The organism is Flavobacterium sp. (assembly GCF_034111225.1).
GTDB lineage: Bacteria > Bacteroidota > Bacteroidia > Flavobacteriales > Flavobacteriaceae > Flavobacterium.
The window spans coordinates 1-57,671 of sequence record NZ_JAWUXR010000002.1; the positions used below are offsets into that span (position 1 = coordinate 1).

Genomic DNA, 57,671 nt, shown 5'->3' on the forward strand with positions numbered 1-57,671 from the left:
TGAATTTGTTACAACCAGGAAAAAATCCGAAAGAAAATATACGATTCTTAACTTTTTTTGTGAATACAATCAAAGCCATTCATGATTATTCTGATATTTTGAGATCAAGTATTGCAACTGCAAGTAACGACCACAGACTGGGAGGACATGAAGCACCACCAGCAATTATTTCGGTGTTTATTGGTCAGCAATTGACAAAAATGCTAGATAATTTGGAGAAAAATGTAAAATCTGGAACTATGACTTCAGATGAAAAAACAGCTTTGAAACTTAATATTGGTAAGATTCCAGAATTAATGTTGGACAATACGGATAGAAATAGAACTTCTCCTTTTGCTTTTACAGGGAATAAGTTTGAATTTAGAGCTGTTGGTTCTACTGCAAATTGTGCTGTGTCAATGACTACTTTAAATACTATTGTAGCAAAACAATTGAAAGACTTTAAAGTTGAGGTAGATGGTTTGATTGAAAGTAAAGACATGAAAAAAGATGACGCTATCTTTAATGTTTTAAGAGAATATATTAAAGGAACAAAAGCAATTCTTTTTGAAGGTGATGGTTACAGTGAAGCTTGGGAAATAGAAGCTAAGAAAAGAGGATTAAGTAATTATAAAACTACTCCAGAAGCATTAAAAGCTAAGGTTTCTAAAAAAGCAATTGCGCTTTTTGAAGAAATGGGAGTAATGAATCATGTGGAAGTTGAATCGCGTTACGAAATTGAACTAGAAGAGTATACTAAGAAAATTCAAATTGAAGGAAGAGTTCTTGGAGATATTGCGAGTAACCATGTAATTCCTACAGCTATTAAATACCAAAATACATTAATTGATAATGTTAGAGGTTTAAAAGAAATTTTCGGAAAAGATTTTGAAGTTATTGCAAAAGAGCAAATCAAAATGATTAAAGAAATTTCAGAGCATATAGAAGGTATAATTTCAAAGGTAGAAGCTATGGTTGAAACTCGTAAGAAAGCAAACTTACTTACAGATGCTGAAAAAATGGCTTCAGTATATTGTGATGAAGTAAAGCCATTCTTTGAAGAAATTAGATATCACTCAGATAAATTAGAATTATTAGTGGACGATGAAATGTGGACATTAACTAAATACAGAGAGTTATTATTTACTAAATAATAGAATTTATTTATAAAAAATAAAAAAGCCTCAATTATTTGGGGCTTTTTCTATCAATATAATAGCATTTAATCTAATATATTGAACATCTTGCAGAAAAGGCAGTCAAACATCAGTTTGTTCTTGTCTCGATTCACTATATTTGTATCAGAAAAAACTACTAATTTTTTATCTGACAAAAGATTACCGCACCTACAGGTAACTTATATTTTTTTATACCACAATACTTTTTTTTCAATTACAAAATACGATTAATAACCAATTAATTTTCATATTATGAAAAAAGTAATTTTAAGTATTTCAATCATCTTATTTGCTACGGGAGCTTTTGCTCAATTAACTGATAAAGCTTTTGAGGCTAAGGTAGAAATTGGAAATTTTGATAAAATGACATCAATTTCAGGTACAGTTGAGAATTTAACAAATGTATATACTAATTTATCCTATAAATTGTCTGTCATAAAGAATGGTAATGCAAACAACTCTTCTGATAATTTCCAAGAAGGTAGATTTGCAATTAATCCAAACGAAAAAAAAACCTTGTCTAAGACACAAATAAATTATGAAATTGGTGATAACATTATAGTTTTATTACTAGTTTATAATGAAGACAATGCCTTAGTAAGTAAAGACTGGGTCATTATTGGAGAAAGTACTGTGGGTATAATCTCTGAAAATATAATGAAGATAAATGCTGGAATTGAAGTTGCTGGAATAATTTCAGATGAAACAAAAACAAAAACAGGAAAAGATTTTTACGAACTATATTTTAAAAAATATAATGAAAATCGTATTGTTGGAAATGAAATAGTTACCGTTGACGAAAAATTAGATTCTGATAGAGCTTCAAAAATAAAAATATACATATCAAATAATCTTATTGTTGAATTTATAACTTTTGATGATGAAGAATATTTAAATCACATGGCTGAATTAGCAGTAAGGAAAACAATTAAACATTTTAAAGGAGTTAATAATGCTAGAGGAATTCTTGTTCAACATTAAAACACCAGATTAGAGATAATTATTAATTTTATTAACCTTAAAAACGTATTTGTTTCAAGAAATGAATACGTTTTTTTTTATATTTGTTACTTTGGCACGCTTTTTTATATAATTTAAAAAGCGTTACTTCGTAAAAAATCATGAAATGAAAACTTTTTTTGTTTATTTAACTTTATTCTTTTGTTTAACCTTGTTTTCTCAAGAGCAGTTTTCTGTTTATTTTGAGACTAATAAATATGAGCTAAACAATAAAGAAAAAATAAAATTAGCGTCTTGGATAGAGCAAAACAAAACATCAAAAATTGTTGCAATCAATGGATATACTGATGAAGTTGGTTCTACAGGATATAATGATACATTGGCTTTTAAAAGAGTTCAATATATTTTCAATAATATAAAAGAGAAAGTTGCAATTAGAGAAGATTATAAATCAATAAGTGTTGGTGAAAATTTCAAACAATCTGTAATTCAATCAGAAAACCGTAGGGCTACAATATATTTTATTTTAGAAAAAGACATATCTCGTGAAAATGAAATTTTAGGAATTGTTGAAGAAGTTATAATTCCAGATGATGCTCCACTTCATGAAAAAATTAGTTTGGCTAAAGTGGGAACAAAAATCATTTTAAAAAATATCAATTTTTATCAAAATACTTTCGCAATAACTCCAGAATCAAACGGAGCTTTATATGATTTGTTATTTGTTTTACAAAATAATCCAAATTTAAAAATTCAAATTCAAGGTCATATTTGTTGTATCGATTTAGATAGAAGAAATTTGTCGTTAGACAGAGCAAAACAAGTAAGAAGATTTTTAGTTTTTAAGGGCATTCCGCAACATAGAATTACAGTAACGGGTTTTGGTACTACGAAACCTATTTATGAAATTCCTGAAGCAAATGAAGAACAAGCTGCTGCAAATAGAAGAGTAGAAATTGAGATATTAAGTAAGTAATATAAAAAAATGAAAAAAAGTTCAATAGTATTTTTGTTTGTGCTAACAATGCTAATTTTAGGTTGTACAAAAGATAATTGTTCAGAAAATGTAAGCCCTCCACAAGCTTCAATTCTTGTTGAAATTTTAGATGATGTTACAGAAGAAAATGTTTTCACTAATGAAACCTATACTATTGCTGATATTTCTGTCGTTGAGTTTGATGATACTGAAGTAGATTTTATTCTTGTTACCAGAGATAATTTAAATTTAATCCAAATTTTTCCAAAAACGAACTTGGCTTTAGATAATAAAATCTATTTGAATTTAGCAGATGATGAAACTATTGAAATTCAATATGATGTTGAAACGATAAATACTGATTGCTATACGCAAAAGAAATTTATAAACGTAAATATTCCTTTTTACACATTTGTTGAAGAAAATCAAATTTTTAGAATTAAAATATAAGCTTTTAGTAGTGCAATTTTTTCTGTTTTAGAAATATACTAACTATCTTTGCGCCACAACACAACACAAACTTAAAATGAGTTCTGAAACTAGCAAACGCTACAATTTAAGAGGAGTTTCTGCTTCCAAAGAAGACGTTCATAATGCTATTAAAAACATCGACAAAGGATTGTTTCCTAAGGCATTTTGTAAAATCATCCCCGATTATTTAACTAACGATGAAAATTATTGCATTATCATGCATGCAGATGGTGCGGGTACAAAATCATCTTTAGCCTATATGTATTGGAAAGAAACTGGTGATTTATCAGTTTGGAAAGGTATTGCTCAAGATGCGTTAATAATGAATATTGACGATTTATTATGCATTGGTGCAACCGATAATATTTTACTTTCTTCAACAATTGGTAGAAATAAAAGTGTTATTCCTGGTGAAGTGCTATCAGCAATCATAAACGGAACAGAAGAATTAATTGCCGACTTAAAAGAATTTGGTGTAACTATTCATTCAACTGGTGGAGAAACTGCTGATGTTGGTGATTTAGTACGTACAATTATTGTAGACTCAACAGTTACAGCAAGAATCAAACGTTCAAACGTTATTGACAATGCAAATATTCAACCTGGCGATGTAATTGTTGGTTTGGCTTCATTTGGCCAAGCAACATATGAAAAAGAATACAACGGAGGAATGGGAAGTAACGGATTAACTTCTGCGCGTCATGATGTTTTCGAAAAATATTTAGCAAATAAATATCCTGAAAGTTTCGATGCTTCAGTTCCAAATGAATTAGTGTATTCGGGTCAAACTAAATTGACAGATGAGGTTGAAAACAGCCCAATAGATGCTGGTAAATTAGTGTTGTCTCCTACGAGAACGTATGCGCCAGTTATCAAAAAGATTTTAGAAAAATACAATTCAAAAGATATACATGGAATGGTTCACTGTAGTGGTGGAGCACAAACAAAAATTCTTCATTTTGTAGATAATGTCCACGTTATAAAAGATAATTTATTTCCAGTTCCGCCTTTATTTAAATTGATACAAGAACAATCAAAAACCGATTGGAAAGAAATGTACCAAGTTTTCAATTGCGGACATAGAATGGAAATTTATGTACCTGCTGAAGTTGCTCAAGATATTATTGCAATTTCAAAGTCATTCAATATTGATGCTCAAATTGTAGGAAGAGTAGATGCTTCATCAACTAAGAAATTAACAATTAATAGCGAATATGGAACATTTGAATATTAATGTTTTTAGAAGTTTTTTACTTTTAATATTTTGTATTTCTTTAAGTTCATGTAATAGCGCAAAAACAAATAAGGTTGAATCTTTTTTTGATGAAATAAGTTCAAGTGAATTTAAAATTGAAGAAAGTGATTTAGATATTTATGTTCCTCATGTTCAAATTTTATTTAAAAAAAACTATGGTACAATAGATGAGAAACTCAGTGAAAGTATGAGAAGATTTTTTATGGATAGATTTGATGGTAAATTTAGAATTTATTATTCTGCAGATATATTTTATGCTTTTCCTGAATTTGTTGGTGATGTTAATATCGGAAACAAAGTAATGGATTCAATTTTAGATAAAAAAAATAAATTTTTGCCTGAGACGTTAAGAAAACATATTAGTAAGGATAAAAAATATTCATTAATTTCAAATTTTAATGGTTATCATTTAGAGAAAAGAGTAGATTATAATCTTTTCATTTTTAATAATGAAACATTTGAAAAAGTCTATTATAATTATTCTGTTTTTCCAGCAAACTTTGATCATGGTAAAGGAATGCTTGAACATGAGCAAGATGTTTATACCAGATTTTTAAAACAAACAACAACACAACAATAACTAAACAATGCAACACAACGTACTAATTTTAGATTTTGGTTCTCAATACACACAATTAATTGCTCGTAGAGTAAGAGAATTAAATATTTTTTGCGAAATTTTTCCTTTTGATAAAATCCCAGCAGATTTATCATCATACAAAGCAGTAATTTTAGGAGGAAGTCCTTTTTCAGTTCGTTCTGAAAATGCTTTACATCCCGATTTATCTCAAATTAGAGGAAAAATGCCTTTGTTAGCAGTATGTTATGGTGCGCAATATTTAGCGCATTTTTCAGGAGGATTAGTTGCAGAATCTAATACAAGAGAATACGGAAGAGCAAATCTTTCTTACATCAAAGAAAATGAAGTGTTTTTAGAAGGAGTTAGTGCAAACAGTCAAGTTTGGATGTCGCATTCTGATTCTATTAAAGAACTTCCAACAAATGCAGTGAAAATTGCAAGTACAAAAGATGTTGAAAATGCTGCATATAAAATTGAAGGCGAAACAACTTATGCTATTCAGTTTCATCCAGAAGTATATCATTCTACTGATGGAAAACAAATGTTAGAGAATTTCTTAGTTAAAATAGCTGAAGTTCCTCAAACGTTTACTCCTAATGCTGTTGTAGAAGAAATTATTACCGATATGAAAGCAAAAATTGGTAACGATAAAGTAGTTTTAGGATTGTCTGGCGGTGTAGATTCTACAGTAGCTGCCGTTTTATTGAATAAAGCAATTGGAGATAATTTATATTGTATTTTCGTAAACAACGGACTTCTTCGTAAGAATGAGTTTCAAAGTGTTTTAGATCAATACAAAGGAATGGGATTAAACGTAAAAGGTGTTGATGCTTCTAAGAAGTTTTACGATGCTCTTGCAGGTTTAGATGATCCAGAAGAAAAACGTAAAGCAATTGGTAATGCTTTTATTGAAGTTTTTGATGATGAAGCACATTTACTTACAGATGTGAAATTCTTAGCTCAAGGTACTATTTATCCAGATGTTATTGAGTCTGTGTCTGCTACTGGTGGTCCATCAGCAACAATAAAATCACATCATAATGTAGGTGGTTTGCCCGATTTTATGAAGTTGAAAGTTGTAGAGCCGTTACGTATGTTATTTAAAGATGAGGTACGTAGAGTAGGAGCTTCATTAGGTATCGACCCTGAATTATTAGGGCGTCATCCTTTTCCAGGTCCTGGTTTAGCTATTCGTATTTTAGGAGATATTACTCCAGAAAAAGTAGCGATTCTTCAAGAAGTTGATGCAATTTTCATTAACGGATTAAAAGAAGACGGTTTGTACGATTCAGTTTGGCAAGCGGGTGCAATTTTGTTGCCTGTAAATAGTGTTGGTGTAATGGGAGATGAGCGTACGTATGAAAAAGTTGTAGCGTTAAGAGCTGTTGAGTCTACCGATGGTATGACAGCTGATTGGGTACATTTACCTTATGAGTTTTTAATGAAGACTTCAAACGAAATTATTAATAAAGTAAAAGGTGTAAATAGAGTGGTTTATGACATCAGTTCAAAGCCGCCTGCAACTATTGAATGGGAATAAATTCGGATCAGTTATAAAATAAATTTCATTTATTAACTTTTTAAGCATAAATTGGTATTGATATTGCAGTGGTCTTATAGAATAAATAAATTATATATCAGAATATGAAATTATTAAAAGTTGTTTTTTTTGTGTTTCTTTTTTCGTCATGTGTGGCACAAACGAGTCAAGATGGAATACAAAAACATACTGTTGCTAAAGGCGAAACAGTTTACCAAATTGCAAAACAGTATCAAGTGACACCTTTTGATATCTATAGATTGAATCCTGATGCTAAAGAAGGAATTCAAGAAAATACTACGCTGTTAATTCCAAAAAAAGGCTTAAATACTAAACAGTTAAGCCAAAACACGGACGATGTTAAAAAGCATATAGTAGAAACAAAAGAAACGCTTTATAGTATTGCTAAAAAGTATGAAGTTTCTGTTGCTGATTTAAAAGAATGGAACGAAGCTGATTTAAAAGACGGATTAAAAATAGGCCAAGAAATTATAGTTTTTGTAAAATATGCTCCCGTTAATTCAGGATATGTTGAGGTCAAAGAAATTAAAACGACTTCAACGGTTTTTTCTCATGTAGTAAAAATGCAAGAAACGAAATTCGGAATTTCAAAAAAATACAATATTTCTATTGAAGAATTGGAACGATTTAACCCTCAAATTGTTGAAGGTTTAGAAGTTGGTCAAGTTCTGAAGATTAAAGAAAATGACGTAAAAGAAACAATAGAGGTTAAAGAAATAAAAACAACCGACTTTTATGTTGTTAAGCCAGAAGAAACTTTATATAGTCTTTCTAAAAAATTAAATGTTTCTGAAGAGCAACTTATAAAATTGAACCCTGAAATTAAAATGGGTTTTAAAGACGGTATGGTTTTAAAAATACCAGTTACAAATGTTATAAATAAGCAAAAAGTTGATTTATTTGCTACTGTAAAAAAAGACAGAAAAAGAAATTTAGTATTATTACTACCTTTCAATTTAAATAAAATTGAGTCAGATTCTATAAGAACTCAAAAAGATTATTTAAAAGACGATAAGTTTTTAAATCTAACTTTAGATTTCTATTCTGGAGCAATGATGGCAATAGATTCAGCTAAAGTTTTAGGGCTGCCTGTTCATGTTAAAATATTAGACATTGAAAGTTCAAGAAGCACTTCAAATGTAGCGCAAGTAATTTCTAAAAACGACTTTTCTAAGGTTGATGCAGTTATCGGTCCATTCATGTATTCACATGTTGAAACTACAGCTCAGCTTTTGTCAAAATTTAAAACACCAGTTATTTCTCCACTTTCAAAAGAAATAGGATTGCCTTTAGATAATTTATATTATTCAATTCCTTCTCAAGAAAGCCTAACGGATAAAATGTTTAGTTATTTTGAGAGTAAATCAGGTAATGTGGTTGCTGTAATTAGCGGTAAAAAAACATCTACAAAAGATTATTTAGAAAAAAAATATCCAAATGTAAAATATCCAAATTATGATGAAAAAGGCTCTTTAAATATTGAAAGCTTAAAGGCTTTGTTGGTTAAAGGACAAAAGAATTTTATCATTCTTGAAACAGAAAAAGCAGCTTTGATTTTACACACTACCAAGGCTTTAATGAGGTATAAAGAAGAATTTGACTTGCAGTTAGTGGTCTTAGAATTATACGACACATTAGATTTTGAAGAAATTCCAATGACAAATTTAACTCAATTAAATATGTTGTTTCCTTCTTTCAAAAAAGAAGTAGATGCTGATGCTGGTAGAATTTTCGAAAAAGAATTCAAAAAGAAAAATAATGTAAATCCAAATGCATACGCAACAAAAGGATTTGATTTAACTTTTGATACTATTTTAAGAATTTGTCAAGAAGATGGATTTGTTCCTTCTACTAAAAACAGTATTTCAGAGCAAGTTGAAAATACCTTTAATTATAATTTTAAAGAAGGTAAAAATGTAAATGAGGGAATTTATATTATGTATTATGATACTGATTATACAATAAAACAAGCAAAATAATGGCAACATCTAAAGTTACTTATTTAGGCGATTTGCGTACTTCGTCTATACATTTACAATCAGGTTCAGAAATTATTTCAGATGCTCCAATTGACAATAATGGTAAGGGAGAAGCTTTTTCTCCAACAGACACAGTTGCTAATGGTTTAGCGAGTTGTATGTTTACCATGATGGGAATCAAAGCAAAAGATATGGAAATTGATTTATCAGGTTCTACCGCTGAAGTAACAAAAATAATGGCTGTTGATCCAAGAAGAATTTCTGAAATTCATGTTACTTTTAATTTAGATGTTTCAATTGATGAAAAATCAAGAACCATTTTAGAAAGAATTGCAAATACTTGCCCTGTATTATATAGTTTACATCCAGATGTTAAAAAAGTAATTGTTTATAATTGGAAATAAATGACCAATCAAGAACAACTTATAAAATTAGCACATACAAAAATGCCCTTCGGTAAATACGAGGGGTATTTTCTTATTGACTTACCTGAGTATTATGTTGTTTGGTATGCAAATAAAGGCTTTCCAAAAGGCCAATTAGGAGAGCAATTACAATTAATTTATGAACTTAAATTAAACGGTTTAGAAGAATTAATTAGAAATATCAGAAGAAATTTTCCTAAAAAGTAATTTCTGTTTCTTAAATAATTTGTCAATTAACCATTGCTAATTACCAATTATTAATCGTATTTTTGCATCGTTTTTTAAGCAACTACAACACAACAAACAACAACACAATGAATCAAACTAAGTATATTTTTGTTACCGGTGGTGTGACCTCTTCTTTAGGAAAAGGAATTATCGCAGCTTCGTTAGCTAAATTATTACAAGCAAGAGGTTATAGGGCAACAATTCAAAAATTCGACCCTTATTTAAATGTAGATCCAGGAACATTAAACCCATATGAACATGGAGAATGTTATGTTACTGATGATGGAGCTGAAACAGATTTAGATTTAGGGCATTACGAGCGTTTTTTAAACGTTCCAACATCTCAGGCTAATAATGTAACAACAGGAAGAGTATACTTATCAGTTATTGAAAAAGAACGTAGAGGTGAGTTTTTAGGAAAAACAGTTCAGGTAGTTCCTCATATTACAAATGAGATTAAAGAACGTATGCAATTGTTAGGTCAAAGCGGTGATTATGATATTGTAATTACTGAAATTGGCGGAACAGTTGGAGATATTGAATCTTTACCTTACATAGAATCAGTTCGTCAATTGTTGTGGGAACTTGGTGAACAAAACGGAATTTGTATTCACTTAACATTAATTCCTTATTTAGCAGCTGCTGGTGAGTTAAAAACAAAACCAACACAACATTCTGTAAAAACATTAATGGAAAGCGGTATTAAAGCCGATATTTTAGTTTGTAGAACAGAGCATGAATTATCTGATGAATTACGTCAAAAATTAGCGTTATTCTGTAATGTTAAGAGAGAAGCTGTTATTCAGTCTATAGATGCATCAACAATTTATGATGTGCCTAATTTAATGTTAGAAGAAGGTTTAGATAAGGTTACTCTTAAGAAATTAGGATTACCTGAAAAGAATAGTCCAGATTTAAAAAATTGGAACGAATTTTTACAAAAACATAAAAATCCTAAGCACGAAGTTAATGTTGGTTTAGTTGGTAAATATGTAGAATTGCAAGATTCTTACAAATCTATCTTAGAGTCATTTATTCATGCGGGTGCTACAAACGAGACAAAAGTAAATGTCATTTCTATTCACTCAGAATATTTAGATGCCAAAACGGCAGAAGAACAGTTGAAAGGATTAGATGGTATACTTGTTGCTCCTGGATTTGGTAACAGAGGTATTGAAGGAAAAATTGATACTGTTCGTTATGCAAGAGAACATAATATTCCATTTTTAGGAATTTGTTTAGGAATGCAAATGGCTGTTATAGAATTTGCAAGAAATGTATTAGGTTACAAAGATGCTAATTCAACAGAAATGAATGAAAATACTACTCATCCAGTAATTAATTTAATGGAAGAGCAGAAAAATATTGTGAATAAAGGTGGGACAATGCGTTTAGGCGCTTGGAAATGTTCATTAACAGATAATACTTTAGCACGTAAAATTTACGGAAAGGCTGAAATTATGGAACGTCACCGTCATCGTTATGAATTTAACGGAAAGTATTTAAACGAAATAGAAAAAGCAGGTTTAAAAGCTTCAGGAGTAAACCCAGACACAGGTTTAGTTGAAGTGGTTGAATTACCAAGCCATCCGTTTTTTATTGGTGTTCAATACCATCCAGAATATAAAAGTACAGTAGCAAACCCACATCCTTTATTTGTGAGTTTTGTTGCAGCAATGGTTAAAAATAAAAAATAACCTTATAACTGTTTACAAATATGTAAACTGAATATTATTATTAAATGGAAGATAAAAAATTAGATTTTAAATCAATTATCGGATTTGTATTAATCTCAGTAGTTTTAATGTGGATGATGTATTCAAATACACCAACCAAAGAGGAACAAGAAGCCAAAGCAAAGCAAGAACAAGTTGAAAAAGTAAAAGAAGAAAAAATTGCTCCAGTATCAAATGTTGAGTCTACAGTTGTAGCTTCAGCAATTGTTGGAAATGATTCTGTTCAACAAGCGCAATTAAAAGGACAATTAGGTTCATTTGCTTATTCAGCAACATTACCTTCTGCAAATGGAGGAGTTACTGAACTTAAAAGTGAATTGTTAACTTTGAAAATTGCTAATAAAGGTGGTTATATTGTAAGCGCGACTGTTAATGGTTTTGACCAATTTTATAAAGGTTCTAATAAAACTATTGATTTAATTAAAGACAATAATGCTAATTTAAACCTTACTATTAACACGGCTGATAATAGAACTTTAAATACTAAAGATTTATTTTTTGAACCAACTTTAACTAAAGAACAAGATGGTAGCCAAGTTTTAACAATGCGTTTAAAAGCAGGTGAAGCTCAATATCTTGAATATCGTTATGTGTTAAAAGCTAACGATTATATGTTGGATTTTGCAATTCGTTCACAAGGTCTAAATACAGTTGTTAATACTACAAAACCAGCAGATTTAGAATGGCAATTAAAAGCCTACAGAAACGAAAAAAGTATCTCTTATGAAAATAGATATACTGAAATGGTTTTTGAATATGAAGATGGAAAAGACGATTATTTAAGTGCTGCTAAAGATGACGATGATGTTGTGAATGATGTTACTTATGTTGCTTTCAAACAACATTTGTTTACTTCTATTTTATTAACAGACACACCTTTTAAAACGGCTACATTAAAATCTGAAAATTTAATAAAAGACGAAGCAATAGATACTGTTTTTACTAAAAACTATGTTGCTATTATGCCTTTAGAGTTTAAAAATGGTGAGTTAAACTATAATATGAATATGTATTATGGTCCATCTAAATATGATATTTTAAACGGCTATAAAAAGAACTTAGACGAAATTATGCCTCTTGGTTGGGGAATTTTCGGTTGGATTAACAGATATGTATTTATTCCTGCATTTGGAATAATTAGCGGATTTTTACCTTATGGTTTGGCAATTGTTTTTTTTACTATTTTAGTTAGATTAGTAATGTCACCAGTTACATATAAATCATATGTTTCACAAGCTAAGATGAAAGTACTTCGTCCTGAAATTGCTGAGTTGAATGAGAAATTCAAAGACAATGCAATGAAAAAACAACAGGAAACAATGAAGTTGTATTCTAAAGCCGGAGTAAATCCTATGGCCGGATGTTTACCAGCTTTAATGCAAATGCCGGTTTTCTATGCTTTGTTCCAATTTTTTCCTTCTATGTTTGATTTAAGACAAGAAGGCTTCCTTTGGGCAGATGATTTATCTTCATTTGATGCTGTTTATCAATTACCATTTACAATTCCTTTTTATGGAGACCACGTAAGTTTATTCCCTATTTTAGCTTCTTTAGCTATCTTTTTCTACATGAAAATGACAACAGGTGATCAACAGATGAGTGCCCCGACACAAGAAGGTATGCCAGATATGGGAAAAATAATGAAGGTAATGCTTTATATTTCTCCGGTAATGATGCTTGTTTTCTTTAATAATTATGCTTCAGGTTTATCTTTATACTATTTTATCTCTAATTTAATTACTATCGGAATTATGTTAGTAATTAAAAATTACATCGTAAAAGAAGATAAAATTTTAGCGAAGATTAATGAGAATAAAACGAAACCGAAAAAAGAAAGTAAGTTTCAAAAGAAAATGCGTGAGATGATGGAAAATGCTGAAGCGCAAAAAGCAAAACAAAACAAGAAATAATAATTTTAAAACCCTGTCCTGTAAAGACAGGGTTTTCTTTTAATAAATGCTTATGAAAGTTTTAATTATAGGATTTGGAAACATGGGGCAAACTTACGCTAGTAGCTTTACTAGCTCTGGCTTTATTTGTTCAAAAGATGTTATTGTCCTAAATAGAAGTGAAGTTGAAAAAAAGAAACGTTTTTCAGTTGAAAAATCAAATTTCTATACAGAACCTTCAAAATCTATTTTTGATGTTGATATTATTATCTTGGCTGTAAAACCTCAAGATTTTTTAACTTTAGCTAGTTCAATTAAACCGTTTGTAACTAAAGAGCATATTATTTTATCTGTAATGGCTGGTATTTCAATGCAATCCATTCAAGATAAATTTGATGTAAATAAAGTGGTGCGTTCAATGCCAAATATTCCAACTCAAATAGGGCAAGGAATGACAGTATTTTGCGCTTCTTCAGATATAGATAGAAAGGATTTATTTATAGTTCAAAATCTTATCAATACAACTGGGAAATCTATTTACGTAGATAAGGAAGAAATGATTAATGCCGCAACTGCTATTTCAGGTAGCGGACCAGCATATGTATATTATTTTATGAATGCTATGGTAGAGTCAGCAATAGAGTTAGGTTTTTCAACTTCTGAAGCTGAATTTTTAGTAGGTCAAACTTTCACAGGAGCTGTTCAACTACAAAATAGAAGTAAAGAATCTCATCAACAATGGATTGATAAAGTATCTTCTAAAGGCGGAACTACTGAAGCCGCTTTAGCAATATTTAATAAATACAACTTAAACGACAATATTTCTGAAGCTCTTTATGCTGCTAATCAAAAAGCAATAGAATTAGGTGTATAAAAAAAACGCTCATAAAATGAGCGTTTTTTTATATAAGTTTATTTGATGGATTATAAAGTAGGTAAAAGAATGTTTTCTACTACATGAATAACTCCATTTGATGACTGTATATCAACATCTATAATATCCGTTTGTCTATCAGCTTCATCAGTAATTTGAATTCCAACTATTGTAAAAGTTCCACTTTCATAAGTAGTAATTGGTGTAGTAGGAATTCCTGTTGATAAAACATTTGCTCCAGTAACAACATGGTAGCTTAATACTGAAGTTAATTGAGCAGTTGTTAAACTTGCTAATGTTCCTGGATTTTCTGTTTCAAAAGCTGTAAAAGCTGAATTTGATGGGGCAAAAACGGTGAATGGTGAGTTTGTAGTTCCAGAAAGTATTCCAACGAAGTCAGGTTGTCCACTTCCTGTTAATGCTCCTACTAAAGAGCTAAAGTTAGGGTTTGCTGTGGCATGAGTTACAACTGTTGGTAATCCAATAACGGCATTAACTACATGTACGACTCCATTAGAAGCTTCTATATCTGCTGCAGTTACACTAGATACTCCATTTAAACGAACTGAAATACCATTAACAGTAACGCCAGAATTTAAGCTTATATACATGCTTAAAGTATTTGTAGTTGAAGCATTTCCTTTACCTAATGTTTTTACATATCCAGTCGATAAATCAGTAGAATAGTTTACACTATTTATAACATGATTAAGCAATATTTCTTTTAATGTAGCAACGGGTACATCATTTATGCTAGCAAAACCATTAGCAGTTAAAAAAGTACTAAAAGCTGCATTTGTAGGTGCAAATACAGTGTAATTTCCACTTTGGTCTAATGTTTGTACTAAATCTGCTCGATCAAGTGCTTCAACTAAAGTAGTTAAGTCTGAGTTTCTAGATGCAATTCCGGAAATTGAATTGTTTTGTGTAGAATCGTCATCTGAACATGAAAACATTATGGCCATTGTAGCGACACATAAAGTTAATTTGATTAATTTTGTTATGTTTTTCATAATTAGTTATTTTTGTTTAACCAAATTTACAAAAAGATAAACAAAAATAGATATGAACAAATATTAAAATATTCTTAAAGATTTGAAATATTAAAATTTGATATTTTTTCGGTATAAGAAATGTATATAAATTATAAATTAAAAATGATGTTTAATAAAAAGAGTTTAACTGTAATTTTTCTGTTTTTTGCAATAATTTTATTTGCTCAAGAAAAAACAAATCAATTCGATTCGAATGGAAAACGTGAAGGTCTTTGGAAAGGAACTTACGAAGAATCTAAACGACCAAGATACCAAGGTATTTTCAAAAGTGGAAAAGAGCTTGGGATATTTAAATATTTTGATGACACTAAAGCAGGTACTCTTATTGCTATAAGAGATTTTTCTAAAGGTGATGGAAGTTGTTATACTATCTTCTACGATCAAAAAAATAATATTGTAAGTGAAGGAACTTTAGTAAATAAATTACCTGAGAGACTTTGGAAGTATTATCATTTTGAAAGTTCAGATATTATGTCTCTGGAGTATTATAGAAACGGAAAGCTTGACGGTTTAAAAAAAGTGTTTTATAGGAATAATATTTTAGCGGAACAGTCAAATTATAAAGCAGGTGTGTTAGATGGAGAATATGTAAAGAATGCTGAAAACGGTAAGTTAATTGAAAAATCTAATTATAAAGATGGAGATTTACATGGGAATGCACTTTTTTATGATGGTGAAGGAAATTTGATTTTAAAAGGACAATATAAAAAAGGAATAAGAACTGGGATTTGGGAAACGTATGAAAATGGGAAGGTGATTGATAAAGAAAACGCTTCTAAACCAAACAGTAAGACCTTTAAGTATATCAAAAACGAAAAAGGCGAAATGGTTCCTTCAGAAATGAAGAAAAAAGATTAAGAATAAAATGAAAAGAGTAGTAGTTGGGCTTTCAGGTGGTGTAGATTCAAGCGTTGCTGCATATTTATTGCAAGAGCAAGGTTATGAAGTTATAGGTCTTTTTATGAAAAACTGGCACGATGATACCGTGACAATTTCAAATGAATGTCCGTGGTTAGAAGATAGTAATGACGCATTATTAGTTGCCGAAAAATTAGGAATTCCTTTTCAAACGGTTGATTTATCAGAACAATATCAAGAAAAGATTGTCGATTACATGTTCAAAGAGTATGAACAAGGTAGAACGCCAAATCCAGATGTTTTATGTAATCGCGAAATTAAGTTTGAGGTATTCATGAAAATTGCAGAATCTCTTGGTGCAGATTATGTTGCAACAGGGCATTATTGCCGTAAAGGAGCAATTGAAAAAGGAGGAAAAGAACTGTTTCAATTATTGGCTGGGAAAGATGGTAACAAAGATCAATCGTATTTTCTTTGTCAATTATCACAACAACAATTATCTAAAGCATTGTTTCCAATTGGCGAATTGACTAAACCTGAAGTTAGAGAAATTGCAACAAAATTAGATTTAATAACTGCCGAGAAAAAAGATTCGCAAGGTCTTTGTTTCATTGGAAAAGTACGTTTGCCCGAATTTTTACAACAAAAACTACAACCAAAAGAAGGAGTTATAATTGATATTCCTGCTGATGCTTCTGTTTATTCAGAAAAAAAACCTGAGTTTAATTATTTTGAAGAAGAACTAGTATTTGAATCTAGAAAAATTGATTATTTACAAGTACCAGGAAAAATAATGGCAAAACATCAAGGAGCTCATTATTTCACAAAAGGTCAACGCAAAGGATTAAATGTAGGCGGTACAAAAGAAGGGCTTTATGTGATTGAAACTGATGTTGATAAAAATATCATTTATACGGGTCAAGGCGCTAGTCATCCAGGTTTATTTAAAAACACACTTTTTGTTAAAAATGAAGAAGTTCATTGGATTCGCGAAGATTTAACACTAAAAAATGGTGAGTCAAGAGAAGTTATGGCACGTATTCGTTACAGACAACCTTTGCAAAAAGCAACTTTATACCAATTTGAAAACGGAATGTATGTTCGTTTCAACGAACCACAATCTGCAATAACAGAAGGGCAATTTGTTGCTTGGCAAGACGACGACGAGGTATTAGGTAGCGGTGTAATATCTTAAAAAAAATATGAATTTTCTTTATATAATTTCTGGCTTATTGCTTTTAATTCTTGGTGGAAACTGGTTGTTAAAAGCAGCAGTTGGACTTTCAATGCGATTAAAAATCTCTAAAATTATTGTGGGACTGACAGTTGTTTCTTTTGCAACGTCTGCACCAGAAATGATAGTAAGTATTCAAGCGGCACTTTCTGGTTTTCCTGATATTGCAATTGGTAATGTAGTTGGTTCTAATATAGGTAATATTGGATTGGTTTTAGGTATAATCTTACTAATCAACGCTGTTCAGGTTGATAATAGTTTTTATGTAACCGATTGGCCGGTGAAAATGTTTGCTTCCACTCTTTTATTCGTTTTTTTAATAATTGATGGAGTTTTAAGTAGAGTAGAAGGAATTATTTTTATTATTGTTTTGGTACTCTTTTTAATTTTCTTAATTCGAAAGAATAAAAAGATACAAGTTAAAGTTGAAGAAGTTCCGGAAACTAATATGTCTATAAAATTAATAGGTTTGTTTCTAGTTTTAGGGGGAGTTTCATTATGGGCTGGATCAGAATTATTAGTCAAAGGTGCTGTTAACTTGGCTGAAAATTTAGGTGTAAGTAAAAGAATAATTGCAATTACTGTAGTTTCAATAGGAACAAGTGTGCCAGAACTAGCTTCATCTATAATTGCTACTATTAAAAAAGAAAATGATATTTCTGTTGGTAACATTATTGGTTCTAATATTTTTAATATTCTAAGTGTTTTAGGTGTAACAGCTATTATAAAGCCAATAGAACATGTAGATGTTCAAATTATTCAACAAGATATTTATTGGATGCTTGGTTTTGCCTTTTTTATTTTACCAATGGTACTCTTGCCAAAAAGAGGAAGCCTAAGTTTTAAAGAAGGAGTTTTACTGCTGTTTTCTTATGGTGTATTCCTCTATTTTACGATTATGTAATAAGTAGTTTTTAAATTTCATATATTTGGGTTACCAATATCTAGAAAATGAAAACAAAACTACTTTTCTTCTTTTTATTTACTTCAATCACAATTTCTGCACAAATTGAAGATGCTTGGGTTTATTTTAATGATAAACCAAACTCACCTTATTATTTATCTAATCCTTTAGATATGCTTTCGCAAAGAGCATTAGATAGAAGAACCACTCAAGGAATTGCTTTAGATGTTGTTGATGCTCCTGTAGAGCAAACTTATATTGACCAAATTACTGCTGCAACCGGAATTACAGTTATGGCAAAATCAAAATGGTTAAACGCTTTACATATTAGAGGAACTCAAGTAGATATTCAAACATTAACAGGCTTTTCATTTATAGATTATATTGATTTTGCAAATCATTCTTTAAATCCAGGTGGAAGAGTTTCAGGTTCAAATAAAAGTAAAAATATTAGTAAGCAATCAGAATTAGCTACAACATTCAATTACGGAAATTCGGCAAATCAAATTGAAATGTTAAACGGACATTTGTTACATCAATCAAATTATACGGGTCAAGGTAAAATTGTAGCAATTTTAGATGCTGGTTTTCCAGGTGTTAATACGGCTTCATCTTTTCAGAGATTGAGGGATAATAATTTAATTTTAGGTGGATATAATTTTCCCGATAGAGATACTAATATTTATTCTCGTCATAATCATGGTACCAATGTGCTTTCTACTATTGGAGGTTATGTAGATGGTCAATTAGTTGGAACAGCTCCAGACGCAAGCTTTTATTTGTTTATTACAGAAGATGTAAATTCAGAGAATCCGGTAGAAGAATCATATTGGGTTGAGGCAGCGGAAATGGCTGATAGTTTAGGTGTTGATGTTATTAACTCTTCTTTAGGCTATTCTACTTATGATAACCCAAACTATAGTTATAATTATTCACATAGAACCGGATTAGTTGGTTTTGCATCTCGTGGTGCTGATGTTGCCTATACAAGAGGAATGATTTGTGTTATTAGCGCAGGTAATGATGGAAATGGTTCAGAACCTCATATTTCAATTCCAGCGGATGCTATTAATGTATTAACTATTGGTGCTGTAACAAGTACTGAAACCTATGCGAGTTTTAGTTCAATTGGGCCGTCTTTTGACGGAAGAATTAAACCTGATGTTTGTGCGAAAGGGCAAAATGCAACTGTTAGTGATACTTCAGGTGGAATTACTACTTCTAGTGGAACTTCTTTTTCAAGCCCTATTATGGCAGGAATGGTGGCTACATTTTGGTCAGCTGTGCCTAATATGACTAATACTCAAATAATGAATTTTATAAAACAATCTGCAGATCAATACGCAACACCTGACCAATTTAAAGGATATGGAGTTCCTGATTTTGAATTGGCTTTGAATAATGCGCTTTCTGCAGAAGAATTAAGAGAAACTAATTTAGTTATTTATCCTAATCCTTCAAATGAAATTATATTTTTAAAATCAACAAACAATACTTTAAAAGGTGAGCTTGTTCTGTACAACAATTTAGGTCAAAAGGTTTTGCAAAATGAGGTCATTAATAATGATCAAGGAATATCAGTTTCAAGTTTGACTTCTGGTGTTTATTTGTATGAATTTATTTCTAAGAATAGTATCTTGCGGGGGAAATTAATGAAGCAATAAAATGAATTCAATTACTCAATTATTTAATATAAAATATCCAATTGTTCAAGGTGGAATGATTTGGAATTCAGGATATAAATTGGCAAGTGCAGTTAGTAATGCTGGCGGACTTGGATTAATTGGTGCTGGTTCAATGTATCCAGAAGTACTTAGAGAACATATTAAAAAATGTAAAAAAGCTACTGATAAACCTTTTGGAGTTAATGTACCAATGTTGTATCCAAACATTGAAGAAATCATGCAAATTTTGGTTGAAGAAGAAGTTAAGATTGTTTTTACTTCTGCTGGAAACCCTAAAACATGGACCCCTTTTTTAAAAGAAAATGGAATAACTGTTGTCCATGTAGTGAGTAGTACAAAATTTGCTTTAAAAGCTCAAGATGCTGGAGTAGATGCAATTGTTGCTGAAGGTTTTGAAGCTGGAGGACATAATGGTAGAGATGAAACTACAACTTTAACTTTAATCCCTATGGTTAGAGAGCAAGTTGTAATTCCGTTAATTGCCGCTGGTGGTATTGCTACAGGAAGAGGAATGTTAGCTGCTATGACTTTAGGTGCTGATGGTGTTCAAATGGGAAGTCGTTTTGCTGCTTCAACAGAATCTAGCGCTCACGATAATTTCAAAAGAACAATAGTTGAGGTAAATGAAGGCGATACAATGCTTACTTTAAAAGAATTAGCTCCTGTTCGTTTAATTAAAAATAAATTTTTTAACGAAGTTCAAGAATTATATACAAAATGTCCTTCACCTGAAGAGTTAAAGGAATTATTAGGTAGAGCTAGAGCTAAAAAAGGAATGTTTGAAGGAGACTTAGAAGACGGAGAGTTAGAAATTGGTCAAATAGCAGGATTAATTCATGATATTTTACCTGTGGAAATAATTGTGAATAACGTTATTACAGAATTCAATCAAGCTAAAGCTCAAATGATTAAATTTGATTTTTAAATTAAGAAGATGAAAAATATTAAATATTTATTTTTGGTTTTATTTTTATCGTTTAGTGTTGCACAAGCACAACAATACCGATTTAAAACTACTGGTTTTATGGTTACTGAGAAAACAAAATTTGGAGTTTGGAGCGTTTGGTCAAAATTTCAAAAGTCAGAAATGATTGTTGTTTTAGATGCGGATAAAGATAGAATTGTAGTTTATTCTGAAGCGCTTCAATTGTTTAATATTGTAAAGTATTATGATAAAAAAGAAACTAAAGAAGGAAATGTGGTTTCATTTTTATGTGTAGACAATACAGGATTGGAGTGTGATATATCAATTTTCACAAGGAAGGATAAAAATAATTTAAAACAATTATATATTTATTATGATAATAGAGTTGTTGCTTACAATATGAATTTATTAAGTGATAAACCAAAAAAAAATAAAAAAGGAGCTAAATAGCTTCTTTTTTATTTCTAATATGTATGAGCGATTCAAGTCTAAAGTTCTAATTTTGTATTTTAAATTAAAGAGATGAAAAAGTTAGTTGTATTATTTGTTTTAGTAGGTATTTTAAATAGTCATGCTCAACAAAAACCAAAATTAGTAATTGGAATTGTTGTCGATCAAATGAAAACAGAATATTTATACCGCTTTTCAGATGATTTTTCAGAAAACGGATTCAAAAGGTTAATGGCAAATGGTTATACTTTTCAAAATACACATTATAACTATATGCCAACTTATACTGGTCCTGGTCATGCCTCTATTTTTACAGGAACAACTCCTGCTGTTCATGGGATAGTAGGAAATGAATGGTTCAATAAAAGTTTGCAAACTGAAATGTATTGTACAGATGATGCTAATGTTGTGACTATTGGTGATGGAACAGAAAGTGAAGGGAAAATGTCGCCTAAAAATTTACAAACCACAACAATTACTGATGAGTTAAAATTAGCAACTAATTTTAAAAGTAAAGTTATTGGTATTAGTTTAAAAGATAGAGGTGCTATTTTACCAGCAGGGCATTTTGCAGATTGGGCATTTTGGTATTCTAAAACGGGTGCTTTTATTTCTAGTACTTTTTATGGAAAAGAATTGCCAACATGGGTTACTTCTTTTAATAATGAGAAAAATTATTTACCGTATTTAGAAAAAGGTTGGAGTTTATTAAAAGATAAAAGTGTTTATAACGAGAGTTTAAACGATAATAACCCATATGAAGGTAAATTGTATAAAAAAACACCATTCTTTCCGTATAACATGAAGGAAATGTATGAAAATAATGACGCAGGTGTTTTAAGAGCAAGTCCTTTTGGAAACAACTTAGTTGCTGATTTTGCTAAAAGAGCTATTGAAAAAGAAGGTTTAGGAAAAGATAATGTTACCGATTTCTTAACGATGAGTTTCTCTTCAACAGATTATATTGGACATATTCTTGGACCAAGATCAATTGAGCTTCAAGATACTTATTTGCGTTTAGATGAAACAATTGCCGATTTTTTAAATTACTTAGATAAATCGGTGGGAAAAGACAACTACTTATTATTCTTAACTGCAGATCATGCAGGTGCAGAAAATGTTACTTATTTAAAAGATAATAAATACGATGTAGATAATATAAACACTAAAAAGTTTGAAAAGGATTTAAGTGAATTTTCAGTCAAAACCTTTGGTGTGGATGTAGTGAAGAATTATTCAAACTTTAATTTGTTTTTTGATAGAGATTCACTGACTAAGAAAAGCTTGAAACTAGACGCAGTTAAACAAGCTTTTAAAACGTTTTTATATACTCAAAAATTCATAAAACGTGTTTATACTGAAGAAGAAATTTTAGCTTCATCTGGAGCTGATTATTTTTTAAATTTTATTGCAAAAGGATATGACCCTACTCAAAATGGAGATATTGTAATCTTAGAAAAACCAGGTTATATTGAATATGCAACTACAGGAACTACTCACGGAACGCCTTATACGTATGATACCCATGTTCCGCTAATTTTTTACGGTAAAGGAATTAAAAAAGGGGAATCTTTTGATAAAAAAGACATTACACAAATTGCACCTACATTATCTCAGCTATTAAGAATTACATACCCTAATGGAACAGAAGCACTATTGCTTGAAGAGATTTTGAAAAAGAATTAAGTTATGGTTTTTAGAAATTTTATTTTTTTAATTTTATTCATATTTACTTTTATAAGTTGTAATGAATTTTCAAATGACAATCTTGATTTGGATTTTGAAAACGAATTTTATGATTCGATAAAAAAATATAAAGCAAAAGAGTTTGTTTATTTAAATGATGGTTTAGTTCCTCAAAAAAACTTTTTCATAAATTCAAAACTTAAATATTTAAAATTTAGATATAATCCTGAATTAGGTTTTTCAGAAAGGCGTGTTTATTTTAATTTAGAAACTGATTCTATTGATAAATTTATATTAAGAAAAGTTACTCCTGATTGGAAAACTATAGAAGGTGCTAATGAAGATAACTTCAGGTTTCATGATTCAATATTCACTGTTTATCCAAAATTAAATAAGACGGATATTTATTATAACAATAGAAAGGTTAAAACTGTAAATTCAATTCTTTACCTTAATGACGAAAAAGAAGGTATCTTTAGAATAAAGTATTATACAGAAAAAAAATTCCAACAAAAAAGCCCTTAATAATTTAAGGGCTTTCTCTTAACTAAAACTAAACTGGGATTTTTGAATTAGTAGCAATATCTATTTCAATTTGATTCCTTAAAATATCTTCAAAAGTTTCTCTTTGTCTAATTAAATGAGCTTCATTATTTAACCAAAGTACTTCCGCTGGTTTTACTCTCGAATTATAGTTTGAAGCCATAGAATAACAATACGCACCAGCATTTCTAAAACAAAGAATATCACCTTCGTGGATTTCGTTTATTCTTCTATTGTTAGCAAAAGTATCTGTTTCACATATGTAGCCTACAACCGTATAAAAACGTTCTTTTCCTTTAGGGTTAGATATGTTTTCAATATGATGTTGTGAGCCGTAAAGCATAGGGCGAATTAAATGATTAAACCCTGAATTTATTCCTGCAAAAACGGTTGAGGTTGTTTGTTTAACCACATTTACATTTGCTAAAAAAACACCTGCTTCACTTACAAGAAACTTTCCAGGTTCAAAAGCCAAAGTAATAGGTCTTCCGTATTCTTTTTCAAAACTTAAGAAGCGTTTCGTTAGCTTTTTTCCAAATTCTTCTACATCCGTTTCAATATCGTCTTTTTTATAAGGTACTTTAAAGCCACTTCCAAAGTCAATAAACTCTAAGTCTTTAAAGTTTTTAGCGGTTTCAAACAAAATTTCGGCAGCATATAAAAATACTTCAACATCTAAAATATCTGAACCCGTATGCATATGAATTCCGTTAATATGCATTTCAGTATTCTCAACTATTCTAAGTAAATGAGGAATTTGATGAATGGAAATCCCAAATTTACTATCAATATGACCAACAGATATATTTGCATTTCCTCCAGCCATTACGTGGGGGTTTATTCTTATGCAAACTGGAATATTGGGATGATTTGTGCCAAATTGTTCTAAAATAGAAAGATTATCAATGTTTATTTGAACACCTAATTTAGCAACCAATTCAATTTCTTGAAGTGAAACACCATTAGGGGTATAGATAATTTCATGTGGTTCAAATCCTGCATGTAATCCTAATTGTACTTCTTCAATTGAAACAGTGTCTAATCCTGATCCAAGCTTTTTTAATACTTTTAAAATGGAAACATTAGAAAGTGCCTTGACAGCATAATAAATCTTAAAGCTTTCTACTTTGCTAAAGGCTTTAGTTAATCTGTAATACTGACTTTGTATTTTTTCAGCATCATACACATAGAGAGGGCTCCCAAATTGGTTTGTTAATTGGGTTAAAATTGCATTGTCCATTTTTATTATATTTTTTACAAAATTAGATTTAAAAACCTTAATTTGAAATAATTATAACAAACATTAACAATTAATAACAAAATGTTATAAATAAAACAATTCTATTTTTTTGATTCTAAGTATTGATTTAATAACTAAATTCTCAATTCAAATAAAAGTAAAATTGTTAGCCAAATAGAAATTAGTTTGTTATTTTTGTGACACTTTTTAATAAAGATAAACGTATTACAATTATGAATTTACACGAATATCAAGGTAAAGAAATATTAGCAAGTCATGGTGTCCGCATTCAACGTGGTTACGTTGCTAACAATGCTGAAGAAGCTGTTGCTAAAGCAAAACAATTAACTGCAGAAACTGGAACAGGTTGGCATGTTATAAAAGCTCAAGTCCACGCAGGTGGAAGAGGTAAAGGTGGAGGAGTTAAATTAGCTAAAAATTTAGACCAAGTTGCTGAAATTGCAGGTCAAATTATTGGTATGGATTTAATTACGCCTCAAACACCTCCTCAAGGAAAAAGAGTGCACAAAATATTAGTTGCTGAAGATGTTTATTATCCAGGAGAAAGTGAAACTTCAGAGTTTTATATGTCTGTTTTATTAAACAGAGCTACAGGAAGAAACATGATTATGTATTCTACTGAAGGTGGAATGGATATTGAAGAAGTTGCTGAGCATACTCCACATTTAATTTTTACAGAAGAAATTGATCCATCTGTTGGTTTACAAGGTTTCCAAGCAAGAAGAATTGCTTTTAATTTTGGTCTTTCTGGAAATGCTTTTAAAGAAATGGTGAAGTTTGTTGCTTCTTTGTACAATGCTTATATTGCTTCAGATGCTTCGATGTTTGAAATCAATCCAGTATTGAAAACTTCAGATAATAAAATAATGGCTGTTGATGCTAAAGTTAATATAGATGATAACGCACTATATAGACAAGCAGCAATTGCTGAAATGCGTGACATTAGAGAAGAGAATCCTATTGAAGTTGAAGCTAAAGAAGTTGGTTTGAACTATGTAGATCTTGACGGAACTGTTGGTTGTATGGTTAACGGTGCTGGTCTTGCAATGGCAACTATGGATTTAATTAAGTATGCAGGTTTTGAACCAGCAAACTTCTTAGACGTTGGTGGAACTGCTGATGCTAAGCGTGTTGAAGCGGCTTTCCGTATCATCTTAAAAGATCCAAATGTAAAAGCAATTTTGATTAACATTTTTGGTGGTATCGTAAGATGTGACCGTGTTGCTCAAGGAGTTGTAGATGCTTACCAAAACATGGGAGATGCTATTAAGGTGCCTATTATTGTACGTTTACAAGGAACAAATGCAGAAATTGCAAAAGATTTAATTGATAATTCTGGAATGCCAATTTTATCAGCTGTTCAATTTCAAGAAGCTGCTGATCAAGTTAAAGCTGCATTATCTTAATTAAATAGATAATTCTACATAAATAAAAAACTCCTAAGATTTTCTTAGGAGTTTTTTTATGTTCTAATTTTTTTGAATAAAAAAAGCCCTGTTAGAAACAGAGCTTGATTTTGTAAGATTATGCGTAAGTATTAGATTACTTTAACGTTTACTGCATTTAAACCTTTTTTACCTTCTTGTAAATCAAATTCAACTTCATCACCTTCACGGATTTCATCAATCGTTCCAGAGATGTGTACGAAATGTTCTTTGTTTGTTCCTTCTTCGATAATGAAACCAAAACCTTTTGATTCATTAAAGAATTTTACTGTACCTTTATTCATTTTAATAATTTAATGTAATTTCAACAAATGTAGTGTTTATTATTGAACTTACTATTTTTTTACTACTTTTTTTATAAAAATGTTAAAAAGACCTTTTTATAATTGGTTGTTTTTATAATTAAGATTTTTGTTCTTTATTAAAATAAACCAAGTAATAGTACATTTGTTTTTCTTCATCCCATCCTTTTTCTACAAACTTTTCAGCACTATCAGAATTAACAAAATCTAATTTAATTTGTACATTAGTATCTAATGTAATTACATTTTTTATTTTTTTTCTAATATCGGTAACTGCATTATTGGCAATTGGAAAATTAGTAACATCTTCAATGCTGTATTTTTCGCCTTTGTCAATTTTGTAATTTTTAAACTCAGGAATAAACTCTGGGTTTTCCATTACTTCGTTTAAGAAGTTTGTTTCTTCAAATGAATCATTTTTTGCAAAATGATTAATTGCTCTATTCATGAACAAAACTTCTTGCTGCTTGTCTTCTGCAGGTAAAACTACTTCTTTTGCAAAATCTTGGCAGAACTTTAAATACTTCTTAGTCATGAAGTTTTCATCTTGAAAAGCATCTACAGATAAGAAATGTTCTAACCAATAACGAGCGTCATAACGATTGCTGTCCACAGTTAAGATTTTATATCCTTCTTCTTTTTTATGATTGAAAATAATACAACCTTTATCTAACTTGTTTAAGTTGATTCCTTGTTGTAAAACCATTTCTAAATTACTTTCTTTCTCTTCAAATTGTAAGAAATCTGTTTGAATCTCACTTTTGAAAACTCCAATAGCATCTACAACATTATTGTCTATTGAAACATTTGTAAAATAAGTTACATAAACTTCACCATTTTTAATGTGTGGATGATTTGATTGCTCAAATAAATGTTTGGTAATTTTTTTAGATATATTATGAATTTCGCTAGGGTTATTGAAAAGTTCTGTAGCTAAATTATACATATCGTTGTATTCTAAATCTACTTCATGAGCAAACTGATAATAGTTTTCTTCTTTATCTCTAAAAGGTTTAAAGAAGTATTCCTTTAACAATGGCATTATTTCATCATTTAAACCATATGGTTGTTCAGATAAAAATAAAGCTTCATTTCTACTTTTATTTCCAACTCTATGAATAGAAAGGTTTTCTATATGTGTATTAAATAAGTTTATCATTTTATATAATTGTTAGAAAAAAGAACCAAGATAAAAGAAATCTCTTAATCTTGGTTCAAAATAGGATTGATATTATGTAATTAGTTTTTCTTTTCTCAAAGATTAGTTCCAGTTTTCTTCAAACCCATAGTCTTCAAAACTATCGTCTCCTTCAAACATATCTAAATCTTCATCGTCGTCATCTAAATCGTTACCTTCTGCTTCGAATTTTTTATCTGGAGCTTCTTCAGGTAATTCCCCATGAGAAAATAACAATGCAGGATATGTTTCGCCAGATTCTTTTTCTTCAATAGCAGCTAGCTCTACAAGGAATGTCCACATATTAAGAAAGTCGTATACATAAATTATTTTAGATTCGTATTTATCTAAATTATCTTCTAGTATAAAGTTATTCATAATACGTGTTTCGCCTGGAACATCGCCTGTATCAAATAACGGAATTTCATCCATTTGATTCCATTCGTCATCGCAGGTATAAAATGATGCCATTTCTGAACCGTCAAATCCAAAGGCATTAACAATTGTATTGTGTAAATCTTCTAAAGTTGCTTCTTTCTCTATTGCAATATCTCTAAAAATATCTTCTTTTGCATCGAGTATAACTCTAAATTTATATATCATTTTTTTGAAATTTTAGGAAACACAAAAGTAATTATTAATTACGAGTTATAAATTATGAATTACACATTTTTAATAAATTTTCAATTCATCCTGATTTTTCGACAGTTGGGTAAAAGTAAATTTTAAATGATTATTAGATTTTGGACTTTTGAATCATCAAACAACAATAAAAGTAAAATATTATGACAAAAATTATCACATTTATTACTCTATTATTAGTTTCGACTTTATGGTCTCAAACTAATTATGAAAAAGAAATGCAAGATGCATTAACAACTTGGCAAGATGGAAATTCTAATGAAGCAATTGCTAAGTTTGAAAAAATTGCATTAGTTGAAAAGAAAAGTGTTTTACCTAGCTATTACGTTTCTTTAATTAATACAACATTGGCTTTTAAAACTAAAGACTTTAAGGAGATGAATTTGTTTATTCAAAAAGCTCAGAAAGCTCAAGATGAAGTAAATAAATTTTTGCCAGATGATCCTGAGGTTTTAGTATTACAAGCTATGATTCATACTGCATCAATAGTTTATGATCCTTTAGCAAATGGTAGGCAATTATCAGCAGTTGTTTTAAATATCTATAAAATGGCCGAAGGAATTGCTCCGAACAATCCAAGAGTTGTATTAAGTAAAGCTGAATTTGAAATAGGAATGGCTGAGTATTTTGGACAGGACACAAAACCAATGTGCGAACAAATTGCTAAATCCATAGAACTTTTTGCTAACTTTAAACCAGAATCAAAGTTCCATCCAACTTGGGGGATTGATAAAGCTACTAAAGCAATACAAAATTGTAAATAATGATGCATCAAATAAGAAAAGAAGTACTTAAAGCAGGATTAATAGGAATAGTAATTTTTATTGTATTACAATTAATTAACTTAGTTATAAGTCAAAAATTTCCAGCACCTGATGCTTTAAAATGGAATTTCATTTTTACATTATTGTATAGTGTAGTTTTATATTTTGTAAATGCAATTGTTTTTATTCAATTAGATAAATATTTTGAAAAAAACAGGTTTCATTTAAAGCGTTTAATAATAGGTTTTTTAGCTTCTTTTCTTATCTCTGGAATTGCTATTTTTTTTCTAAGAATTTTTGAGGATGTAGTTTTTGAAAACAAAACTTTTGAGGAATTTTTAAGAAACGAATCTCCATCTAATTATGTTGTGGCATTAGTAATAACTATTATTGTCTCTTTATTAATTCATTTGGTTTATTTCTACAAAGCGTATCAAGAAAATAGAGTCAAGCAAGAAAAAATAATAGCTGGTAATGCTTCTGCTCAATTTGAAAGTTTAAAAAATCAATTAGATCCTCATTTTTTGTTCAATAGTTTAAATGTACTGAGTTCTTTAATAGAAGAAAACCCAATAAATGCTCAAAAATTTACAACATCGTTATCTAAAATTTATAGATACGTTTTGGAACAAAGAGATAAAGAATTAGTTTCTGTTGCAGAAGAGCTAAAGTTTGCTAAAACATACATGAATCTTTTAAAGATGCGATTTGAAAATAGTATCACTTTTGAATTACCTGAAGATTTTGAGGTTGCTTCAAATATCGCAATGACAGAAGCAAAAGTAGTTCCATTAGCATTACAACTTTTATTGGAAAACGCTATAAAGCATAATGTGGTAAGCGAACAAAAACCGTTGCATGTTAAAATTTACATGGAAGATAATCAGCTTGTTGTTGAAAATAATTTACAAAAGAAAGAAACTTTACAAACTAGAAAAGGTGTTGGTTTACAAAATATAGTAGATAGATACGCAATAATAACAACAAGAAATGTAGCAATATTAGAGAACGAAAACATCTTTAAAATTAAGTTGCCAATTCTTACAAAACAATTAAATATCATGGAAATAACAAATAGTTATAACGAAGAAAACGCTTATTTTAGAGCAAAGAAAAGAGTTGAAGAATTGAAAGGATTTTATTCAAATTTACTGTCTTACTGTTTAGTAATTCCTTTTTTAATATTTATAAATTATAGAACAACGAGTTTTCAGTGGTTTTGGTTTCCAATGTTAGGTTGGGGATTGGGATTGTCTTTTCATGCTTTTGCTGTATTTGGTTACGGAAAAACTTGGGAAGAAAAGAAACTAAATGAATTTTTAAAGGAAGAAGAAAATAATAATAAACAAAACTGGAAATAAGATGAAAAATAATATACACGAACAAGAAAGATACGATTTAGCTGTAAAAAGAGTTAAACGAATTAAAGGATTTTATACACATGCAATGGTTTATGTTATAATAAATATAATGATTGTAATTATAAATATTCAAAATTTAGATGCAGGCGAAAGTTATTTTCAATGGCATAATTTCACAACTTTATTCTTTTGGGGAGTTGGTTTAACAGCACATGCAGCTTCTGTTTTTGTTCCGGAATTTATTTTCGGAAAAAACTGGGAAGAACGTAAAATACAAGAATTCATGGAAAAAGAACGCCAACAAAATAAGTGGGAATAACTTTTTAATAATCTAATTTAGAAGCACTAATGAATATCATTATTATCGAAGACGAAAAGCCAGCAGCGAGATTGTTACAACGAAAATTGGAAAAACTGGGTTATAACATTAAAACCTTATTGCATTCTGTAGAAGAATCAATTAATTGGTTTGAAAAAAACTTACATCCCGATTTGATTTTTTTAGATATACAATTGTCTGATGGTTTATCGTTTGAAATATTTGATAAAGTAACTGTTAAAAGTCCAATTATTTTTACTACAGCTTATGATGAGTATGCTTTAAGAGCTTTTAAATTAAATAGTGTAGATTATTTATTAAAACCAATTGATGAAGACGAGTTAGAGGTTTCCATTTCAAAATTTCAAAACCAATTTCAAAAAAATGCAGTTGCAGGTTTAGATTTTGAAGCAATTAAAAGAATGTTGGTTAACCCTGTACAAAAAGAATATAAAAATCGTTTTTCGGTTAAAATAGGTAATCAAATTAAAGTGATAGCAATTGATGAAATAGAGTGCTTTTACAGTAAAAATAAAGGAACTTATCTACATACAGTTGATAATAGAGATTATCTTTTAGATAGTAGCCTAGAACAACTAGAAACAGAATTGAATCCTGATTCATTTTATAGAATTAGCCGAAAGTTCATTATTCCATTGCAATCTATAAAAGAAATTCAAGTGCATACTAATTCTCGCTTAAAAGTAATCTTACCAACTTATAAAGCGGATGAAGTAATTGTAAGTAGAGAAAAAGTACAAGATTTTAAAAGCTGGATTGGTTAACTAAAAAATAAAATAAAATCTCCAATAGATAAAAAATCCTATCAATATTAAATAAAGTAAATTATTAGTAGTTAGAACTGCAATAGCTAGTTTACTCCAATATTTTTCTTTTATAACTTTGCAATTAATTACCAGTAAAGGAATTATTACAGCAAGTAATACATATGGAAGGTATGAAGCCATGCTTATTAAGGAATTATACGAATCGTAGTATGGTGCGGAAAAGTAAAATATATTAATATTTGTATTCAAAATAAACATATAGTAGAATAGTAGAAACCCAAATGGTACTATAAATAGCTTAATATAATTATATTTATTTCTGTTTTTGGTTCTAAAATAATTTATTAAAAAATAACAAGAACTCACTATAAAAAATAAACCACTAAAAAGCAGAAAGAATCGAATTGAATTATTATTATGAGGGATTTTATAAGTAGCTAGGTTTTCAAATTCTTTATTTTTTGGAAATAGTGTATCAATTTTCAAAATATGATTCCCTTTTGCTAATTCCTCTTTAATATTAAATTGAACGGTTTTCTCATAATTATGATAAAAGTATAGGTTTACAGTTCCATCATTATTGTTCCAAATAGAAGTTAAAAGCGTACCATCGCCAACTTTATCTCTACAAACGTGCATTGTATCCGATACTTTTTTACAAAACTCTAAATTTGTTTCTAATTTGTTGTCTAAAAAAGCAACTCCATTTTTATAACGTTCTAATCTATTTGCATTATCTTTTGAAGTAATAGATGGACAAAAATTTGATAAAACATAGCTAGCGTCATTACCTTCAATTATTTTATAAGGTTCTACAATAATATATTTTCCTGTTTTATCAATATAAATGAATACATCTTCTATAAAATAACTTTGATCGTATTTTTCAATATATCTTTTTACATCTTCCACAGTTTTACAAATGTGCAGAATATCTTTTAGATAGAAAGTTGGGTTCGTTATTTTAAGTTTATTATTTAGATTTTTTATTTCAGGATGATACGATGATAGCCTTGAGAATACCAAACCATACTCATTCATTCCAGATTGTGGTGCATAACCATTTTCACCATCATATCTTGCACCTGTAAAAGCTGCTCCATATGGTGAATTTAATGAGCCTATTTCAAACCAGATATGAGGTGTTGTTAACCAAGCATCATGATTACAACCAACGAAAGTTTTACCGTTTTTGGTAATTTTGTACATACTACACGTATTTCCAATATTTACCGAAAGAAGAAGTATAATACTAATGTAAATGCTTTTCATGATATTGTTCATTTATAGTTAAAACGATTAAACGAATAAAATGTTACAAGAAATTATTTGATGTAGCTTTTTCTAATTAAAATTAAAAGCAGAATTAATAGGGTGTAAATTATTAAAAATGGAATAATGAAGTTGATCCATCCAATTGACAACATAACTGCAATTAGCAATAATTGGAATCCTAATCCATAAAGCGATAAAATAGTCATAAACCAATTAGGAAAGGTTTTTACTTTATAAGCATTTGAGTCTAATACATGAATGATTAAATCAAATCCACTATAAACGATTGTATAAATTTTAAATAAAATATTTACTGATTTCTGGCTTTCTACAGGTAAAGCTTTTGGAGTTTTATATTCAAAAATTTTACTTGTAGTATCTCCACCAATCGACTTATTTCTTAAAATCACATAGTAATAGTTATACAAAGTTCCTTGTAATTGAATGCAAAAAAAAGCAAGCAACATCAACCAAAAAGGAGAATTTGTTACTCTCCAAATTGCTAGCAACAAGAAGAAATTTAAAAAAATATCAAAAATACTATCTAAATAGCGGCCAGAATAAGATGGCGTTTTTTTTAATCGAGCTAATTCTCCATCAGCAGCGTCAATTCCAGACTTTAAAACAATAAAAAAGGCAGCTAAGATGTAATGATTTGTTAAAATACAATAAACAGCAATTAAGCCAGAAACTCCAAATAATAAAGTTACATGAATAGGAGTGAAGCTTGTGTCTTTTAATTGATTAGCTAAAAATCTACCAAAACCTCTTCCGTAATCTGACAAGTCTAAAAACTTATCTTTTTTGTTTAATTTTGACATTCATTTTTTGAATCAAAATTATGTGACAATATAGTCTGAAATCTATTTGCTCAATCTATGTAATGTAAAAACCATTGCGCTTAACAATACAAAAGCTACTAATTGATGTGCTAACCCTAACCAAAGTGGAACGTGAAATAACAATGTGAAAACACCTAATGTAAATTGTATTAAAACTATCAATAGTAAAGTATTAATTCCTTTTTGCTGTAAACTGTTTAATGAATATTTTTTGCTTTTAAAATATAATAAAACCATCATCGCTACTACAACATAAGCAAACGTTCTATGTATAAATTGAACGCCACTTTTTCCTTCGGTAAAGTTTTTTAATAAAGAAGATTGTTCAATAAAAACACTATCATGAATAAATTGTCCATCACTCATTAAAGGCCAATGGTTATGAATTAAACCAGCGTTTAAACCAGCTACAAATCCGCCATAAATAATTTGAATAATTAAAATTACTAATGCAATGCGAGCAATTGTTCTAAGTGAAGTAAAGACTTCATTTTTTGTAGGATAGATTAAATCCAATGCAACCCAAAGTGTATATGCAAACGTAATAAACGCAAAAGTTAAGTGAAGTGCTAAACGATAATGACTTACATCTGGATTGTCAATTAATCCACTTTTCACCATGTACCAACCAAGAAAACCTTGAAATCCACCCATTAGCAATAAAACAATACATTTCTTAATTGTAGATTTATCTAACTTTTTCTTAATTAAAAAATATACAAAAGGAATAAAAAACACCATTCCAATAATTCGACCAATAAAACGGTGGAACCATTCCCAAAAGTAAATGAATTGATAATCAGATAATGTAAAATCGTTATGGATGTTTATTTTTTGATATTCTGGAAATTTCTTATATTCTTCAAAAGCATCAACCCATTTTTCTTCAGTTAAAGGAGGAAAAGTATCGGTTACTAAATGCCAATCGGTCATGGAAAGACCAGAATTAGTTAGCCTAGTTATTCCACCAACCATTACCATTATAAATAATAAAACACAACCTGATAGTAACCAAATTATGACCGATTTATTGTTTTTCATTGTAATTTTTTACAAAAATAATTCTATTATTATAAACTCTTAATCTAACAAATGTTAAATGAAAAGTTAAACTCTTTTCAATCCCATTTTTTCGGCTCTTTTCAAAACAAAATCAAAAGCAGCAGCATATTCATTTGGTATTTCTCCTTCTAAAATGGCCTCTTTTACAGCTTCTTTTAATGTTCCAATTTCGCGTGAAGGTTTTAAATTAAACATTTCCATAATTTCTTCTCCAGTAATTGGTGGTTGAAATTGTCTAACATGATCACGCTCTTCAACCTCTATGATTTTTTGTCGTACAATGTCAAAATTTTTATGGTATTTTTTAAATTTATGAGGATTTTTGGTAGTAATGTCAGCCTCACAAAGTATCATTAAATTTTCAACATCTTCACCGGCATCAAATACTAATCTTCTTACGGCGCTATCTGTAACAATATCTTCAGATAAAACAATTGGTCGGGAACTCATGACAACCATTTTTTGTACAAATTTCATCTTTTGATTTAATGGCATATGCAGGCGTTGGAAAATTTTCTTAACCATTTTTCCTCCCAAAAATTCATGTCCGTGAAAAGTCCAACCTTGTTTTTTATTGAATCGTTTTGTTGGTGCTTTTCCAATGTCATGTAATAGTGCAGCCCAGCGTAACCAAACATCATCTGTATTCGGACAAATATTATCAACTACTTCTAAACTATGGTAAAAGTTGTTTTTATGCGTATGACCTTCAATTTCTTCTACTTGGTTTAAAGCAGTTAACTCAGGTAAAATAATATCTAAAAGGCTAGTTTTATATAATAATAAGAAGCCAACAGATGGTTTTGGTGTTTCTAAAATTTTATTTAGTTCGTCTACAATTCGTTCACCAGAAATAATTGCTAATCGATCCTTATTTTTAGTAATTGCATTTAATGATTCTTCTTCAATCTTGAAATTTAATTGCGTAGCAAAACGAATTGCACGCATCATTCGTAAGGGATCATCAGAATATGTAATGTCTGGATTTAATGGAGTTTTTATGATCTTGTTATTAAGTGCTTCAATTCCGCCAAAAGGATCAACTAAATCTCCATAATTTGTTTTATTCAATGAAAAAGCCATTGCGTTTATGGTAAAATCTCTGCGGTCTTGGTCATCTTTTAGAGTTCCGTTTTCAACTATAGGATTTCTGCTATCAGATTGATAGCTTTCTTTACGAGCTCCAACAAATTCAACATCAATTTCTTTATAACGCAACATTGCAGTTCCATAGTTTTTAAAAACTTGAACTTTTGGTTTGTTGGGTAATAATTCAGATACTTTTAAAGCCAATTCAATTCCACTGCCCACTGCAACAATATCGATATCTTTTTTAAAATCACGCTCTAATATATGATCTCTAACAAATCCGCCTATAACATAACAATCAAGGTTCAACTCATTACCAGCTTGTGATATTATTTCAAATATAGGATTTGTAAGTGCTTTTGTGTAATTCATATTTCAATTTGAAAATTTGAAAAATATTAAATTTGAAAAGCAATTTTTATACTTTCAAACCCTATTTCAAATTAATTACTTGCGAATTATCTTCACTTGGCTATCTAATGATAACTTTATTATTGTTGAAGGATTTTTGCAAACTTTATCTCTTTGCAAATTTACTACATAGTCTACACCTTTTAAAATTTCGGGACTAATTTCTTTAAAAGTTTTTGGGGTAAACATTCCAGAAATATTTGCCGATGTTGAAACCAATGGTCTTTTCATTCGTTCCATTAATTTATAACAAAAAGGTTCTTTTACAATACGTATCGCAAGTGTGTTGTCTTCTGCAATAATATTTTTTGCGACATTTTTAGGGCCATCTAAAATTAAAGTAGTTGGTTTTTCAGATAAATCTAAAAGTTCCCATGCTACTTCAGGAATCTTTGGAAATACAGCATAAACCATTTTTTCGCTATTCATAAGGCAAATCATACTTTTGCTTTCTTCACGTTGTTTTAATGCATAAACTTTAGCTACAGCTTCCTCATTTGATGCATCACAGCCAATTCCCCAAACGGTGTCAGTAGGGTATAGGATAATTCCGCCATTTTTAATGACTTCGTAGGCGTTATGTACTTCGGTATTTATATCTTCAGACATCGTTATAAGTTTAAGTAATCAAATGTTTTATCAGCAAATTTTAAATTTATTTCTCTGCATTCTTCAAGTACACCAGTATACTTTGTTGCATTTTTAATTTCATTTTCAAAATCTTCAAATGAAGTTATAGGAGTTTTGTATTTAAAATCAAAAAACTTAGATGTTGCTGGAATGGAAACCACTTTCTTTTCCATTAAAATAGCCCAATACATTGCATGATAACTATTAGTAACTAAAGTTTCACATTTACCAATGAAGTTTATCATTTCTTCTAAATTTGTTGTGTTTGAAGATTGTGGGTATTTTTCTAGTTTTTTAATAAGCTTATCATCTTTAATGGATTTTGCATTAAATAATAGTCCTACTTCATACTCTTCAGTATGTGTTTTGTTGAAAACAGGATTTAAACAACTTACACAAGGAATCCATTCACCAGGGAAACTAAAATCTCTTGTTCCAACTAACCCAAATTTATTAACATCAATCCAGTATTTCTGGTTTTTATGATAATCATCTAAATTAATTTCATTGTGTCCAGCTCCCCAAATGACAATTTTTTTACCATTTGAAGCTAGTTTTTCAAAAAGTTCCATTTGCATTTTAAAATGCTTAATGTTTAATAATCCACCGCCACCAAGTATTAGGTCGTTATTAGATATTTGACTAATCCAATTATCAGTTTTCTTTTTGAAAATTGATCTAAAATCAGAAATATCTAACTTTTTATCCTTTAATTCATCAAAATATAAATGTGGTGCACAATAATAGTCACCAACATTTTTTTCATTTATACGATGAACGTTTAGAACTCCGTGACTTTTTTGTTCACGAGTAAGGACGTCATTTATAATGCTTTCTTTTCTTTTATTGCTGTTGAATTCAGTATGTATTCCGAACATGTTTTTTATTATAAGTATTGATTGATGCCTTTTTCAATAAATGTTATTTTATTTTCAGTGGTCTCTTTTTCAATACGATTGTTTATTTCAATATTACTTCTATCTTGAATTTTGTGATAAATATGATATGCAATCCCTACATTTTTCAATCTTTTTCCTTTTACACCAATATTATGGAGTCTTTGTATCAATTCTGAATCGTCAATTCCCCAGCCTACTAAAGATTCATTAAAACCATTTACTTTTATGAAATCTTCTTTCCAAAAAGACATGTTACAGCCTCTTAATTTTGAAGATCTTTTATCATAAATTTTTGGATTATTCATAAAAAAAGGAATCCTTAATGTTCTCGTTCTTCTTTGAATTCCTTTAGAGAATAAATGAAAATAGGTGGTTTTGTTTTTAAAAATCGAATTTAAGATGCTTTCTTGAATATTCACCCTTGAACCAAATAAATATAACCCTTTTTCAGCATATTTTAAATGATCTTTTATGAAATTTGGATGCATTATAATATCACCATCTATTTCAATAATATAATCGCCACTTGCTTTTGCAATAGCTTTATTCATTATTTTTGGCTTTTGATTGCCATTGTCCTCATGCCTTACTTGAATCAATGGAACAGGGAAGTCTTTTTGAAATCTTTCAATTAACTTAGTTGTCTCTTCTCTAGAACCATCATCAGCAATAATAACTTCATCAGGAAAAACAGTTTGCTTTTTAAGACTAATTAAAAGCAGTTCTAAAGCCTCGGGCCAGTTGTATGTTGGAGTAATTAAAGAACTTTTAATTGAATTGTTCATAAGAGTTTTACCTAATTAAAATGTAAAAATATTTAATAAATTGGAATTAAGACTGACAATAATTACATTTGATTCAAATTCTAATTTTATCTTTGTTTCAAAGAGACAAATTTAAGGTTTTTTATGGGATTATAATGAGTTCGACTCAAATCATAATGGATGTTTTCTTTTTTTTAAATAATTGATTTTAAAAATTAATGGTAGTTTATATAGATTATAAAATAAAAAAAATTCAAGAATTAAGAGCAATACACACAATTTCAGATGCTGGAATTGATGTTCTAATTCCTAAAAAAGAAAGTTATAAGTTTTCTTATTTAAAAGAAAAATTTGACATGATTTACATTGAATCTGGAGAACAAAAAGGAATCAAATTATCTTCTGTTTTATCAATTAATCATGAATCGCCAATTACAGGATTAGGTTCTCTTGAAAAACCATTGATTTTTCCTGTACCAATTTTAGAATATTGCAAAACAATATGGAATAGTGATAGAAAACACCAATTTACTTTTGCAGGGTTGATTACAAAAAGTAGAAACGTATTGATTTCAACATGGATAAATACAAATATTACAAATGAAAAATTCACTTTACCTATAACGGATAGTTTTTCTAATAAATGGAGAAGTAAAATTTTTAACTTTTTTAATATTGATAGTACAGTTTCTAAAACTATTGGGAGTTTAATTATTTGGTCATCAAATAAAGGTAGAAAGTTTCCTGTAAAAGCTTGGGATGATGATTATTTTAAAGTGTTAGCAGATTCAAAATTTGTATTATGTCCTAGCGGAGTTTGTATTTGGTCTTATCGTTTTTTTGAATCAATTTTATGTGGAGCAATTCCTATCGTTGAGAAAAATTGTGTAGCCTATAAAGGTTTTAAATTTAAGTATATGGATGAAGATGCAAGCAAATTTGTTTGGTCTAAAGAAGAGGCAGAATATAATTATAATCTTTGTTTAGAAAGAATTTCTATTCATAAAGACATGATTAGAGCTGAAATTGAAAAAATAAAACAAACGATTTAATGATTGTATTTAAATATAGTTCAGAAGTAAGTTCTTATTCTGATAAAATTAAAAATTGTATTCAAAATTTTGCTGATTCTGGTAATGATTTTATAGTTGGCCAAAGAAACAGTATTAAAACATTTCAGCTAGAGTCACAGGTTTTAAATATTAAATCATTTAAAGTTCCTAATCTAATAAATCAAATAGCTTATAAATATTTCAGAAATTCAAAGGCTAAAAGATCTTTTGAATATGCAACAATATTATTAGATAAAAAGATTGGTACACCTAAGCCAATTGCCTTTTATGAAAATTTTAATCTAATAGGCTTAAAAGAGAGTTACTATGTTTGTGAACATCTTGTGACTGAGTTGACTTTTAGAGAATTAGTTACAATTCCTACTTTTAAGGATCATGAAAACATATTAAGACAGTTTACTAAGTTCTCATTTGAAATGCACGAAAAAGGTGTTGAGTTTTTAGATCATTCACCAGGGAATACATTAATTAAAGATAACGGAAATAGTTTGTATTCATTTTATTTAGTAGATTTAAACAGGATGAAATTCCATGATAAAATGGATCTTAGTTGTAGAATGAATAACTTAAGTCATCTTACTCCAAAAAAAGATATGATTGAAATTATGAGTGATGAATATGCAAAATTAAGTGGAGAAAAGTTTGAAGTAGTTTTTCAAATGATGTGGAAAGAAACTCAAGATTTTCAATATCGTTTTTATAGAAAAAAGAAAATAAAATCAATTATTAAATTTTGGAAAAAATAATTGTGGAAAAAACATTAAATTTCACACTTGAAAGTTTTAAATGAAAATTTCTGTAATTATAACTACATACAATTCTGAAGAATGGCTTCGAAAAGTTTTAATTGGATATAGTGTTCAAACCGAAACTGATTTTGAAATTGTAATTGCAGATGACGGTTCTAATGAAAAAACTAAAGAAATTATTAGTTCTTTTAAAGAGTCGTTTATTTTGCCCATAAAACACGTTTGGCAAGAAGATAATGGCTTTCAAAAGTGTAAAATATTGAATAAAGCAATAGTAGTAACTAGCTCAGATTATTTATTGTTTACTGATGGCGATTGTATTCCGAAGAATGATTTTATAGCGCAACACCTAAATTATAAAGAGAAAGGATATTTGTTGTCTGGCGGATACTTCAAGTTACCAATGAATACATCTCAATCCATTACTAAAAAGAATATTTTGGATCAAGAATGCTTTAAAATTTCTTGGTTAACAAAAAACGGTGTCCGAAAAAACTTTAAACTCTCTAAGCTTTTTAATTTTAGACTTTTCGTTTATTTCATGAATTGGATCACTCCAACTAAAAAAACGTTTAATGGGCATAATACTTCTTGTTTTAAAGCCGATATAATTGCGGTAAATGGGTTTAATGAAGACATGAGTTATGGTGGCTTAGATCGTGAACTAGGAGAACGTATGTTTAATTTTGGAATACTAGCTAAACAAATTAGATATTCGGCAATATGCTTGCACTTAGACCACAAGAGAGGTTACTTTAGCCAAGAAAATTGGGATGAAAATTTAAAAACGAGAGCTTATAATATTAAAAATAATATCATTCAAACTAAGAATGGAATTCATCAATATTTATAGTTAAAAATTCTTTTAATGAAGGTATTATCATTTCTGGTTTAAATTCTTCATAAATTTCAACAGACTTTTCTTTTAATTGTGACTCCGTTTTATTGATGAATAATTCAGGTTTAAAATCATTTAAATGCACAGAAGTATGCTTTTTTCCATCTTCAAAAGTTGCCCATATTTTCTTTTCAATTTGTGGAGAAAAGATAATATAAGACCCTTTATTTAAGGCTTTGGCCATGTTAATTGCTCCACCATCATTGCCAATAATCAACGAACATTTATTCATAATTGCAATGTATTCCCTTAATGAATCTCCAAAAATATCAAAGTATATTTTAGATTTAGTTTCCTCTGAACAATTGTTATATATTTCTTCAGCCATTACTAATTGTTTTGGAAAATAATTAAAAAGAATATTTACATTGTAATTTTGACCAATGAAATCTACAATTTCAGACATATATTGAAGTGGATATGTTTTGAACATATCACTCCCAAGAATGGAAATCATAATTGTTTCTCTGTCTTTATTTACATTATATTTTTCGAATAACTCATTAGCTATTAATTTTTCATTTTCAGAAACATATAATTTTGGAAATGAAATGAGTTCGAAGTCAAAATTTAAAGGCTCTAAAAGCGATAACCTTCTTTCAATTGCAAGACCTAATTTAGTTTTAGGGTTTTCAGCATAAGGAATGTTAAAATCATATAAAAAATTTCGCGCTATTTTTTTGTAAGAAATTTTTGTTTTTGCTCCTGAGAGTAATGTAATTATCCAACTTTGTAATTTTGAATAAGCATCTATTAATAAATCGTATTTTTCTTTTCTTAAATTAAGACTAAACTTAATAAGTTCCTTTGTACTACTTTGTTCTTTTTTACCAAATATTATGATTTTATCAATATTTGTATTTCCTTCAAGGACTGGAGTTGTATTATCGTTGACTAAGTAATGAATTTCAGCATTTGGATATTTCTTTCTTAAATTATCACAAAGAATAGAACTGATTAATACATCACCTATCATTTTATGTTGAATGACTAATATCTTTTTCATAATACTATTTTATAACTAATTCATTAGAAATCATTCGTTCATTGAACGATTGAATGTAGGCTTTCAAGAACTGTTCTAGTTTTTGAGTTTTCTCTTTATCGGACTTTAATAAATTATGTTTTAGTAATTCATCTTTTTTAAAGTTGTATAAACCAAGGCTTTTAGTGCCGTCAAAAGCCAGGTAATAATCTCCTTTTACTAAATGATAAATATTGTCAAGATAATAAACTACAAAGTCTTTATCTGATTTATAGGATTTACCATAACTGATGATTTTCGTTTTAATACCAACATAATCTAATATCGAAGGCATAATATCAATTTGTTGAAAATTTTTCTCATCTACACCTTTAAAACTAGGTTTTGAAGGGTCGTAAAAGAAGATAGGAATATTAAATTTTCCAACGTTTGTTTTGAACTTTGCAGCTGTTGGTTCACTAGAAGTATGATCAGATGTGAAAACAAATAATGTATTATTGTACCAATCTTGTTTTTTTGCCGATTTAAAAAATTGTCTTAATGCATAATCAGAATAAGCTATACTTTCATGAATTTTAGTGCTTCCTTTAGGAAATTTTATTTTGTATTTTTCTGGAATTATATAAGGATTGTGAGATGATATTGTGAAAAGTGTACTGAAAAATGGTTGTTTAAAACTATTCATTTTTGCACAAAAATATTGCATAAATTCTTCGTCAAAAATACCCCATCTACCATCAAAAGCTTCCGGACCTACATATTCATTTTTCCCATAATAAGCATCAAATCCTGCTACTTTACAATATTGGTCAAAATTCTGGCTCCCATTAAATGCTCCATGAAAAAAAGACGTGTTGTATCCATTTGCTTTCATGATTTTTGGTAAACCATATACTTCGTTTACAGAATAACTTGAAGTAATAATCGATTGATTCATCATACTAGGAATACTAGATAGGGTAGAAGGTACGGCATCTATAGATAGTTTTCCGTTAGCAAAACCATTTTTAAAATAATAGGATTTAGTTATCAATGAATCTAAGAAAGGCGTTTGCCCTATGTTTATATTTTCTTTTCCAAAACTTTCTAAAATAATAATCACCACATTTTTGTTTGTGGGATTGTATTCTGGGTTAATTTCTACAATTGGATTAAAAATTTGGTTTAAGGTTTTGTCATCAAAATATTTTGGACTCTGAAGAGTTTCTTTTTTACCAATAGTTTTTAAGATACAAAAAGGTGTATTTAAAACTAAAGCAGATTGATTAATAGAGCCGTAATTTACAGCGTCAACAACTTTTAATGGTTTTTTTTGAAATCCTCCACGGCCTAATATAAATACAAAACCAAGAAGTAAAACAAATAAACATAATTGTTTTACAATAGTAAATTTATTTTTTTCTATTTCAATTTGAATGTTTTTAAAATTAGGAATAGCTTTCCAAAAAAGAATAGAAAGAGTAAAGGCAATTAAGGGTAAATACCAAAATTCAGTTAAAAAGGAAAGAATCAGTCCCCCAATTTCATTTTCCATTCCAGAGGCAGTAATCATACCAAAAGAGCTTCTTCTTCCTGTAAACTTATAATATTCAAAATCTACAAAGTTGGTCAGTATAAAAACCAAATTCACAACAAAAAAACCTATTTTTAAACCCTTTTGAAAACCTGGCTTGTATTTAAAGTTTCCAGGTAAAAAATGTAAGAATGCAAATAAAATATTAATATAAGCTATTGCAGATAAGTCAAAATGCAACCCTCCTAAAAAAGTTTTAATTGATAATCCTGTAAACGAATTTGTATTGAATAATAAAAATAGAATTCTGCATAGTTGATAAATTAATATCACTAATAAAAAACGTTTAAAAAACAGTTTTACACTGCTAAAATAATTTTGCATTTAATTATTGACTTATAACTTTAAATATTCAAAAAACTACTGTGTATATACCTTAGTCAATTTCTTAAACCGCTACATTATATTCTCTTAATGCATCATTAAGTGAAGTTTTTAAATCAGTTGATGGTTTGCGTTTTCCAATTATTAGCGCACAAGGAACTTGATATTCTCCAGCAGCAAATTTCTTTGTATAACTACCAGGTATAACAACTGAACGAGAAGGTACAATTCCTTTCATCTCAACGGGAGTGTTGCCTGTTACATCAATTATTTTTGTTGAAGCAGTTAAACATACATTTGCACCAAGTACGGCTTCTTTTTCAATACGAACACCTTCAACAACAATACATCTCGAACCGATAAATGCGCCATCTTCAATGATAACTGGAGCAGCTTGTAATGGTTCTAAAACACCACCAATACCTACACCACCAGAAAGATGAACGTTTTTGCCAATTTGTGCACAACTACCTACAGTTGCCCATGTATCAACCATAGTTCCTTCATCTACATAAGCACCAATATTTACATAACTAGGCATTAAAATAACGCCACTTGAAATATATGCACCATATCTTGCTACAGCATTTGGAACTACACGAATCCCTTTTTCTGCATAGTTACGTTTTAAAAGCATTTTATCGTGGTACTCAAAAATACCAGCTTCTAAAGTTTCCATTTTTTGAATAGGGAAGTACATTACAACAGCTTTCTTAATCCATTCATTTACTTGCCAGCCATTTTCTACAGGTTCAGCAACTCTAAGCTTTCCGTTATCTAATAAATCAATAACTTCTCTAATTGTAGTAGTAGTTTCCGTTTCTTGTAATAAAGCTCTGTTTTCCCAAGCTTTTTCTATAATTGATTGTAAATGTTGCATCTTGTAATTATTTTTAACAAAGATAAAATAATTATGTTATTGTAACGAATGGTTTTGTTACGTTTATTCTTCAGGTTTTTATAAAGAAATATGTACCTCTTTATTCTTACTATAAGAGAATTGATTTATATTAAATAGGTAATCTTTCAATTTTGTATCTTTACAAAAAAATATGCCAAGGATTCTTTCTTTAGATTACGGAATAAAACGAACAGGTATTGCTGTTACTGATGAAATGCAAATCATTGCATCTGGATTAACTACAGTTCCATCAAATGATTTGATTTTATTCTTGAAAGATTATTTTACTAAAGAAAAAGTTGAAAAAGTAATTATTGGTGAACCAAAGCAGATGAATGGAATGCCTTCTGAAAGTGCTCCTATTATTGAAAAATTCATCAAACAATTCATTAAACAATTTCCTGAAATGCCCTTGGATAGAGTAGATGAACGTTTTACATCAAAAATGGCATTTCAAACAATGATTGACAGCGGTTTAAAGAAAAAGCAACGTCAAAATAAAGCATTGATAGATGAAATTGCAGCAACAATTATGCTACAAGATTATATGTCTAAAAGTCGTTTTTAACGTATTATTACAATAAATTCATTTTTCAACTCGCTATAAATTACTATTTTTGCCAACTAATTAATTAAAAAGACACAATGATTTTATCAGTTTATGGATATGGAGAGCCTGTTTTAAGAAAACATTGCGAAGAAATTACAAAAGATCATCCAAATCTTAAAGAAATCATTGCCAATATGTATGAAACTATGTATCATGCACATGGAGTTGGTTTAGCTGCACCACAAGTAGGTTTGCCAATTAGAATATTTTTAGTTGATACAGAACCGTTTAGTGATAGTGATGATGTTTCTAAAGAAGAGGCTGCAGAACTTAAAAAATTTAAACAAACATTCATAAACGCTACTATTCTTAAAGAAGAAGGCGACTTATGGGCTTTTAATGAAGGATGTTTGAGTATTCCGGATGTACGTGAAGATGTTTTTAGACACGATACAATTACTATTGAATACTATGATGAGGACTTCAATAAAAAAACGGAAGTTTTCAATGGTTTGATTGCTAGGGTTATTCAACATGAATACGACCATATTGAAGGAATTCTTTTTACAGACCACGTTTCTACATTAAAGAAAAAGTTAATTGGTAAAAAATTACAAAATATAATGGATGGTAAAGCTAATCCTGATTATAGAATGAAATTTGCCAATAAAAAAGGAAGATAATTTTAGTAATTAGTTTATAGTATTCAAATTTTGAACTTTCTACTTTTGACTTTGTACTTTAAATTTTAAAAATATATATTTACCAATCTTAAAAATTTTAAAATGAGCATTCAAAAAATATTAGCTATAGCTGGGAAACCAGGATTATTTGAATTAAAAATTCAAACACGTACAGGATTTGTTGCAGAATCTTTATTAGATGGAAAAAGAATTACTGTAAGTATGAGAAGTAATGTAAGTTTACTTTCTGAAATTGCAGTTTATACGTATTCAGAAGAAGTTCGTTTAGCAGAAGTTTTTAAAGCTATTGCTACAAAAGAAAATGGAGGACCAACTATTTCTCATAAAGAAGATGACGCAAAGTTAAAATCATATTTCCGTGAGATTTTACCAGAATTTGATGAGGATAGAGTCTATACTTCTGATATTAAGAAAATTTTTAATTGGTACAATTTATTACAACCTAAAGGGTTAGTAACTGTTGAGGCTTTATCTAAAGAAGAAACTGAAGCGCCAGCTGAAGAATCTGCTAAGTAATTAAGATACATAAAAAAAGCCCTCAATTAATTGAGGGCTTTTTTTATACCTATTATTTAACTTTTGGAATTAATAAAATCGTCAATCAGTTTAATAAGTTCTTTTTTATCAACAGGCTTGGTTAAAAAATAATTGCAACCTACTTTTCTAGAGTTTATAAAATCATCTTCAAATACATAAGCTGACTGGGCAATGATTTGAATTGATTTGTTGAATTTTCTTATTTCCATAGTTGCTTCTAAACCATCAATTTCGGGCATTTTAATATCCATTAAAATTATGTCAATGTCTTCTTGCGATTTGCATATGTCAATTGCCTCTCTTCCGTTTTTTGCATGGATTATTTCATGTCCTAATTTTGATATTATAGTAGACAAATAGATAAAGCTAATATTGTCGTCTTCTGCGATAAGTATTTTTAATTTTTTATTACTTTTACTAAAAGTATTTTCAGCTTCTTTAGAAGCTACTTCATCCTCTTCATTATTCATAATAGTTTTGTCTAATGGAATTGTGAAATAAAATGTTGAACCTTTATTTATTTCAGACTCTACCCAGATTTTTCCTTCTAACATTTCTATGTATGCTTTTGCTATTGAAAGTCCAAGGCCAGAACCTTGAAAAGCATTTTTGTCTTCTATGTCAGCCTGAACAAAACGATTAAAAACTGCTGAATGTCTTTCTTTTGGAATACCAATACCAGTATCTTTTACATAAAACAAATAGTCCTCAGTATTTGTTTTATAGCCAATAATAATTTCTCCTGTTTCAGTAAACTTTATAGCGTTTTTGATAAGATTTGTTAATATAGAATTGAATTTATTCCTATCAGTAAAAATTTTCACATCTTGAGAACTTATATCTAATTTTAGGCTCACTTTATTATCGTCACATTGAATTTTAAAAAAATTGTATAAATCATAAATGTTTTCATTTATACTTACTTCTTCATTTGTTATTTGCATTTGTTGTGCATCTATTTTTGATATATCAATGATATCATTAATAGTATTGAGAAGTCTTTCCCCGCTTTTGTTGATGATATCAATATAAAGAGACATTTCTTCATTTGTTAAGTCATCTTGTTTTAGTAAAGTCGTAAATCCAATAATTCCATTCATTGGAGTTCTTATTTCGTGACTCATATTTGCTAAAAAAGCCGATTTTAATAAATCACTTTCTTCAGCTTTTATTTTTGCTTCATATAACTCTTCTGTTCGTTTTTTAATTTTATTTTTTAGTATTATATTAAAAAATAACGTTAGAACTAAACAAAATAATGCAATTGCAGTAATGATTATAATAGCATTTAAATTTTTTTCGAAATAACTTTTTTTATGTAGAGTGTTGATATTAATCCATTTATCGTACATTTTTTTTCTTTTCTTATTGTCAACTTTTCGTAAAAGCTTATTTACTATTGAAAATAATTCGGGTAAATCCTTCCTGCATGCAAAACAAATATTCCATGAATATTTAAGTTCTGTTGCAAGTTGAAGATTGTTAATTCCATATTTTTCCACAACGTAGCTTGCAGACATTAAGTCGGTCACAGTTCCATCAGTATTTCCAAGTGATGTTTTTAACATTGCTGATAAATCATTTTCGCATTCAACTATTTCAGCATTTGGATAATTTTTGCGAATGAAATCGATACATGCATACCCTTTAACGATTGCAAGTCTCATTTTATTTATCTCGTTCTTGTTTTTGAAAATTTTACTGTTTTTTACAATTATTACAAGAGGTGTTTTTAAATAAGGTTCAGAAAAGAGTAAATATTTTTCTCTTTCTTTTGTTTTTTGAATTGCACCAACAAAATCAGTTTCTGAATTTTTTAGTCCAATTACTAAATCATCCCAGTTTTTGAAATTTGATTTTTGAAAATCTATTTCAAGTTCTTGTTCAAAAAATTTAATATAATCTGAAATTAATCCTTGATGTTCTCCATTTTCATCAATGTAGTCCATTGGTGGCCAAAATGGATTTGGTGCATATTTTATCGAATTTTTATTTTCAGATAACCATTCAATTTCTGACTGTGTTAAGTCATTATAAATATTTGATTCTTGTCCATATGACTTAAGGGTAAATACAAAGAAAAGAATAAAAAATATTTTAAATTTTATCATCATTATTGATTTTAATCTAATTTTTTAATAAAAAATCAAACTATTATAAGTAAAAATAGATAATATTTAAATTAAATAAAATTCTTACGGAGTTTATATTTTATAAATATTGAATTTTTTAATAGTATTAAACTTGAAAAAGGATAAAGTTGATTTAATTCTTTATTTTTGATTTTAACTATAAACAAGAATTTTAAAATGAATAATCGCCGCCAACTACAATTAGATTCGTTCAATCGTTTGTTAGATATAATGGATGAATTGCGTGAAAAATGTCCTTGGGACAAAAAGCAGACACTAGAAAGTTTACGTCATTTAACTATCGAAGAAACTTATGAATTAGGCGATGCTATTTTAGATAATGATTTACCAGAAATTAAAAAAGAACTTGGTGATTTGTTATTGCATATTGTTTTTTATGCTAAAATAGGAAGTGAGACAAATGATTTTGATATTGCCGATGTTGCTAATTCTATTTGTGATAAATTAATTGATAGACACCCACATATTTATGGTGATGTTTTAGTGGAAGATGAAGAAGAAGTAAAACGCAATTGGGAAAAATTAAAATTAAAAGAAGGTCGAAAATCGGTTTTAGAAGGAGTTCCTAAAAGTTTACCAGCTTTAGTAAAAGCTAGCCGAATTCAAGATAAAGTAAAAGGTGTAGGTTTTGATTGGGAAGAGCCTGAGCAAGTTTGGGAAAAAGTACAAGAAGAATTAAATGAGTTGCGAGTAGAAGTAAAAGAAGGTAATCAAGATAAAATGGAAGCCGAATTTGGAGATGTATTGTTTTCTATGATAAATTATGCTCGTTTCTTAAAAATTAACCCTGAAGACGCTTTAGAACGAACCAATAAAAAATTTATAAAGCGTTTTATGTATTTAGAAAGCAAAGCAGTTGAATTGGGTAAAGATTTATCTGAAATGACTTTGGCAGAAATGGATGTTTTTTGGGAAGAAGCGAAGAAAATGTAGTTTTCAGATTTTAGAAAGTAAATTTCAAATGTCACACTGAGCTTGTCGAAGTGGTTTTTTAGTAATCAGAAAGCAAATACCAAATAAATAAAAAAATGTACTACGCCTTAATTTTCACATCGTTTCCAACAGAAACTGAAGATGGTTGTACTGAAATTACTTTAAAAAGTTTGAAATATAAATTAATCAATAATTGTATCTAGACTTCTGTAAATAAAACGAGTTGATTTCTTATCTTTTAAAGTAACAAATTTTAAATTTTTTAATTCTGCACCTCTATAGCCAACACCTTTTGAATCTACTATTCCTTTAATTTTAGAATCAATATTATTTATTTTAATTACAGCAACAGCACAAATGTCATTTCCTTGAACACTAACGTTTAAGTATTTGTTGTTTTCATCTTCAGTGTAACTTTTTAACCAAAATTGTAATTCTTCAGGATTACTTTTGCCTAATACATTTGCTAACTCTTCTTGATAAATTTCAGAGGTATATTCATTATTGTTGAATATTGGATTTGAAGAGGTACATTTTGGTTCGTCACAAGAAATGAAGAATACAATAACAAGAAGGGAAAATAATTTAAATTTCATAAAACAATAACGTAAACTAGTTGTGATTATTGCTTTTTAATAATCTAAAAGACTTCATAAATGGGTCTACAGATTTTTCATTTTTTCCTGTGTATAATACAGAATAAATTCTGTTTTTTACACGAAACAATTTTCCCATAACAAAACCAAATTCTCTGTCCGTTTCATTCTTAAATTCTAAGATAAAGAATTTGCCTTTTAAACCATGCTGAATTATATCTTCTTGATATTCTAATTTAAATTTATTTTGAAGTTTAAATAAAATATTTTCTATTGTTTTTGTGTGAAGTTCAGAATCTGTATAGCCGTTAATTTCATTAGTAGGATAATCAATATATTCTAATGAAAATATTTTTTTCGGAGTTATTGAAGTTCCATAATGATGAATTTTATATTCTTGTAAACCAACTTTATTGTCAATAATATTCAAACTTGGTTCATTTGGAAACTTGGCAATGAAGTTACCTTCTACACTTGCATATTCGCCAGATTTTGTTTTGTAAACATCACTTTCACAACTTATAGTTAATTGTCCTAGAAAAAAGACAACAAGTATTATTTTTTTCATTTTATTTAGTCTTTCTTGTATTTAAAATAAAATAATTAGCCAATGAATCTTTTAAATGATGATTTGTTTTAAAACAATCATTGTTTTTTGAATCAAATGCAATTACACTGTTGTACTCAATTATTGCATATTTTTGTTTCCCATCAATTTCTATTGTTGGATTTTTTATATAATCTCCACAAATCCCTACCGTAAATAACTCTTCAGTCCAATTAAACAATTTTACATTTGTCCATATTTGCATTGGTAAAGCTCTGTTTGTTGGAATTTCGTTTATTTGTTTTCCATATTTATATTGCATAAATTTTTGAGTTTCGCCGGATTTTGTATCACCAGTAAAACGTAATTCATTTACCATTTGATTTGAATTTTCCCCAACGGGAATGTTAATTAAAACAAATTCATATTGTTTATAATCATTTGCTTCCTTATTAGTAGCGCAACTAAATATTATTAAAAAAGTAATTAATAAAATTATTCTTTTCATTATATTTTCTTTTGAAAATGAAACCCTAAAACTTTATAGCCGTTTTGGAAGTAAAATTTATGTGCTCTATCGCTTTGTACATAAGCGTTTAATTCAATCGTTTTACAATGGTTTGCTATTGACCAATTTTCAATATGCGCTAAAAGCATTTTCCCTAAACCGCTAGAACGTATTGTGTCATCTATTACAAAATGATCAATTTCCAATTGTTTTCCAGAATAGATTCTAACAGTTATCCAGCCACCAGAAATTCCAACTAACTTTCCGTCTTGATACAAACCAAAACAATGGTAATTTCCAAAAGAAAACATTTCGGATAAACTGCTTTCTATTTCCTCGTTTGATTTATTTGGATTAAGAAGTTTGCCAAAAGGAATTATTTCTTTGACGTTAGATATTACTAGTTTTTTGAATTGTATGTTTTGCATTTTATTCTTTTAAAAGTTCTTCAAATATAAAAATATTCATAGTGTAAATCTCACTTTTTTTAAACAAAAAAATCCTGCCAATTGCTTAGCAGGATTTTATATTTAAAAACATTCTATAATTAAAGAGAACGTAGTTTACTTTGTTTTTCTTTCCACATTTTTAAATCTTCTCTGTGGCGTTCAATACTTTTTTGAACTTCTTTAATGAAAGGGTTTTCTCCTTTAGAACTAGAGCTAATGAACTGAATGTTGTTTTCTAATTGGAAAATTTCATTTTGCACTTCTTCAACTTTCTTTCTAATAAAGTATTGCTCTTTTTCTAAAGCTCTATCATCTTCATTTTCTACCCATTGATCAAGTTTAGCGTTAAACTTCATCATTTCGGTATCTTTTTTAGATAAACTTAATTTTTCAAATAAAGCATCTAAGATTTTATTGAACTTTCCTTCGATATGTCTTCTGTTAAATGGAACTTTACCAAAAGATTTCCAAGTTTCAATATGTTTTTTAATTGCATCTAAGTCAGCTTTATGATCGCCAGCCAATTCAAATTCTTTTAAAGTATCTAAATAGGTTTTCTTATTGTCAAAAGCTTCAACTTCAACCTTGTCTTCTGTGTTTCTTACTTTGTGCATTCTGTCAAAGTAATGATTACAAGCGTCTTTAAATTCTTTCCAAATTTTATCTGATTGCTTTCTTGGTACATGACCAATTTTTTTCCAATCGTCTTGAATTTTCTTCATGATTGGAGTAGTCGCTTTAAAATCTTCGTTGTCTTTTAAAGCATTTGCTTTTTCAACTAACTCGGTTTTTTTATTTAAATTTTCTTGTTGTTCGTGCTTAATGTCTTTGTAAAAAGCATTTTTAGTAGCATTAAAATTACGAACAGCTGTTTTGAAATTATTCCAACTAGCATCTGTTTCTTCTTGAGGAACTCTACCCGTTTTGAAAAACTTTTCTCTTAAAGCTTCAATTTTTTTAATTTGGTTTTGCCAACCGTTATGGTTTGGCACTTTCTCATTTGAAACCGCGTTAATTTCTTCAACAATGGCTTTCTTTTTCGTTAAGTTTTCAACTTCACGTTCTTTCGCTTTTCCATAAAAAGCTTCACGCTTTTCATGCATTTGCTTAGTAATGTCGCTAAATGCATTCCAAACTATTTCACGTTGATCTCTGTCAACAGGTCCAATTTCTTCTTTCCAAACACGGTGTAAAATTTGTAATTCTCTAAAGCCTTTCATTACATCAGTTTCATCTAAAAGACTTTTTGCTTTTTCAATGATTTGTAGTTTTTGCTCTAAATTATTTTTGAAATCTAAATCTCTAGCTTCTTTGTCTAAATGAATTAAATCGTAAAAACGCTCTAAATGAAAATGGTAATCGTTCCAAATAATGTTGTATTTGTCTCTAGGAATTGAACCCGCTTTTTTCCAACGATCTCTAATGTCGTTAACACGTTTAAACATGTCACCAATACTTAGAGCTTCTTCAGTACCATTAACTAATTCTTTAAGTTCGTCAATTAATTCTGTACGAATATTAAAATTACCTTTTAGGTTATTTTGCAATTGGTTGTAATGATTAGTTCTTAGGGTTCTATAATCATTATAAACACTGTCAAATTTATTTTTTAAAGGGAAATGATATTCAAATGAAGCATTTTCATCTGTATTTGTTTCATTAAACTCATCTCTCTTTTCGTCAATTAAGTCGTTGTATTTACTTGTAAAAGCCTTTTTGATTTCTTCAACATGATCTTTAATAGCCATAACTTTATGGTTAGCTACTAAACGTTCAAGTTCTTCAGTAAGTTCTTCTTTAGTCAAAGTGTCGTATTCCAACATAGGAATATCGTGTCTATCTTGTACCGAATCGTCTTCGCTTTCTTCCGCATTTGAATTATCAATTTCCTCTAAAGCAGATTGATTAATTACTGTTATATTCTCTTGTTCTAAGACTGTTTCGTTCTCTGTTCCGTCTGCCTTTGGCAGGTTATCATTCATTTCTTCTAACATTATCAAATGCTTAAGGTTACTAATTAATTTCCGAAGATACGAATGCACCGTTTAATTTCAAAGAAAAACCGTTAAATGTGCTTTATTTTATTGGAAAAGAGCTGTTGAGAAATTGAAATTTCAAAAAACAATTTCAATTTCAGGGTAAAAAAATAGTTATAATCAGAGTTAATTAGTTTACTTATTCCAAATAATCCATGCTTTTTCAGCTTGAAAAACCAGCATTTCATATCCGTTTTTTATTACGGCCTTATTCTCAGAAGCTTTTCTTAAAAAAGTAGTTTCTTCCGGATTATATACCAAATCAAAAGCAATGTGTTTCTTGGTAAATAAGCTATAATCTAATGACGGGCATTCATCAATATTTGGAAATGTTCCCAATGGAGTAGTGTTGATAATGATTTGATATTCATCAAAAATTTCTTGGTTCACTTCTTCGTAAGAATATTGAAATTCTGTTGGGTTTCTTGAAACAAAATCATACTCTATTTTAAGCTTTTGCAAGGCAAAAGCAACTCCTTTACTTGCGCCACCAGTTCCTAAAATCAAGGCTTTTTTATGATTGTCTTTTAATAAAGGTTTTAACGATTTTTTGAAGCCAAAGTAATCGGTGTTGTAGCCTTTTAATTTACCCTTTTTAGAAACAGTAATTGTATTTATAGCGCCAATTTTTAAAGCATTTTTTGAAACTTTATCTAAATATGGAATAATGACTTCTTTATAAGGAATGGTAACATTTAAGCCTTTTAGACCTTTAGTATTTTTTACAACTTCTATAAAATCTTCAATTTTGTTTAAATCGAAATTTAAGTATTCACAATTGTCGAAATGAAATAATAAGAACTTTTCAGTGAAGTAATTTTTTGAAAACGAATAGTCGATATTACGACCTACTAAACCATATTTATATTGTTTTTTCAGTTCCTTTTTTTTCATGGTCGATTACTTTTTTCTCTTAATCAATTTTAAAATAATAGGGAGAACTGAAATTATGATAATAGCCAAAACAACCTTTTCGAAATTATGTTTTACCCATGGAATTTGACCTAAGAAGTATCCTAAAAATGTAATGCTGTTTACCCAAATTATTGCTCCTAAGATGCAATTAATTAGATAAGTTCTATAGTTCATGCTTCCTGCACCTGCAACAAAAGGAGCGATAGTTCTTACGATAGGTACAAATCGAGCTAAAATGATCGCTTTTGCGCCATTTTTGTCTAAAAATGTTTCAGTCTGGGTAATGTATTCTTTCTTTAAGAAAAGGATGTTCCCTCTTTTTTTAATATAAGAGCCAAATTTATTTCCTACAAAATAATTTAGATTATCACCAAGTAAAGCTGCAATAATTAATAATGGAATAATTATAGTCATGCTTAATTGACCTGTTGTTGCAGCAATAACTCCTATTGCAAATAACATTGAATCTCCAGGTAATAAAGGCATTATAACAAAGCCAGTCTCTACAAAAACCACTAAGAAAAGTAGAAAGTAGATAAGCGTATCGTAAGTAGCAATTAATTCTTGAATAACGGTTAAAGGATCTTTTAAGAACTCTAGTAAAAATGTAATAAACTCCATTATATTAATTAGTGTTATACTTAGCGATTATGTTTTGTACTGATTTTTTTATCCAAATAGTTGGGAAATTTTCTTTAAAAAATGTTTGATTCGCAAAATTTAAACGCAAAGCATTATTCAAATGGAAATTACCCTTTTTTATTTGCTTTACTAAAAAATTTAAACCTGCTAATCGATACTCGATTTCGTAATTATCTGGAAATAAGTCAGAAGATTGTAATAAAATTTCAATGGCAGAATCATATTCTCCCAAGTACTGAAGTGTATCAGCCCAAAGAGCAAATGTATCTAGATTTATATCGCCAGTTTCAAAAGCTTTTCTATACCCAAGTTCTGCTTCTTCATGTAAATTTAAAGCTTGATTAATTGCTCCAAATCTTTTCCAATACATATTGTTTTCTCCATCAATTCCAAGGGCTTTGTTAACGTAATAAAGCGCTTTGTGGAAGTTTTTTTTGCGAATATAAAAATCTGTTATAGCAATCCAACCTTTGTCTAATAAAGGGTCTTCATGAACAGTTTTTAGAAAATATTGAAGAGCCAGCTCAGTATTATTAAGTTTCTCATAACATTTTCCAACACGCAATAATACAAATGAAGTAGTATCGTCTAACTCCATAGTAATTGCATAACATGCAATTGCCTCTTCATATCTTTTTAATTTTTCTAATGCTTTTGCTTTTTCTAAATAAGCTCCTAAAAATGTTTCATCTACTAATGTAGCATAATCAAATGCCCAAACTGCTTTTTCAAAATTCTTTAGCGCATAATATTGACGGCCTAATTGATGCCAAGCAACTTCGCTATATGGATTTTTATCGATAAAACTATTTAAGTAAATTATAGCTTCATTGTTTTGATCTAAGAAATCAAAGCAGTAAACTATGTTGTAAAGAGCTGAATAATCGTCGTTATCTTCACTTAAACAACGAATAAAATATTCTTTAGCAAGTTCTAATTCGTCGTTAAATAAATATTCCATTCCTATCATGGAATAAACATCAGCAGGGTCATCAGTATATTCTAAAGCAATTTTTAAAGTCTCAATTGCTAGTGCGTGTTGATCTCTTTTAGAGTAAATATTAGCTTTTTGAATGTAAATTTCTTCATTATGAGGTTCAATTGCATGTAACTCATTTAGTAGTTTTTCAGCAATATCAAGTTTGTCCTCAAAAACTAAAGCCTCTACTTGAACCAATTTTAGACCTGTAGATTTTGGATGTTGTTCCAAACCTAATTTTAAAGCTTTTTTGGCTAAATTCATTCGCCCTGTATCCATGTAGTGAAGGATAATTTCTTCAAACTCTTCAGAATCAAAGAAAAAAACTTTATTTGTTTTTAACATTGACTCAAATTTGGATAAGGAAAAGTTATTTTCTTCTTCATCTTGACTCATTCTCATAGCTTCTCTTTTTATGGTTTCTCCTATAATTAAAATTAAGGAAAAATAGTGGGGCAATCTTTTCTTGTGCGAATTGTTGTAAACAATTTAATTAACAATTTTAAATTCCAACATTAAGTTACAATTTTTTCAATTCTAAATTAAATTTTACTTCAACTATTTAATTTCATTAAGTACTTCAAGAATAATGCCACAGCCTTTAATAATTTCTTCATTTGAAATTGTTAATGGTGGAGTTATACGTATAGCGCTGCCTTCAAAGAGTAACCAAAATAAAATAAGTCCCTTTTCTTGACATTTTAAAATGACTTCTGTTGCTATATTCGGACTTTCTGTCATGGCAGCAAGCATCAATCCTTTTCCTCTTATTTCTTTAATTAACGGGTGAACTAAAGTTTTTCTAAATAAGGCTTCTTTTTCTAGTGTTTCGGCTATTAAGTTTGTTTCGGTAAGTTCTTGTAAAGTAGCCAAACAAGCAGCCGCAATTACTGGATGACCTCCAAAAGTAGTAATGTGTCCTAGTTTTGGGTCGTGACTTAATAAATCCATCATTTCTTTTGAAGCTGTAAAAGCACCAACTGGCATTCCGCCGCCCATACCTTTTCCCATTACGACTACATCCGGTACAACATCATAATTTTCAAATCCGAATAATTTTCCAGTACGACCAAAACCAGGTTGAATTTCGTCGAGAATCATTAATGCGCCAACTTCTTCACAACGTTGTTTTACTTTTTTCAAGAAATTATTTTCAG

General features: G+C 29.1%; 57 protein-coding genes and 1 pseudogene (1 of these 58 running past the window's edge). 33 read left to right on the top strand and 25 right to left on the bottom strand.

Features of this window, described 5'->3' with window-relative positions:
- From UXY25_RS00280 to proC, 13 genes and pseudogenes are all read left to right on the top strand, one after another.
- Positions 1-1,133: pseudogene (locus UXY25_RS00280) on the top strand (glutamine synthetase type III); the annotation flags it as partial.
- A gap of 276 nt (positions 1,134-1,409) precedes the next feature.
- Entirely contained in the window at positions 1,410-2,138 is a 729-nt protein-coding gene (locus UXY25_RS00285) for a CsgE family curli-type amyloid fiber assembly protein (RefSeq protein WP_320813993.1), read from the top strand.
- A 145-nt stretch (positions 2,139-2,283) separates the two neighbouring features.
- The gene (locus UXY25_RS00290; protein ID WP_320813994.1) at positions 2,284-3,093 is read left to right on the top strand and encodes an OmpA family protein; all 810 of its coding nucleotides are present in this window, start codon (positions 2,284-2,286) and stop codon (positions 3,091-3,093) included.
- 9 nt (positions 3,094-3,102) lie between these two features.
- On the top strand, positions 3,103-3,543 hold the full coding sequence (locus UXY25_RS00295; protein ID WP_320813995.1) for a hypothetical protein: 441 nt from the start codon (positions 3,103-3,105) through the stop codon (positions 3,541-3,543).
- Positions 3,544-3,619: 76 nt separating this feature from the next.
- The gene (locus UXY25_RS00300) at positions 3,620-4,798 is read left to right on the top strand and encodes an AIR synthase related protein (protein ID WP_320813996.1); all 1,179 of its coding nucleotides are present in this window, start codon (positions 3,620-3,622) and stop codon (positions 4,796-4,798) included.
- Positions 4,779-5,399: a hypothetical protein gene (locus tag UXY25_RS00305; protein ID WP_320813997.1), complete on the top strand. Its 621-nt coding sequence runs from the start codon at positions 4,779-4,781 to the stop codon at positions 5,397-5,399. The genes UXY25_RS00300 and UXY25_RS00305 overlap by 20 nt, the downstream gene beginning before the upstream one ends.
- A gap of 7 nt (positions 5,400-5,406) precedes the next feature.
- Positions 5,407-6,939, top strand: coding sequence for a glutamine-hydrolyzing GMP synthase (guaA, locus tag UXY25_RS00310; RefSeq protein ID WP_320813998.1), 1,533 nt, complete (start codon positions 5,407-5,409; stop codon positions 6,937-6,939).
- Positions 6,940-7,043: 104 nt separating this feature from the next.
- Complete coding sequence (locus tag UXY25_RS00315; RefSeq protein WP_320813999.1) at positions 7,044-8,939, top strand: LysM peptidoglycan-binding domain-containing protein; 1,896 nt, start codon at positions 7,044-7,046, stop codon at positions 8,937-8,939.
- Positions 8,939-9,343: an OsmC family protein gene (locus tag UXY25_RS00320; RefSeq protein ID WP_320814000.1), complete on the top strand. Its 405-nt coding sequence runs from the start codon at positions 8,939-8,941 to the stop codon at positions 9,341-9,343. Before UXY25_RS00315 ends, UXY25_RS00320 begins: the two co-directional genes overlap by 1 nt.
- Positions 9,344-9,571, top strand: coding sequence for a DUF3820 family protein (locus UXY25_RS00325; protein ID WP_320814001.1), 228 nt, complete (start codon positions 9,344-9,346; stop codon positions 9,569-9,571).
- 107 nt (positions 9,572-9,678) lie between these two features.
- Positions 9,679-11,289, top strand: a complete 1,611-nt coding sequence (locus tag UXY25_RS00330) for a CTP synthase (protein ID WP_320814002.1) — start codon at positions 9,679-9,681, stop codon at positions 11,287-11,289.
- Positions 11,290-11,333: 44 nt separating this feature from the next.
- Positions 11,334-13,238 carry a membrane protein insertase YidC gene (gene yidC / locus UXY25_RS00335; protein WP_320814003.1) on the top strand — a complete coding sequence of 635 codons (1,905 nt, stop codon included), beginning with the start codon at positions 11,334-11,336 and terminating at the stop codon, positions 13,236-13,238.
- A gap of 52 nt (positions 13,239-13,290) precedes the next feature.
- The gene (proC, locus tag UXY25_RS00340; RefSeq protein ID WP_320814004.1) at positions 13,291-14,091 is read left to right on the top strand and encodes a pyrroline-5-carboxylate reductase; all 801 of its coding nucleotides are present in this window, start codon (positions 13,291-13,293) and stop codon (positions 14,089-14,091) included.
- A gap of 50 nt (positions 14,092-14,141) precedes the next feature.
- On the opposite strand, the gene UXY25_RS00345 is transcribed toward proC, so the two are convergent.
- Positions 14,142-15,104, bottom strand: a complete 963-nt coding sequence (locus tag UXY25_RS00345; protein ID WP_320814005.1) for a fasciclin domain-containing protein — start codon at positions 15,102-15,104, stop codon at positions 14,142-14,144.
- Between the two features lie 144 nt (positions 15,105-15,248).
- Here UXY25_RS00345 and UXY25_RS00350 point away from each other — a divergent pair, with 144 nt between their 5' ends.
- The 8 genes from UXY25_RS00350 to UXY25_RS00385 all read left to right on the top strand — a co-directional run bounded on the left by UXY25_RS00350 (position 15,249) and on the right by UXY25_RS00385 (position 23,413).
- On the top strand, positions 15,249-16,004 hold the full coding sequence (locus UXY25_RS00350; RefSeq protein WP_320814006.1) for a hypothetical protein: 756 nt from the start codon (positions 15,249-15,251) through the stop codon (positions 16,002-16,004).
- Between the two features lie 7 nt (positions 16,005-16,011).
- Entirely contained in the window at positions 16,012-17,199 is a 1,188-nt protein-coding gene (gene mnmA / locus UXY25_RS00355; protein WP_320814007.1) for a tRNA 2-thiouridine(34) synthase MnmA, read from the top strand.
- Positions 17,200-17,206: 7 nt separating this feature from the next.
- Positions 17,207-18,142, top strand: a complete 936-nt coding sequence (locus UXY25_RS00360) for a calcium/sodium antiporter (protein WP_320814008.1) — start codon at positions 17,207-17,209, stop codon at positions 18,140-18,142.
- Between the two features lie 47 nt (positions 18,143-18,189).
- Positions 18,190-19,806 carry a S8 family serine peptidase gene (locus UXY25_RS00365; protein WP_320814009.1) on the top strand — a complete coding sequence of 539 codons (1,617 nt, stop codon included), beginning with the start codon at positions 18,190-18,192 and terminating at the stop codon, positions 19,804-19,806.
- A 1-nt stretch (position 19,807) separates the two neighbouring features.
- A complete protein-coding gene (locus UXY25_RS00370; protein ID WP_320814010.1) occupies positions 19,808-20,752 on the top strand; it encodes an NAD(P)H-dependent flavin oxidoreductase in 945 nt (314 codons plus the stop codon).
- A 9-nt stretch (positions 20,753-20,761) separates the two neighbouring features.
- Positions 20,762-21,202 (top strand): hypothetical protein, encoded by a 441-nt coding sequence (locus tag UXY25_RS00375; RefSeq protein WP_320814011.1) that lies wholly within the window; start codon positions 20,762-20,764, stop codon positions 21,200-21,202.
- 72 nt (positions 21,203-21,274) lie between these two features.
- Entirely contained in the window at positions 21,275-22,888 is a 1,614-nt protein-coding gene (pafA, locus tag UXY25_RS00380; protein WP_320814012.1) for an alkaline phosphatase PafA, read from the top strand.
- A 3-nt stretch (positions 22,889-22,891) separates the two neighbouring features.
- Positions 22,892-23,413: a hypothetical protein gene (locus tag UXY25_RS00385; RefSeq protein ID WP_320814013.1), complete on the top strand. Its 522-nt coding sequence runs from the start codon at positions 22,892-22,894 to the stop codon at positions 23,411-23,413.
- 28 nt (positions 23,414-23,441) lie between these two features.
- Here the strand turns inward: UXY25_RS00385 and lysA are convergent, their stop codons facing one another.
- The gene (gene lysA / locus UXY25_RS00390; RefSeq protein ID WP_320814014.1) at positions 23,442-24,671 is read right to left on the bottom strand and encodes a diaminopimelate decarboxylase; all 1,230 of its coding nucleotides are present in this window, start codon (positions 24,669-24,671) and stop codon (positions 23,442-23,444) included.
- Positions 24,672-24,904: 233 nt separating this feature from the next.
- On the opposite strand from lysA, the gene sucC reads away from it, so the two are divergent.
- The gene (gene sucC, locus UXY25_RS00395) at positions 24,905-26,098 is read left to right on the top strand and encodes an ADP-forming succinate--CoA ligase subunit beta (RefSeq protein ID WP_320814015.1); all 1,194 of its coding nucleotides are present in this window, start codon (positions 24,905-24,907) and stop codon (positions 26,096-26,098) included.
- A gap of 131 nt (positions 26,099-26,229) precedes the next feature.
- Here the strand turns inward: sucC and UXY25_RS00400 are convergent, their stop codons facing one another.
- The 3 genes from UXY25_RS00400 to UXY25_RS00410 all read right to left on the bottom strand — a co-directional run bounded on the left by UXY25_RS00400 (position 26,230) and on the right by UXY25_RS00410 (position 28,219).
- Positions 26,230-26,421, bottom strand: a complete 192-nt coding sequence (locus UXY25_RS00400) for a cold-shock protein (RefSeq protein ID WP_264559210.1) — start codon at positions 26,419-26,421, stop codon at positions 26,230-26,232.
- A 118-nt stretch (positions 26,422-26,539) separates the two neighbouring features.
- A complete protein-coding gene (locus tag UXY25_RS00405) occupies positions 26,540-27,598 on the bottom strand; it encodes a nucleoid-associated protein (RefSeq protein ID WP_320814016.1) in 1,059 nt (352 codons plus the stop codon).
- 102 nt (positions 27,599-27,700) lie between these two features.
- A complete protein-coding gene (locus tag UXY25_RS00410) occupies positions 27,701-28,219 on the bottom strand; it encodes an IS1096 element passenger TnpR family protein (protein WP_320814017.1) in 519 nt (172 codons plus the stop codon).
- Positions 28,220-28,401: 182 nt separating this feature from the next.
- On the opposite strand from UXY25_RS00410, the gene UXY25_RS00415 reads away from it, so the two are divergent.
- The 4 genes from UXY25_RS00415 to UXY25_RS00430 are packed head-to-tail and all read left to right on the top strand — an operon-like array spanning position 28,402 to position 31,487.
- Positions 28,402-29,022 carry a hypothetical protein gene (locus UXY25_RS00415; RefSeq protein ID WP_320814018.1) on the top strand — a complete coding sequence of 207 codons (621 nt, stop codon included), beginning with the start codon at positions 28,402-28,404 and terminating at the stop codon, positions 29,020-29,022.
- A 2-nt stretch (positions 29,023-29,024) separates the two neighbouring features.
- The gene (locus UXY25_RS00420) at positions 29,025-30,383 is read left to right on the top strand and encodes a 2TM domain-containing protein (RefSeq protein ID WP_414601353.1); all 1,359 of its coding nucleotides are present in this window, start codon (positions 29,025-29,027) and stop codon (positions 30,381-30,383) included.
- Position 30,384: 1 nt separating this feature from the next.
- A complete protein-coding gene (locus UXY25_RS00425; protein ID WP_320814020.1) occupies positions 30,385-30,702 on the top strand; it encodes a 2TM domain-containing protein in 318 nt (105 codons plus the stop codon).
- A gap of 29 nt (positions 30,703-30,731) precedes the next feature.
- Complete coding sequence (locus UXY25_RS00430) at positions 30,732-31,487, top strand: LytTR family DNA-binding domain-containing protein (protein ID WP_320814021.1); 756 nt, start codon at positions 30,732-30,734, stop codon at positions 31,485-31,487.
- On the opposite strand, the gene UXY25_RS00435 is transcribed toward UXY25_RS00430, so the two are convergent.
- The 7 genes from UXY25_RS00435 to UXY25_RS00465 form a co-directional block, all read right to left on the bottom strand.
- The gene (locus UXY25_RS00435) at positions 31,488-32,762 is read right to left on the bottom strand and encodes a hypothetical protein (RefSeq protein WP_320814022.1); all 1,275 of its coding nucleotides are present in this window, start codon (positions 32,760-32,762) and stop codon (positions 31,488-31,490) included. It abuts the gene before it with no gap.
- Positions 32,763-32,815: 53 nt separating this feature from the next.
- The gene (locus UXY25_RS00440; RefSeq protein WP_320814023.1) at positions 32,816-33,586 is read right to left on the bottom strand and encodes a CDP-alcohol phosphatidyltransferase family protein; all 771 of its coding nucleotides are present in this window, start codon (positions 33,584-33,586) and stop codon (positions 32,816-32,818) included.
- Positions 33,587-33,628: 42 nt separating this feature from the next.
- The gene (locus UXY25_RS00445) at positions 33,629-34,648 is read right to left on the bottom strand and encodes a COX15/CtaA family protein (protein WP_320814024.1); all 1,020 of its coding nucleotides are present in this window, start codon (positions 34,646-34,648) and stop codon (positions 33,629-33,631) included.
- Between the two features lie 66 nt (positions 34,649-34,714).
- Positions 34,715-36,130, bottom strand: a complete 1,416-nt coding sequence (locus UXY25_RS00450; RefSeq protein WP_320814025.1) for a CCA tRNA nucleotidyltransferase — start codon at positions 36,128-36,130, stop codon at positions 34,715-34,717.
- Positions 36,131-36,205: 75 nt separating this feature from the next.
- Positions 36,206-36,778, bottom strand: coding sequence for an L-threonylcarbamoyladenylate synthase (locus UXY25_RS00455; RefSeq protein ID WP_320814026.1), 573 nt, complete (start codon positions 36,776-36,778; stop codon positions 36,206-36,208).
- 2 nt (positions 36,779-36,780) lie between these two features.
- Entirely contained in the window at positions 36,781-37,677 is an 897-nt protein-coding gene (locus tag UXY25_RS00460; protein WP_320814027.1) for a polysaccharide pyruvyl transferase family protein, read from the bottom strand.
- An 8-nt stretch (positions 37,678-37,685) separates the two neighbouring features.
- Entirely contained in the window at positions 37,686-38,483 is a 798-nt protein-coding gene (locus UXY25_RS00465) for a glycosyltransferase family 2 protein (protein WP_320814028.1), read from the bottom strand.
- A gap of 197 nt (positions 38,484-38,680) precedes the next feature.
- On the opposite strand from UXY25_RS00465, the gene UXY25_RS00470 reads away from it, so the two are divergent.
- The 3 genes from UXY25_RS00470 to UXY25_RS00480 are packed head-to-tail and all read left to right on the top strand — an operon-like array spanning position 38,681 to position 41,137.
- Positions 38,681-39,514 carry an exostosin family protein gene (locus UXY25_RS00470; protein ID WP_320814029.1) on the top strand — a complete coding sequence of 278 codons (834 nt, stop codon included), beginning with the start codon at positions 38,681-38,683 and terminating at the stop codon, positions 39,512-39,514.
- Positions 39,514-40,281, top strand: a complete 768-nt coding sequence (locus UXY25_RS00475; protein ID WP_320814030.1) for a Kdo domain containing protein — start codon at positions 39,514-39,516, stop codon at positions 40,279-40,281. The genes UXY25_RS00470 and UXY25_RS00475 overlap by 1 nt, the downstream gene beginning before the upstream one ends.
- A gap of 40 nt (positions 40,282-40,321) precedes the next feature.
- On the top strand, positions 40,322-41,137 hold the full coding sequence (locus UXY25_RS00480) for a glycosyltransferase family 2 protein (RefSeq protein WP_320814031.1): 816 nt from the start codon (positions 40,322-40,324) through the stop codon (positions 41,135-41,137).
- On the opposite strand, the gene UXY25_RS00485 is transcribed toward UXY25_RS00480, so the two are convergent.
- From UXY25_RS00485 to UXY25_RS00495, 3 genes are all read right to left on the bottom strand, one after another.
- The gene (locus UXY25_RS00485; protein ID WP_320814032.1) at positions 41,109-42,188 is read right to left on the bottom strand and encodes a glycosyltransferase family 9 protein; all 1,080 of its coding nucleotides are present in this window, start codon (positions 42,186-42,188) and stop codon (positions 41,109-41,111) included. The two genes, UXY25_RS00480 and UXY25_RS00485, sit on opposite strands and share 29 nt — an antisense overlap.
- Before the next feature lie 4 nt (positions 42,189-42,192).
- Complete coding sequence (locus tag UXY25_RS00490; RefSeq protein WP_320814033.1) at positions 42,193-44,064, bottom strand: LTA synthase family protein; 1,872 nt, start codon at positions 44,062-44,064, stop codon at positions 42,193-42,195.
- A gap of 64 nt (positions 44,065-44,128) precedes the next feature.
- A complete protein-coding gene (locus UXY25_RS00495) occupies positions 44,129-44,944 on the bottom strand; it encodes a 2,3,4,5-tetrahydropyridine-2,6-dicarboxylate N-succinyltransferase (protein ID WP_320814034.1) in 816 nt (271 codons plus the stop codon).
- Positions 44,945-45,116: 172 nt separating this feature from the next.
- On the opposite strand from UXY25_RS00495, the gene ruvX reads away from it, so the two are divergent.
- From ruvX to UXY25_RS00510, 3 genes are all read left to right on the top strand, one after another.
- Positions 45,117-45,533, top strand: coding sequence for a Holliday junction resolvase RuvX (ruvX, locus tag UXY25_RS00500; RefSeq protein WP_320814035.1), 417 nt, complete (start codon positions 45,117-45,119; stop codon positions 45,531-45,533).
- A gap of 77 nt (positions 45,534-45,610) precedes the next feature.
- Positions 45,611-46,198: a peptide deformylase gene (def, locus tag UXY25_RS00505; RefSeq protein WP_320814036.1), complete on the top strand. Its 588-nt coding sequence runs from the start codon at positions 45,611-45,613 to the stop codon at positions 46,196-46,198.
- Positions 46,199-46,300: 102 nt separating this feature from the next.
- Complete coding sequence (locus UXY25_RS00510; protein ID WP_320814037.1) at positions 46,301-46,735, top strand: DUF5606 domain-containing protein; 435 nt, start codon at positions 46,301-46,303, stop codon at positions 46,733-46,735.
- Positions 46,736-46,791: 56 nt separating this feature from the next.
- On the opposite strand, the gene UXY25_RS00515 is transcribed toward UXY25_RS00510, so the two are convergent.
- Entirely contained in the window at positions 46,792-48,870 is a 2,079-nt protein-coding gene (locus tag UXY25_RS00515; protein ID WP_320814038.1) for an ATP-binding protein, read from the bottom strand.
- A 195-nt stretch (positions 48,871-49,065) separates the two neighbouring features.
- Here UXY25_RS00515 and mazG point away from each other — a divergent pair, with 195 nt between their 5' ends.
- On the top strand, positions 49,066-49,842 hold the full coding sequence (gene mazG / locus UXY25_RS00520; RefSeq protein WP_320814039.1) for a nucleoside triphosphate pyrophosphohydrolase: 777 nt from the start codon (positions 49,066-49,068) through the stop codon (positions 49,840-49,842).
- A 182-nt stretch (positions 49,843-50,024) separates the two neighbouring features.
- Here mazG and UXY25_RS00525 read toward each other — a convergent pair whose 3' ends face one another.
- From UXY25_RS00525 to UXY25_RS00565, 9 genes are all read right to left on the bottom strand, one after another.
- Positions 50,025-50,438: a hypothetical protein gene (locus UXY25_RS00525; RefSeq protein WP_320814040.1), complete on the bottom strand. Its 414-nt coding sequence runs from the start codon at positions 50,436-50,438 to the stop codon at positions 50,025-50,027.
- A gap of 16 nt (positions 50,439-50,454) precedes the next feature.
- Positions 50,455-51,006: a hypothetical protein gene (locus UXY25_RS00530; protein ID WP_320814041.1), complete on the bottom strand. Its 552-nt coding sequence runs from the start codon at positions 51,004-51,006 to the stop codon at positions 50,455-50,457.
- A gap of 1 nt (position 51,007) precedes the next feature.
- Positions 51,008-51,493: a hypothetical protein gene (locus UXY25_RS00535; RefSeq protein WP_320814042.1), complete on the bottom strand. Its 486-nt coding sequence runs from the start codon at positions 51,491-51,493 to the stop codon at positions 51,008-51,010.
- Positions 51,493-51,921 (bottom strand): GNAT family N-acetyltransferase, encoded by a 429-nt coding sequence (locus UXY25_RS00540; protein ID WP_320814043.1) that lies wholly within the window; start codon positions 51,919-51,921, stop codon positions 51,493-51,495. Before UXY25_RS00540 ends, UXY25_RS00535 begins: the two co-directional genes overlap by 1 nt.
- Positions 51,922-52,040: 119 nt before the next feature.
- A complete protein-coding gene (locus tag UXY25_RS00545; protein ID WP_320814044.1) occupies positions 52,041-53,936 on the bottom strand; it encodes a DUF349 domain-containing protein in 1,896 nt (631 codons plus the stop codon).
- Positions 53,937-54,113: 177 nt separating this feature from the next.
- Positions 54,114-54,872 (bottom strand): shikimate dehydrogenase, encoded by a 759-nt coding sequence (gene aroE, locus UXY25_RS00550; protein WP_320814045.1) that lies wholly within the window; start codon positions 54,870-54,872, stop codon positions 54,114-54,116.
- Positions 54,873-54,878: 6 nt separating this feature from the next.
- Positions 54,879-55,514, bottom strand: a complete 636-nt coding sequence (locus UXY25_RS00555) for a VTT domain-containing protein (RefSeq protein ID WP_320814046.1) — start codon at positions 55,512-55,514, stop codon at positions 54,879-54,881.
- A 4-nt stretch (positions 55,515-55,518) separates the two neighbouring features.
- Positions 55,519-56,916, bottom strand: coding sequence for a tetratricopeptide repeat protein (locus UXY25_RS00560; RefSeq protein WP_320814085.1), 1,398 nt, complete (start codon positions 56,914-56,916; stop codon positions 55,519-55,521).
- A gap of 156 nt (positions 56,917-57,072) precedes the next feature.
- Positions 57,073-57,671: the 3' portion of an aspartate aminotransferase family protein gene (locus tag UXY25_RS00565; protein WP_320814047.1), read on the bottom strand. Its footprint extends 580 nt past the window's final position; 599 of the gene's 1,179 nt are visible here — the last part of the coding sequence; the start codon falls outside the window, past its right edge — the gene reads right to left on this strand; it ends in the stop codon at positions 57,073-57,075.

Excerpts from the sequence above, each read along its gene's own strand:
- UXY25_RS00480 (WP_320814031.1), top strand. The coding sequence starts at position 40,322 with ATGAAAATTTCTGTAATTATAACTACATACAATTCTGAAGAATGGCTT.
- UXY25_RS00285 (WP_320813993.1), top strand. The coding sequence starts at position 1,410 with ATGAAAAAAGTAATTTTAAGTATTTCAATCATCTTATTTGCTACGGGA.
- UXY25_RS00405 (WP_320814016.1), bottom strand. The coding sequence starts at position 27,598 with ATGATAAACTTATTTAATACACATATAGAAAACCTTTCTATTCATAGA.
- proC (WP_320814004.1), top strand. The coding sequence starts at position 13,291 with ATGAAAGTTTTAATTATAGGATTTGGAAACATGGGGCAAACTTACGCT.
- UXY25_RS00415 (WP_320814018.1), top strand. The coding sequence starts at position 28,402 with ATGACAAAAATTATCACATTTATTACTCTATTATTAGTTTCGACTTTA.
- UXY25_RS00440 (WP_320814023.1), bottom strand. The coding sequence starts at position 33,586 with ATGTCAAAATTAAACAAAAAAGATAAGTTTTTAGACTTGTCAGATTAC.
- lysA (WP_320814014.1), bottom strand. The coding sequence starts at position 24,671 with ATGGACAATGCAATTTTAACCCAATTAACAAACCAATTTGGGAGCCCT.
- UXY25_RS00410 (WP_320814017.1), bottom strand. The coding sequence starts at position 28,219 with ATGATATATAAATTTAGAGTTATACTCGATGCAAAAGAAGATATTTTT.
- UXY25_RS00295 (WP_320813995.1), top strand. The coding sequence starts at position 3,103 with ATGAAAAAAAGTTCAATAGTATTTTTGTTTGTGCTAACAATGCTAATT.
- UXY25_RS00455 (WP_320814026.1), bottom strand. The coding sequence starts at position 36,778 with ATGTCTGAAGATATAAATACCGAAGTACATAACGCCTACGAAGTCATT.
- UXY25_RS00560 (WP_320814085.1), bottom strand. The coding sequence starts at position 56,916 with ATGAGAATGAGTCAAGATGAAGAAGAAAATAACTTTTCCTTATCCAAA.
- UXY25_RS00465 (WP_320814028.1), bottom strand. The coding sequence starts at position 38,483 with ATGAACAATTCAATTAAAAGTTCTTTAATTACTCCAACATACAACTGG.
- UXY25_RS00350 (WP_320814006.1), top strand. The coding sequence starts at position 15,249 with ATGATGTTTAATAAAAAGAGTTTAACTGTAATTTTTCTGTTTTTTGCA.
- UXY25_RS00420 (WP_414601353.1), top strand. The coding sequence starts at position 29,025 with ATGCATCAAATAAGAAAAGAAGTACTTAAAGCAGGATTAATAGGAATA.
- UXY25_RS00435 (WP_320814022.1), bottom strand. The coding sequence starts at position 32,762 with ATGAAAAGCATTTACATTAGTATTATACTTCTTCTTTCGGTAAATATT.
- UXY25_RS00370 (WP_320814010.1), top strand. The coding sequence starts at position 19,808 with ATGAATTCAATTACTCAATTATTTAATATAAAATATCCAATTGTTCAA.
- UXY25_RS00400 (WP_264559210.1), bottom strand. The coding sequence starts at position 26,421 with ATGAATAAAGGTACAGTAAAATTCTTTAATGAATCAAAAGGTTTTGGT.
- UXY25_RS00515 (WP_320814038.1), bottom strand. The coding sequence starts at position 48,870 with ATGATGATAAAATTTAAAATATTTTTTATTCTTTTCTTTGTATTTACC.
- UXY25_RS00305 (WP_320813997.1), top strand. The coding sequence starts at position 4,779 with ATGGAACATTTGAATATTAATGTTTTTAGAAGTTTTTTACTTTTAATA.
- UXY25_RS00425 (WP_320814020.1), top strand. The coding sequence starts at position 30,385 with ATGAAAAATAATATACACGAACAAGAAAGATACGATTTAGCTGTAAAA.
- UXY25_RS00485 (WP_320814032.1), bottom strand. The coding sequence starts at position 42,188 with ATGAAAAAGATATTAGTCATTCAACATAAAATGATAGGTGATGTATTA.
- UXY25_RS00540 (WP_320814043.1), bottom strand. The coding sequence starts at position 51,921 with ATGCAAAACATACAATTCAAAAAACTAGTAATATCTAACGTCAAAGAA.
- ruvX (WP_320814035.1), top strand. The coding sequence starts at position 45,117 with ATGCCAAGGATTCTTTCTTTAGATTACGGAATAAAACGAACAGGTATT.
- UXY25_RS00470 (WP_320814029.1), top strand. The coding sequence starts at position 38,681 with ATGGTAGTTTATATAGATTATAAAATAAAAAAAATTCAAGAATTAAGA.
- UXY25_RS00450 (WP_320814025.1), bottom strand. The coding sequence starts at position 36,130 with ATGAATTACACAAAAGCACTTACAAATCCTATATTTGAAATAATATCA.
- UXY25_RS00445 (WP_320814024.1), bottom strand. The coding sequence starts at position 34,648 with ATGAAAAACAATAAATCGGTCATAATTTGGTTACTATCAGGTTGTGTT.
- UXY25_RS00460 (WP_320814027.1), bottom strand. The coding sequence starts at position 37,677 with ATGTTCGGAATACATACTGAATTCAACAGCAATAAAAGAAAAGAAAGC.
- mazG (WP_320814039.1), top strand. The coding sequence starts at position 49,066 with ATGAATAATCGCCGCCAACTACAATTAGATTCGTTCAATCGTTTGTTA.
- def (WP_320814036.1), top strand. The coding sequence starts at position 45,611 with ATGATTTTATCAGTTTATGGATATGGAGAGCCTGTTTTAAGAAAACAT.
- UXY25_RS00330 (WP_320814002.1), top strand. The coding sequence starts at position 9,679 with ATGAATCAAACTAAGTATATTTTTGTTACCGGTGGTGTGACCTCTTCT.
- UXY25_RS00290 (WP_320813994.1), top strand. The coding sequence starts at position 2,284 with ATGAAAACTTTTTTTGTTTATTTAACTTTATTCTTTTGTTTAACCTTG.
- UXY25_RS00315 (WP_320813999.1), top strand. The coding sequence starts at position 7,044 with ATGAAATTATTAAAAGTTGTTTTTTTTGTGTTTCTTTTTTCGTCATGT.
- UXY25_RS00490 (WP_320814033.1), bottom strand. The coding sequence starts at position 44,064 with ATGCAAAATTATTTTAGCAGTGTAAAACTGTTTTTTAAACGTTTTTTA.
- UXY25_RS00325 (WP_320814001.1), top strand. The coding sequence starts at position 9,344 with ATGACCAATCAAGAACAACTTATAAAATTAGCACATACAAAAATGCCC.
- UXY25_RS00545 (WP_320814044.1), bottom strand. The coding sequence starts at position 53,936 with ATGTTAGAAGAAATGAATGATAACCTGCCAAAGGCAGACGGAACAGAG.
- UXY25_RS00320 (WP_320814000.1), top strand. The coding sequence starts at position 8,939 with ATGGCAACATCTAAAGTTACTTATTTAGGCGATTTGCGTACTTCGTCT.
- UXY25_RS00385 (WP_320814013.1), top strand. The coding sequence starts at position 22,892 with ATGGTTTTTAGAAATTTTATTTTTTTAATTTTATTCATATTTACTTTT.
- pafA (WP_320814012.1), top strand. The coding sequence starts at position 21,275 with ATGAAAAAGTTAGTTGTATTATTTGTTTTAGTAGGTATTTTAAATAGT.
- UXY25_RS00495 (WP_320814034.1), bottom strand. The coding sequence starts at position 44,944 with ATGCAACATTTACAATCAATTATAGAAAAAGCTTGGGAAAACAGAGCT.
- UXY25_RS00525 (WP_320814040.1), bottom strand. The coding sequence starts at position 50,438 with ATGAAATTTAAATTATTTTCCCTTCTTGTTATTGTATTCTTCATTTCT.
- UXY25_RS00345 (WP_320814005.1), bottom strand. The coding sequence starts at position 15,104 with ATGAAAAACATAACAAAATTAATCAAATTAACTTTATGTGTCGCTACA.
- UXY25_RS00530 (WP_320814041.1), bottom strand. The coding sequence starts at position 51,006 with ATGAAAAAAATAATACTTGTTGTCTTTTTTCTAGGACAATTAACTATA.
- guaA (WP_320813998.1), top strand. The coding sequence starts at position 5,407 with ATGCAACACAACGTACTAATTTTAGATTTTGGTTCTCAATACACACAA.
- mnmA (WP_320814007.1), top strand. The coding sequence starts at position 16,012 with ATGAAAAGAGTAGTAGTTGGGCTTTCAGGTGGTGTAGATTCAAGCGTT.
- UXY25_RS00535 (WP_320814042.1), bottom strand. The coding sequence starts at position 51,493 with ATGAAAAGAATAATTTTATTAATTACTTTTTTAATAATATTTAGTTGC.
- aroE (WP_320814045.1), bottom strand. The coding sequence starts at position 54,872 with ATGAAAAAAAAGGAACTGAAAAAACAATATAAATATGGTTTAGTAGGT.
- UXY25_RS00300 (WP_320813996.1), top strand. The coding sequence starts at position 3,620 with ATGAGTTCTGAAACTAGCAAACGCTACAATTTAAGAGGAGTTTCTGCT.
- sucC (WP_320814015.1), top strand. The coding sequence starts at position 24,905 with ATGAATTTACACGAATATCAAGGTAAAGAAATATTAGCAAGTCATGGT.
- UXY25_RS00555 (WP_320814046.1), bottom strand. The coding sequence starts at position 55,514 with ATGGAGTTTATTACATTTTTACTAGAGTTCTTAAAAGATCCTTTAACC.
- yidC (WP_320814003.1), top strand. The coding sequence starts at position 11,334 with ATGGAAGATAAAAAATTAGATTTTAAATCAATTATCGGATTTGTATTA.
- UXY25_RS00475 (WP_320814030.1), top strand. The coding sequence starts at position 39,514 with ATGATTGTATTTAAATATAGTTCAGAAGTAAGTTCTTATTCTGATAAA.
- UXY25_RS00430 (WP_320814021.1), top strand. The coding sequence starts at position 30,732 with ATGAATATCATTATTATCGAAGACGAAAAGCCAGCAGCGAGATTGTTA.
- UXY25_RS00365 (WP_320814009.1), top strand. The coding sequence starts at position 18,190 with ATGAAAACAAAACTACTTTTCTTCTTTTTATTTACTTCAATCACAATT.
- UXY25_RS00510 (WP_320814037.1), top strand. The coding sequence starts at position 46,301 with ATGAGCATTCAAAAAATATTAGCTATAGCTGGGAAACCAGGATTATTT.
- UXY25_RS00375 (WP_320814011.1), top strand. The coding sequence starts at position 20,762 with ATGAAAAATATTAAATATTTATTTTTGGTTTTATTTTTATCGTTTAGT.
- UXY25_RS00360 (WP_320814008.1), top strand. The coding sequence starts at position 17,207 with ATGAATTTTCTTTATATAATTTCTGGCTTATTGCTTTTAATTCTTGGT.